General features: G+C 53.7%; 49 protein-coding genes, 3 tRNA genes, 2 rRNA genes and 5 pseudogenes (1 of these 59 running past the window's edge). 44 read left to right on the plus strand and 15 right to left on the minus strand.

Going from position 1 to position 57,671, the window contains the following annotated elements:
• The 4 genes from L362_RS22650 to dkgB form a co-directional block, all read left to right on the plus strand.
• A 23S ribosomal RNA gene (locus L362_RS22650) occupies nt 1–2,893 on the plus strand; the annotation flags it as partial.
• 64 nt (nt 2,894–2,957) lie between these two features.
• Nucleotides 2,958–3,073: ribosomal RNA gene (gene rrf / locus L362_RS22645) — 5S ribosomal RNA — on the plus strand.
• Between the two features lie 56 nt (nt 3,074–3,129).
• Nucleotides 3,130–3,206: transfer RNA gene (locus L362_RS22640), tRNA-Asp, on the plus strand.
• A 160-nt stretch (nt 3,207–3,366) separates the two neighbouring features.
• Nucleotides 3,367–4,170, plus strand: coding sequence for a 2,5-didehydrogluconate reductase DkgB (gene dkgB / locus L362_RS22635; RefSeq protein ID WP_023343405.1), 804 nt, complete (start codon nt 3,367–3,369; stop codon nt 4,168–4,170).
• A 29-nt stretch (nt 4,171–4,199) separates the two neighbouring features.
• Here the strand turns inward: dkgB and yafC are convergent, their stop codons facing one another.
• Nucleotides 4,200–5,105 carry a DNA-binding transcriptional regulator YafC gene (gene yafC, locus L362_RS22630; RefSeq protein WP_021242864.1) on the minus strand — a complete coding sequence of 302 codons (906 nt, stop codon included), beginning with the start codon at nt 5,103–5,105 and terminating at the stop codon, nt 4,200–4,202.
• A 104-nt stretch (nt 5,106–5,209) separates the two neighbouring features.
• Here yafC and L362_RS22625 point away from each other — a divergent pair, with 104 nt between their 5' ends.
• The 3 genes from L362_RS22625 to L362_RS22615 all read left to right on the plus strand — a co-directional run bounded on the left by L362_RS22625 (nt 5,210) and on the right by L362_RS22615 (nt 8,172).
• Nucleotides 5,210–6,385, plus strand: a complete 1,176-nt coding sequence (locus L362_RS22625) for an MFS transporter (protein ID WP_023343406.1) — start codon at nt 5,210–5,212, stop codon at nt 6,383–6,385.
• A 136-nt stretch (nt 6,386–6,521) separates the two neighbouring features.
• Nucleotides 6,522–7,322 (plus strand): endonuclease/exonuclease/phosphatase family protein, encoded by an 801-nt coding sequence (locus L362_RS22620; RefSeq protein ID WP_025912579.1) that lies wholly within the window; start codon nt 6,522–6,524, stop codon nt 7,320–7,322.
• A gap of 76 nt (nt 7,323–7,398) precedes the next feature.
• Nucleotides 7,399–8,172 (plus strand): class I SAM-dependent methyltransferase, encoded by a 774-nt coding sequence (locus L362_RS22615; RefSeq protein ID WP_023343407.1) that lies wholly within the window; start codon nt 7,399–7,401, stop codon nt 8,170–8,172.
• A 52-nt stretch (nt 8,173–8,224) separates the two neighbouring features.
• On the opposite strand, the gene mltD is transcribed toward L362_RS22615, so the two are convergent.
• Nucleotides 8,225–9,589, minus strand: coding sequence for a murein transglycosylase D (gene mltD, locus L362_RS22610; protein WP_023293221.1), 1,365 nt, complete (start codon nt 9,587–9,589; stop codon nt 8,225–8,227).
• A 68-nt stretch (nt 9,590–9,657) separates the two neighbouring features.
• A complete protein-coding gene (gloB, locus tag L362_RS22605; RefSeq protein ID WP_023343408.1) occupies nt 9,658–10,416 on the minus strand; it encodes a hydroxyacylglutathione hydrolase in 759 nt (252 codons plus the stop codon).
• A gap of 32 nt (nt 10,417–10,448) precedes the next feature.
• Here gloB and L362_RS22600 point away from each other — a divergent pair, with 32 nt between their 5' ends.
• Nucleotides 10,449–11,165: a class I SAM-dependent methyltransferase gene (locus L362_RS22600; protein WP_008500277.1), complete on the plus strand. Its 717-nt coding sequence runs from the start codon at nt 10,449–10,451 to the stop codon at nt 11,163–11,165.
• Here the strand turns inward: L362_RS22600 and rnhA are convergent, their stop codons facing one another.
• Nucleotides 11,166–11,633 carry a ribonuclease HI gene (gene rnhA / locus L362_RS22595; protein WP_008500276.1) on the minus strand — a complete coding sequence of 156 codons (468 nt, stop codon included), beginning with the start codon at nt 11,631–11,633 and terminating at the stop codon, nt 11,166–11,168. It abuts the gene before it with no gap.
• A 64-nt stretch (nt 11,634–11,697) separates the two neighbouring features.
• Between rnhA and dnaQ the strand changes: the two genes are divergently transcribed.
• The 9 genes from dnaQ to L362_RS22550 all read left to right on the plus strand — a co-directional run bounded on the left by dnaQ (nt 11,698) and on the right by L362_RS22550 (nt 20,799).
• Entirely contained in the window at nt 11,698–12,429 is a 732-nt protein-coding gene (gene dnaQ / locus L362_RS22590; RefSeq protein ID WP_021242870.1) for a DNA polymerase III subunit epsilon, read from the plus strand.
• A gap of 132 nt (nt 12,430–12,561) precedes the next feature.
• A tRNA-Asp gene (locus L362_RS22585) sits at nt 12,562–12,638 on the plus strand.
• Between the two features lie 386 nt (nt 12,639–13,024).
• Entirely contained in the window at nt 13,025–13,744 is a 720-nt protein-coding gene (locus L362_RS22580) for a FadR/GntR family transcriptional regulator (RefSeq protein WP_021242871.1), read from the plus strand.
• Nucleotides 13,741–14,754 carry an ABC transporter ATP-binding protein gene (locus L362_RS22575; RefSeq protein ID WP_023343410.1) on the plus strand — a complete coding sequence of 338 codons (1,014 nt, stop codon included), beginning with the start codon at nt 13,741–13,743 and terminating at the stop codon, nt 14,752–14,754. Before L362_RS22580 ends, L362_RS22575 begins: the two co-directional genes overlap by 4 nt.
• Complete coding sequence (locus tag L362_RS22570; protein WP_023343411.1) at nt 14,751–15,833, plus strand: ABC transporter ATP-binding protein; 1,083 nt, start codon at nt 14,751–14,753, stop codon at nt 15,831–15,833. The genes L362_RS22575 and L362_RS22570 overlap by 4 nt, the downstream gene beginning before the upstream one ends.
• A gap of 2 nt (nt 15,834–15,835) precedes the next feature.
• Entirely contained in the window at nt 15,836–17,350 is a 1,515-nt protein-coding gene (locus L362_RS22565; RefSeq protein ID WP_023343412.1) for an ABC transporter substrate-binding protein, read from the plus strand.
• 18 nt (nt 17,351–17,368) lie between these two features.
• Nucleotides 17,369–18,310, plus strand: coding sequence for an ABC transporter permease (locus tag L362_RS22560; protein WP_008500268.1), 942 nt, complete (start codon nt 17,369–17,371; stop codon nt 18,308–18,310).
• 2 nt (nt 18,311–18,312) lie between these two features.
• On the plus strand, nt 18,313–19,188 hold the full coding sequence (locus tag L362_RS22555) for an ABC transporter permease (RefSeq protein ID WP_023343413.1): 876 nt from the start codon (nt 18,313–18,315) through the stop codon (nt 19,186–19,188).
• A gap of 9 nt (nt 19,189–19,197) precedes the next feature.
• Complete coding sequence (locus L362_RS22550; protein WP_023343414.1) at nt 19,198–20,799, plus strand: gamma-glutamyltransferase family protein; 1,602 nt, start codon at nt 19,198–19,200, stop codon at nt 20,797–20,799.
• A 57-nt stretch (nt 20,800–20,856) separates the two neighbouring features.
• Here the strand turns inward: L362_RS22550 and L362_RS22545 are convergent, their stop codons facing one another.
• Complete coding sequence (locus L362_RS22545; RefSeq protein WP_023343415.1) at nt 20,857–21,627, minus strand: amidohydrolase; 771 nt, start codon at nt 21,625–21,627, stop codon at nt 20,857–20,859.
• A 108-nt stretch (nt 21,628–21,735) separates the two neighbouring features.
• A complete protein-coding gene (gene fadE, locus L362_RS22540) occupies nt 21,736–24,180 on the minus strand; it encodes an acyl-CoA dehydrogenase FadE (protein WP_023343416.1) in 2,445 nt (814 codons plus the stop codon).
• 239 nt (nt 24,181–24,419) lie between these two features.
• Here fadE and lpcA point away from each other — a divergent pair, with 239 nt between their 5' ends.
• Nucleotides 24,420–24,998, plus strand: coding sequence for a D-sedoheptulose 7-phosphate isomerase (lpcA, locus tag L362_RS22535; RefSeq protein ID WP_008500263.1), 579 nt, complete (start codon nt 24,420–24,422; stop codon nt 24,996–24,998).
• Between the two features lie 46 nt (nt 24,999–25,044).
• The gene (locus L362_RS22530) at nt 25,045–25,812 is read left to right on the plus strand and encodes a class II glutamine amidotransferase (RefSeq protein ID WP_023343417.1); all 768 of its coding nucleotides are present in this window, start codon (nt 25,045–25,047) and stop codon (nt 25,810–25,812) included.
• On the opposite strand, the gene dpaA is transcribed toward L362_RS22530, so the two are convergent.
• On the minus strand, nt 25,783–26,523 hold the full coding sequence (gene dpaA, locus L362_RS22525; RefSeq protein ID WP_008500261.1) for a peptidoglycan meso-diaminopimelic acid protein amidase: 741 nt from the start codon (nt 26,521–26,523) through the stop codon (nt 25,783–25,785). The genes L362_RS22530 and dpaA overlap by 30 nt on opposite strands.
• Nucleotides 26,524–26,821: 298 nt before the next feature.
• Between dpaA and L362_RS22520 the strand changes: the two genes are divergently transcribed.
• The 8 genes and pseudogenes from L362_RS22520 (at nt 26,822) to dinB (ending at nt 34,030) form a co-directional block, all read left to right on the plus strand.
• The gene (locus tag L362_RS22520) at nt 26,822–28,165 is read left to right on the plus strand and encodes a Na(+)-translocating NADH-quinone reductase subunit A (RefSeq protein WP_023343418.1); all 1,344 of its coding nucleotides are present in this window, start codon (nt 26,822–26,824) and stop codon (nt 28,163–28,165) included.
• Nucleotides 28,166–28,168: 3 nt separating this feature from the next.
• Nucleotides 28,169–29,404, plus strand: coding sequence for an NADH:ubiquinone reductase (Na(+)-transporting) subunit B (locus L362_RS22515; RefSeq protein ID WP_023343419.1), 1,236 nt, complete (start codon nt 28,169–28,171; stop codon nt 29,402–29,404).
• Nucleotides 29,397–30,191, plus strand: a complete 795-nt coding sequence (locus tag L362_RS22510; RefSeq protein WP_023293210.1) for a Na(+)-translocating NADH-quinone reductase subunit C — start codon at nt 29,397–29,399, stop codon at nt 30,189–30,191. The genes L362_RS22515 and L362_RS22510 overlap by 8 nt, the downstream gene beginning before the upstream one ends.
• Nucleotides 30,184–30,823: pseudogene (locus L362_RS0122655) on the plus strand (NADH:ubiquinone reductase (Na(+)-transporting) subunit D). Before L362_RS22510 ends, L362_RS0122655 begins: the two are co-directional and overlap by 8 nt.
• Nucleotides 30,824–30,829: 6 nt before the next feature.
• Nucleotides 30,830–31,426 (plus strand): NADH:ubiquinone reductase (Na(+)-transporting) subunit E, encoded by a 597-nt coding sequence (nqrE, locus tag L362_RS22505; RefSeq protein WP_008500255.1) that lies wholly within the window; start codon nt 30,830–30,832, stop codon nt 31,424–31,426.
• A gap of 10 nt (nt 31,427–31,436) precedes the next feature.
• On the plus strand, nt 31,437–32,660 hold the full coding sequence (gene nqrF, locus L362_RS22500) for an NADH:ubiquinone reductase (Na(+)-transporting) subunit F (protein ID WP_008500254.1): 1,224 nt from the start codon (nt 31,437–31,439) through the stop codon (nt 32,658–32,660).
• On the plus strand, nt 32,660–32,863 hold the full coding sequence (gene nqrM / locus L362_RS22495; RefSeq protein ID WP_023615899.1) for a (Na+)-NQR maturation NqrM: 204 nt from the start codon (nt 32,660–32,662) through the stop codon (nt 32,861–32,863). Before nqrF ends, nqrM begins: the two co-directional genes overlap by 1 nt.
• 108 nt (nt 32,864–32,971) lie before the next feature.
• On the plus strand, nt 32,972–34,030 hold the full coding sequence (gene dinB, locus L362_RS22490) for a DNA polymerase IV (RefSeq protein WP_008500252.1): 1,059 nt from the start codon (nt 32,972–32,974) through the stop codon (nt 34,028–34,030).
• Between the two features lie 76 nt (nt 34,031–34,106).
• On the opposite strand, the gene pepD is transcribed toward dinB, so the two are convergent.
• Complete coding sequence (pepD, locus tag L362_RS22485; protein ID WP_023293206.1) at nt 34,107–35,564, minus strand: cytosol nonspecific dipeptidase; 1,458 nt, start codon at nt 35,562–35,564, stop codon at nt 34,107–34,109.
• A gap of 260 nt (nt 35,565–35,824) precedes the next feature.
• On the opposite strand from pepD, the gene gpt reads away from it, so the two are divergent.
• The 3 genes from gpt to crl all read left to right on the plus strand — a co-directional run bounded on the left by gpt (nt 35,825) and on the right by crl (nt 38,093).
• On the plus strand, nt 35,825–36,283 hold the full coding sequence (gpt, locus tag L362_RS22480) for a xanthine phosphoribosyltransferase (protein WP_003863205.1): 459 nt from the start codon (nt 35,825–35,827) through the stop codon (nt 36,281–36,283).
• Between the two features lie 106 nt (nt 36,284–36,389).
• Entirely contained in the window at nt 36,390–37,634 is a 1,245-nt protein-coding gene (frsA, locus tag L362_RS22475; protein WP_008500250.1) for an esterase FrsA, read from the plus strand.
• A 57-nt stretch (nt 37,635–37,691) separates the two neighbouring features.
• Nucleotides 37,692–38,093, plus strand: a complete 402-nt coding sequence (gene crl, locus L362_RS22470) for a sigma factor-binding protein Crl (RefSeq protein ID WP_008500249.1) — start codon at nt 37,692–37,694, stop codon at nt 38,091–38,093.
• Nucleotides 38,094–38,228: 135 nt separating this feature from the next.
• Here the strand turns inward: crl and phoE are convergent, their stop codons facing one another.
• Complete coding sequence (gene phoE, locus L362_RS22465; RefSeq protein WP_008501878.1) at nt 38,229–39,281, minus strand: phosphoporin PhoE; 1,053 nt, start codon at nt 39,279–39,281, stop codon at nt 38,229–38,231.
• Between the two features lie 304 nt (nt 39,282–39,585).
• On the opposite strand from phoE, the gene proB reads away from it, so the two are divergent.
• The 4 genes and pseudogenes from proB to L362_RS22445 all read left to right on the plus strand — a co-directional run bounded on the left by proB (nt 39,586) and on the right by L362_RS22445 (nt 43,502).
• On the plus strand, nt 39,586–40,689 hold the full coding sequence (gene proB / locus L362_RS22460) for a glutamate 5-kinase (RefSeq protein WP_008501877.1): 1,104 nt from the start codon (nt 39,586–39,588) through the stop codon (nt 40,687–40,689).
• An 11-nt stretch (nt 40,690–40,700) separates the two neighbouring features.
• The gene (gene proA, locus L362_RS22455) at nt 40,701–41,954 is read left to right on the plus strand and encodes a glutamate-5-semialdehyde dehydrogenase (protein WP_023326745.1); all 1,254 of its coding nucleotides are present in this window, start codon (nt 40,701–40,703) and stop codon (nt 41,952–41,954) included.
• Nucleotides 41,955–42,065: 111 nt separating this feature from the next.
• Nucleotides 42,066–42,141: transfer RNA gene (locus tag L362_RS22450), tRNA-Thr, on the plus strand.
• A 163-nt stretch (nt 42,142–42,304) separates the two neighbouring features.
• Nucleotides 42,305–43,502: pseudogene (locus tag L362_RS22445) on the plus strand (tyrosine-type recombinase/integrase).
• A gap of 886 nt (nt 43,503–44,388) precedes the next feature.
• Here the strand turns inward: L362_RS22445 and L362_RS24510 are convergent.
• Nucleotides 44,389–47,511: a hypothetical protein gene (locus tag L362_RS24510; RefSeq protein WP_023343424.1), complete on the minus strand. Its 3,123-nt coding sequence runs from the start codon at nt 47,509–47,511 to the stop codon at nt 44,389–44,391.
• Nucleotides 47,512–47,770: 259 nt separating this feature from the next.
• Between L362_RS24510 and vapB the strand changes: the two genes are divergently transcribed.
• The 4 genes from vapB to L362_RS22420 all read left to right on the plus strand — a co-directional run bounded on the left by vapB (nt 47,771) and on the right by L362_RS22420 (nt 48,974).
• Nucleotides 47,771–48,001 carry a type II toxin-antitoxin system VapB family antitoxin gene (vapB, locus tag L362_RS22435; protein WP_023343425.1) on the plus strand — a complete coding sequence of 77 codons (231 nt, stop codon included), beginning with the start codon at nt 47,771–47,773 and terminating at the stop codon, nt 47,999–48,001.
• Nucleotides 47,998–48,408 carry a PIN domain-containing protein gene (locus L362_RS22430; RefSeq protein ID WP_032637580.1) on the plus strand — a complete coding sequence of 137 codons (411 nt, stop codon included), beginning with the start codon at nt 47,998–48,000 and terminating at the stop codon, nt 48,406–48,408. The genes vapB and L362_RS22430 overlap by 4 nt, the downstream gene beginning before the upstream one ends.
• Before the next feature lie 38 nt (nt 48,409–48,446).
• Entirely contained in the window at nt 48,447–48,656 is a 210-nt protein-coding gene (locus tag L362_RS22425; protein WP_023343427.1) for a hypothetical protein, read from the plus strand.
• A gap of 63 nt (nt 48,657–48,719) precedes the next feature.
• Nucleotides 48,720–48,974 (plus strand): hypothetical protein, encoded by a 255-nt coding sequence (locus L362_RS22420; RefSeq protein ID WP_023343428.1) that lies wholly within the window; start codon nt 48,720–48,722, stop codon nt 48,972–48,974.
• A 147-nt stretch (nt 48,975–49,121) separates the two neighbouring features.
• Here the strand turns inward: L362_RS22420 and L362_RS24515 are convergent, their stop codons facing one another.
• The gene (locus L362_RS24515; RefSeq protein WP_023343429.1) at nt 49,122–49,295 is read right to left on the minus strand and encodes a hypothetical protein; all 174 of its coding nucleotides are present in this window, start codon (nt 49,293–49,295) and stop codon (nt 49,122–49,124) included.
• 398 nt (nt 49,296–49,693) lie between these two features.
• On the opposite strand from L362_RS24515, the gene L362_RS22415 reads away from it, so the two are divergent.
• From L362_RS22415 to L362_RS22395, 5 genes are read left to right on the plus strand one after another with little or no spacing between them, the layout of a single operon-like run.
• The gene (locus L362_RS22415; RefSeq protein WP_023343430.1) at nt 49,694–50,803 is read left to right on the plus strand and encodes an arginase family protein; all 1,110 of its coding nucleotides are present in this window, start codon (nt 49,694–49,696) and stop codon (nt 50,801–50,803) included.
• A gap of 17 nt (nt 50,804–50,820) precedes the next feature.
• Nucleotides 50,821–51,990, plus strand: a complete 1,170-nt coding sequence (locus L362_RS22410; protein WP_023343431.1) for a JmjC domain-containing protein — start codon at nt 50,821–50,823, stop codon at nt 51,988–51,990.
• Entirely contained in the window at nt 51,987–52,937 is a 951-nt protein-coding gene (locus L362_RS22405) for a JmjC domain-containing protein (RefSeq protein ID WP_023343432.1), read from the plus strand. Before L362_RS22410 ends, L362_RS22405 begins: the two co-directional genes overlap by 4 nt.
• Nucleotides 52,937–53,839 (plus strand): GNAT family N-acetyltransferase, encoded by a 903-nt coding sequence (locus L362_RS22400; RefSeq protein WP_023343433.1) that lies wholly within the window; start codon nt 52,937–52,939, stop codon nt 53,837–53,839. The genes L362_RS22405 and L362_RS22400 overlap by 1 nt, the downstream gene beginning before the upstream one ends.
• On the plus strand, nt 53,832–55,082 hold the full coding sequence (locus L362_RS22395; protein ID WP_023343434.1) for an MFS transporter: 1,251 nt from the start codon (nt 53,832–53,834) through the stop codon (nt 55,080–55,082). Before L362_RS22400 ends, L362_RS22395 begins: the two co-directional genes overlap by 8 nt.
• 104 nt (nt 55,083–55,186) lie before the next feature.
• Here L362_RS22395 and L362_RS22390 read toward each other — a convergent pair.
• Nucleotides 55,187–55,672, minus strand: a pseudogene (locus L362_RS22390) (carboxymuconolactone decarboxylase family protein); the annotation flags it as partial.
• A 6-nt stretch (nt 55,673–55,678) separates the two neighbouring features.
• Here L362_RS22390 and L362_RS0122660 point away from each other — a divergent pair.
• Nucleotides 55,679–55,927, plus strand: a pseudogene (locus tag L362_RS0122660) (DUF1062 domain-containing protein); the annotation flags it as partial.
• Between the two features lie 191 nt (nt 55,928–56,118).
• On the opposite strand, the pseudogene L362_RS23525 reads toward L362_RS0122660, so the two are convergent.
• The 3 genes and pseudogenes from L362_RS23525 to L362_RS23395 all read right to left on the minus strand — a co-directional run.
• Nucleotides 56,119–56,514, minus strand: a pseudogene (locus tag L362_RS23525) (putative zinc ribbon protein).
• A gap of 184 nt (nt 56,515–56,698) precedes the next feature.
• The gene (locus L362_RS22385; protein WP_023343436.1) at nt 56,699–57,178 is read right to left on the minus strand and encodes a hypothetical protein; all 480 of its coding nucleotides are present in this window, start codon (nt 57,176–57,178) and stop codon (nt 56,699–56,701) included.
• On the minus strand, nt 57,175–57,671 hold the 3' portion of the coding sequence (locus L362_RS23395; protein ID WP_023343437.1) for a winged helix-turn-helix domain-containing protein. Its footprint extends 373 nt past the window's final position; the window shows 497 of its 870 coding nt (coding positions 374–870); its start codon lies beyond the right edge, outside the window — the gene reads right to left on this strand; its stop codon occupies nt 57,175–57,177. Before L362_RS23395 ends, L362_RS22385 begins: the two co-directional genes overlap by 4 nt.

Raw genomic sequence — 57,671 nt, forward strand, 5'->3', positions numbered from 1 at the left:
AAGCGTACACGGTGGATGCCCTGGCAGTCAGAGGCGATGAAGGACGTGCTAATCTGCGAAAAGCGCCGGCGAGGTGATATGAACCTTTGACCCGGCGATGTCCGAATGGGGAAACCCAGTGTGTTCCGACACACTATCGTTAACTGAATACATAGGTTAACGAGGCGAACCGGGGGAACTGAAACATCTAAGTACCCCGAGGAAAAGAAATCAACCGAGATTCCCCCAGTAGCGGCGAGCGAACGGGGAGCAGCCCAGAGTCTGAATCAGCTTGTGTGTTAGTGGAAGCGTCTGGAAAGTCGCACGGTACAGGGTGACAGTCCCGTACACGAAAACGCACAGGTTGTGAACTCGAAGAGTAGGGCGGGACACGTGGTATCCTGTCTGAATATGGGGGGACCATCCTCCAAGGCTAAATACTCCTGACTGACCGATAGTGAACCAGTACCGTGAGGGAAAGGCGAAAAGAACCCCGGCGAGGGGAGTGAAAAAGAACCTGAAACCGTGTACGTACAAGCAGTGGGAGCACCTTCGTGGTGTGACTGCGTACCTTTTGTATAATGGGTCAGCGACTTATATTCTGTAGCAAGGTTAACCGTATAGGGGAGCCGAAGGGAAACCGAGTCTTAACTGGGCGTTAAGTTGCAGGGTATAGACCCGAAACCCGGTGATCTAGCCATGGGCAGGTTGAAGGTTGGGTAACACTAACTGGAGGACCGAACCGACTAATGTTGAAAAATTAGCGGATGACTTGTGGCTGGGGGTGAAAGGCCAATCAAACCGGGAGATAGCTGGTTCTCCCCGAAAGCTATTTAGGTAGCGCCTCGTGAACTCATCTTCGGGGGTAGAGCACTGTTTCGGCTAGGGGGCCATCCCGGCTTACCAACCCGATGCAAACTACGAATACCGAAGAATGTTATCACGGGAGACACACGGCGGGTGCTAACGTCCGTCGTGAAGAGGGAAACAACCCAGACCGCCAGCTAAGGTCCCAAAGTCATGGTTAAGTGGGAAACGATGTGGGAAGGCACAGACAGCCAGGATGTTGGCTTAGAAGCAGCCATCATTTAAAGAAAGCGTAATAGCTCACTGGTCGAGTCGGCCTGCGCGGAAGATGTAACGGGGCTAAACCATGCACCGAAGCTGCGGCAGCGACGCTTATGCGTTGTTGGGTAGGGGAGCGTTCTGTAAGCCGTTGAAGGTGGCCTGTGAGGGTTGCTGGAGGTATCAGAAGTGCGAATGCTGACATAAGTAACGATAAAGCGGGTGAAAAGCCCGCTCGCCGGAAGACCAAGGGTTCCTGTCCAACGTTAATCGGGGCAGGGTGAGTCGACCCCTAAGGCGAGGCCGAAAGGCGTAGTCGATGGGAAACAGGTTAATATTCCTGTACTTGGTGTTACTGCGAAGGGGGGACGGAGAAGGCTATGTTAGCCGGGCGACGGTTGTCCCGGTTTAAGCATGTAGGCGGAGGTTCCAGGTAAATCCGGTACCTTTTAACGCTGAGGTGTGATGACGAGGCACTACGGTGCTGAAGTAACAAATGCCCTGCTTCCAGGAAAAGCCTCTAAGCATCAGGTAACATCAAATCGTACCCCAAACCGACACAGGTGGTCAGGTAGAGAATACCAAGGCGCTTGAGAGAACTCGGGTGAAGGAACTAGGCAAAATGGTGCCGTAACTTCGGGAGAAGGCACGCTGATATGTAGGTGAAGCCCCTGCGGGTGGAGCTGAAATCAGTCGAAGATACCAGCTGGCTGCAACTGTTTATTAAAAACACAGCACTGTGCAAACACGAAAGTGGACGTATACGGTGTGACGCCTGCCCGGTGCCGGAAGGTTAATTGATGGGGTTAGCGGCAACGCGAAGCTCTTGATCGAAGCCCCGGTAAACGGCGGCCGTAACTATAACGGTCCTAAGGTAGCGAAATTCCTTGTCGGGTAAGTTCCGACCTGCACGAATGGCGTAATGATGGCCAGGCTGTCTCCACCCGAGACTCAGTGAAATTGAACTCGCTGTGAAGATGCAGTGTACCCGCGGCAAGACGGAAAGACCCCGTGAACCTTTACTATAGCTTGACACTGAACACTGGTCCTTGATGTGTAGGATAGGTGGGAGGCTTTGAAGTGTGGACGCCAGTCTGCATGGAGCCGTCCTTGAAATACCACCCTTTAATGGCTGGTGTTCTAACGTAGACCCGTGATCCGGGTTGCGGACAGTGTCTGGTGGGTAGTTTGACTGGGGCGGTCTCCTCCCAAAGAGTAACGGAGGAGCACGAAGGTTAGCTAATCCTGGTCGGACATCAGGAGGTTAGTGCAATGGCATAAGCTAGCTTGACTGCGAGAGTGACGGCTCGAGCAGGTGCGAAAGCAGGTCATAGTGATCCGGTGGTTCTGAATGGAAGGGCCATCGCTCAACGGATAAAAGGTACTCCGGGGATAACAGGCTGATACCGCCCAAGAGTTCATATCGACGGCGGTGTTTGGCACCTCGATGTCGGCTCATCACATCCTGGGGCTGAAGTAGGTCCCAAGGGTATGGCTGTTCGCCATTTAAAGTGGTACGCGAGCTGGGTTTAGAACGTCGTGAGACAGTTCGGTCCCTATCTGCCGTGGGCGCTGGAGAATTGAGGGGGGCTGCTCCTAGTACGAGAGGACCGGAGTGGACGCATCACTGGTGTTCGGGTTGTCATGCCAATGGCACTGCCCGGTAGCTAAATGCGGAAAAGATAAGTGCTGAAAGCATCTAAGCACGAAACTTGCCCCGAGATGAGTTCTCCCTGAGACTTTAAGTCTCCTGAAGGAACGTTGAAGACGACGACGTTGATAGGTCGGGTGTGTAAGCGCAGCGATGCGTTGAGCTAACCGATACTAATGAACCGTGAGGCTTAACCTTACAACGCCGAAGATGTTTTGGCGAAGAGACAGATTTTCAGCCTGATACAGATTAACAGAATTTGCCTGGCGGCTTTAGCGCGGTGGTCCCACCTGACCCCATGCCGAACTCAGAAGTGAAACGCCGTAGCGCCGATGGTAGTGTGGGGTCTCCCCATGTGAGAGTAGGGAACTGCCAGGCATCAAATTTAGTAGTAAGCCGGTGCATTAATCCGGTGGTTACAAGCAGTCTTCGGTGGAGCGGTAGTTCAGTCGGTTAGAATACCTGCCTGTCACGCAGGGGGTCGCGGGTTCGAGTCCCGTCCGTTCCGCCACTTATTAAAAGCCCTGAGCTAACGCTCAGGGCTTTTTTCTTATCTGACGTTTAATTATTGCGAAATCAGCAAAAATCCTCTGCATTTTGCGATCTTTTTCTCTATAACACCGCCAGCGATAATCGTCCTCAGTTTACGAACATAATGATTGAGGAATAGTATGACTCTCCCTGCATTTGGTTTGGGCACTTTCCGCCTGAAAGACGACATTGTTATCGCATCAGTTAAAACCGCACTCGAACTGGGCTATCGTGCTGTTGATACGGCGCAGATCTATGAAAACGAAGCTGCCGTTGGACAAGCTCTCGAAGAGAGCGGTGTGCCGCGTAATGAGCTATTTATTACCACGAAAATCTGGATTGAGAATCTCAGCAAAGACAAGCTGATCCCAAGCCTGAAAGAGAGCCTGAAAAAACTGCGTACTGACTACGTGGATCTGACGCTGGTCCACTGGCCATCACCGAACGATGCCGTCTCTGTGGAAGAATTCATGCAGGCGCTGCTGGAAGCGAAAAAGCAGGGCTTAACCCGCGAAATTGGGATCTCCAACTTCACGATCCCGCTGATGGAAAAAGCCATTGCTGCTGTTGGCGCAGAAAATATTGCAACCAACCAGATTGAGCTCTCTCCATATCTGCAAAACCGCAAAGTGGTGGACTGGGCAAAACAGCATGGGATCCACATCACCTCATACATGACGCTGGCCTACGGTAAGGCGCTGAAAGATGAGGTGATTATCCGTATCGCCGAGAAGCATAATGCGACGGCTGCGCAGGTCATTCTGGCATGGGCAATGGGTGAAGGGTATGCCGTGATCCCATCATCCACTAAGCGTGAAAACCTGGCGAGCAACCTGTTAGCAACGGATCTTCATCTGGATGCTGACGATAAAAAAGCGATCGCAGCCCTGGAGTGCAACGATCGCCTGGTCAGCCCGGAAGGCTTAGCGCCAAACTGGGATTAAGTTTGACCCACCCTCTGTAACCTGAACCCTCACACAGCTCCTCCGGGAGCTGTTTTTATATGTTCACTCAGAAAATCGATAAAGGCACGAATGCGCGTACTCACCGCTCTGTCGCTGTAATACACCGCGCTAAAAGGCATTTCGACTGGCAGGCGTTTATCGGCCATCAATTCCACCAGTTCACCCCGCGCAATCTCCTTATCAATCATATAGTCAGACAAACAGGCGATACCGTTGCCTTCAAGACACAATTGCTTCAGCGTCTCCCCGCTGTTGGACGACAACCCGCAGGTGATCTCATGCAACTGACCGTCAGGGCAGGCGACGGGCCAGGTATTTAGCGAAACGGGTTCCGTAAAGCCCAGGCACAAATGCTGTTTCAACTCCTCAACCGTCTCCGGTTTACCATGTTCAGCAATATACTGTGGCGACGCGATAATTTTACGGTAGCTGGCAAACAGCGGGCGGGCCCGCAGGCTGGAATCCGTCAGGGTTCCCGCCCGGATCGCCACATCTACCTTTCGCTCGATGAGGTTAATAAACGTCTCGGACGAGACCAGAGAGAGCGTCATCTCCGGATAGCGTTCACGGAAAGGTTTAATCAGCGGCATCAGAAAGTGAAGCACAACCGGCGTGGCTGCATCAATGCGCAGTAACCCACGCGGCGTGCTGCGGGTCTCCATAATCTCGGTCTCTGCTGCGGCCATCTCCTGCAGTACCGACTGCACGCGGCGAAAATAACGCTCACCTTCCTCCGTCAGGCTCAGCTGCCGCGTCGTTCGGTTGAGCAGACTCACCCCAAGCTTCATCTCCAGCTTTTTTACCGAGCGGCTGATGGCTGAGTTAGCCTGTCCCAGCTGTTCGGCAGCGCGGCTAAAGCTGCCGCTTTCAACCACGGCGACAAAGATTGTCAGCTCTTCTGACGTTGCTTTCATTGTTGCACCACCCGCAAAATTCTATTGAGATTTTGACCATTTTTGTTATTTAAGCACTGGCGCATACTGCCTGTCATCTTAATCCTGATGATACGGAGTATTTTATGCCACTGGCGCTACTTGCCCTGACGATCAGTGCCTTCGCAATTGGCACGACCGAATTTGTTATCGTGGGACTGGTTCCCACCATTGCTAACCAGCTTGCGATCTCGCTGCCCTCCGCCGGATTGCTGGTGTCCATCTACGCCCTGGGCGTTGCTGTCGGTGCGCCAGTCCTGACGGCCCTGACCGGACGCTTTCCGCGTAAGCAGCTGTTAGTTGCACTGATGGTGCTGTTCACCGCCGGCAACGTGCTGGCCTGGCAGGCGCCGGACTACACCACGCTGGTCATCGCTCGGCTGTTGACCGGCCTTGCTCACGGGGTGTTCTTCTCGATTGGTTCCACTATTGCAACCAGCCTGGTACCCAAAGAGAAAGCGGCATCCGCCATTGCGATCATGTTCGGTGGGTTGACCGTTGCACTCGTTACGGGCGTACCGTTGGGCACGTTTATCGGACAACACTTCGGCTGGCGTGAAACGTTCCTGGCCGTCTCCCTACTGGGCGTCATTGCCCTGGTGACCAGCCTGCTGCTGGTGCCGTCGAATATTCCAGGCCGGGCCAGCGCTAGCTTGAGCGATCAGCTGAAGGTACTTACGCATCCGCGTTTGCTGATCATCTACGCGGTTACGGCGCTGGGCTATGGTGGCGTATTCACTGCTTTTACCTTCCTGGCACCGATGATGCAGGACCTGGCGGGCTTCTCTCCCAACGCCGTGAGCTGGATCTTGCTGGGGTACGGTATTTCCGTTGCGATTGGCAATATCTGGGGCGGCAAGCTTGCGGATAAGCATGGTGCGGTGCCGGCGCTGAAATTCATCTTCGCCGCGCTGGTTGTTCTGCTGATGATTTTCCAGTTCACCGCCTCGATACAGTACGCCGCGCTGGTCACGGTACTGGTCATGGGGATCTTCGCTTTTGGTAATGTGCCAGGGCTTCAGGTCTACGTTGTACAGAAAGCCGAGCTTTATACGCCAAATGCGGTGGACGTGGCATCGGGGCTGAACATTGCCGCATTTAATATTGGTATTGCGCTGGGTTCAATTATTGGCGGACAAACCGTCGAGCACTTCGGATTGACCCAGACCCCGTGGATTGGCGCGGTGATTGTCCTGATCGCCTTCCTGCTGATTGGCCTGAGCGGACGTCTGGATAAGCCAGCCCGCATTGCGCTGGGGTAACATCAGTAAGCGCTGGCTTACAAAACTGGAAAGCGGTTTCTCAGAAATTGCGTTGAAAGTGTGACCTAAAGTCCCTATAACATTAGAACCAGTCCGTTTTCCGGACTGGTTCATGTTACAGAGGCTGTTTCCAAAAGTGCGAAAAAATACCTATGCCATGCGTTATGTTGCCGGAATGCCCGCGGAGAGGATCTTGCCTCCGGGGTCGTTTGCGAGCATCAGTCAGGCATTACCCGCCGGCACACCGTTAAGCAGCGATGAAAAAATCCGCGTACTGGTGTGGAATATCTTTAAGCAGCAGCGTGCGGAGTGGTTATCGGTACTCAAGAATTTTGGCAAAGATGCCCATCTGGTTCTGCTCCAGGAGGCGCAAACCACCCCTGAGCTGGTCCGGTTTGCCACCACTCACTATCTTGCCGCCGACCAGGTACCGGCCTTTGTTCTGCCTCAGCACCCCTCGGGGGTGATGACGCTTTCAGCAGCACATCCGGTCTATTGTTGTCCACTGCGCGAACGCGAGCCTATCCTGCGTCTGGCGAAATCGGCACTGGTGACGGTCTATCCACTGCCGGATACCCGTATGCTGATGGTCGTGAATATCCACGCGGTAAACTTCAGCCTGGGCGTGGATGTATATAGTAAGCAGTTACTTCCGATCGGCGATCAGATTGCGCATCACAGTGGGCCGATCATTATGGCCGGTGATTTCAATGCCTGGAGTCGCCCGCGCATGAATGCGCTGTACCGCTTTGCGCGCGAAATGTCGCTGCGTGAAGTCCGTTTTAGCGATGACCAGCGCAAAAAAGCCTTTGGTCGTCCTCTCGATTTTGTCTTCTATCGTGGTTTAAGCGTGCATGACGCCTCTGTGCTGGTGACGCGCGCCTCCGATCATAACCCTCTACTAGTCGAATTCAGTCCCGGCAAACCTGATAAATAATGGTGTGTCAGGTCTGCCGTGGGGCAGACCTGCGCGGGTGCTGCCCTTCTATTTTTAACCCACAAAGGACAGTACGATGACAACAACACACTCCCATCATGACAACGTAGAAAAACAGTTTGGTTCTCAGGCAAATGCCTATCTGAGCAGCGCCGTGCACGCTTCAGGTCGCGATCTGGTGCGTCTCGGTGAACGTCTGTCGGCATTCCCGCAGGCGCACGTGCTGGATTTAGGCTGCGGGGCAGGGCATGCCAGCTTCACGGCTGCGCAGCAGGTGGCGCACGTAACCGCATATGACTTATCCAGCCAGATGCTGGAGGTGGTTGCTGAAGCGGCGAAAGCGAAGGGGCTGGGCAACATCGATACGCGCCAGGGCTATGCCGAATCCTTACCTTTTGATGATGCCTCGTTTGAGGTGGTGATCAGCCGTTATTCCGCGCACCACTGGCATGATGTTGGCCAGGCATTACGCGAAGTCAAACGCGTTCTGAAGCCGGGTGGCATCTTCATTATTATGGATGTCATGTCACCTGGGCATCCGGTACGTAATATCTGGCTGCAGACGGTGGAAGCGCTGCGCGACACCTCCCATGTGCAAAACTACGCCAGCGGAGAGTGGTTATCGCTTATCACGGAAGCGGGGCTGATCGCGCGTTCGTTAATCACAGACCGTTTACCGCTGGAGTTTAGCTCGTGGATTGCGCGTATGCGCACCCCGGAAGCATTAAGCCAGGCTATCAGGCTGTATCAGGAGAGTGCGTCGGCAGAGGTGAAGGCATACTTTGAACTGCAGGACGATGGTTCATTTACCAGCGATACCATCATGGCTGAAGCGCAAAAAGCGGGATAAACAAAAAAGGCACCGAGGGGAATCGGTGCCTTTTTATCTTTCGGTCGTGTTATCAGGAGTCTGGCGTCGCGCTGTTCTTCACAAACAGCGTTAGCTGGTCGCCCGGTTTCAGATTGTCAGTATCGTTGTTCCAGCGCATCACATCTTTGATGTTCACGCCGTGACGTTTTGCGATACTGGACAGCGAATCACCCTTACGCACGCGATAGGTAATGCTATCGCTGTTGCTGGCGAGACGCTGTGCGCTGCTACCTGCACCCACCGTCAGAGTTTGACCCACTTTCAGGCCTGAACTGCGCAGGTTATTCCACTGCTGCAGATCTTTCGCATTCACGCCAAGACGTGACGCAATGCCCGAAAGCGTATCACCTGAACGAACCTTATAGCTGCGGCTGTTAACTGATGATGCATCCGCGATCAGCGTTGACTGAACGGCGGCGATTTCACCCGAAGCTAAAGACTCACGTAACTGCTCAGCATGTTTCTGCGGAACCATTACATACTGCGGGCCACTCGCCCCCAGCGTTGAGCCTTTAACGCCAGCATTAAAGGTTTTCAATTTACTTACCGACATACCCGTCATATCAGCAACCTGTTGAATATCAACCGGATTGCTGAGGCGAACGCGCGCCAGTGCACGACTTTCGTCTGGTGTTGGCAGTTGTACACCGTAACGCTTGCTGTTCTTGAGAATATCGCTCAAAGCCAGCATTTTCGGTACGTAAATCTTTGTTTCCTGTGGCAGTGAGAGCGACCAAAAATCGGTGGATTTACCCCGTGCTTTATTCGCTTTCATTGCCTTCAGTACACGACCTTCGCCGCTATTGTACGCTGCGACCGTTAACAGCCAGTCGCCGTCAAACATCTTGTTCAGACGTTGCATCATGTCGAGAGCGGCTGTCGTTGAAGCGACAACATCGCGACGCGCATCATAGTTGCGGGTCTGTTTCAGACCATAGTTTCGCCCGGTGCTCGGAATGATCTGCCAAATGCCTGCAGCATTGGCGCCAGACGTCGCGTGTGGGTCAAAAGCGCTCTCCACTATGGGTAGGAGTACCAGCTCCATAGGCATGTTACGTTTCTTAACTTGCCCGGCTATCCAGTACATATACGGCTCTGCCCGTAACGTTACATCGTGGAGATAGCTCTTATTACTTAAATACTTCTGTTTCTGTTCGCGAATCCGGCTGTTTTCCGGAATCCCCATCTTTAGCTCGTCGCCAATAGAGGTCCACAAGTCTTGCTCCTGCGCGAAAGATGTCCCATCGTCCATCCAGCGCGCCGAACTTGTAAACTTCCCTGCTTCCCCTTGACCAGCTGCAGAAAGGCTCTGTGCGTGCTGTTGTACGTTGCTGCCGTTCTGCGACTGGCAACCTACAAGCAGGACAGAGGCGAGTAATATCGCTTTTGCCTTCATGTGTGTGTCAATAGTTGCTTAAAAGACGAGCGATGATAACGGCGAATTTTTGAAAAGGCAACCAGCAATTATCTGAAGTTATCTTTCTTTGACCTTAACCATGCAAATCGTTGTTCTGGTTGTTGCAAATTTGTTTCTTGGTTAATTTTGCTAATTAAATCAATATCATCTGTTCGCAAAAATAAATTAATTTGGCGCTCGTTTTTCAGAATTACGGGGAGTGTGTTTTGGTTTTTTGCACGTAACTCCTTCACTTTGTGATAATAATCCTTAATCGCCCGATCCTCAGGCAACAGGCTGACGGCAAACTTCATATTCCCTAATGTATACTCATGCGCGCAACAAATAACGGTGTCATCGGGTAATGCGTTAATCTTCTGTAAAGACTGATACATTTGCGCTGGTGTTCCTTCAAACAGCCTTCCGCAGCCCCCTGAGAACAGCGTGTCACCGCAAAAAAGATAAGGCTTACTGTAGAAACACAGATGTCCCAAAGTGTGACCCGGTGTGGCAAATACGGAAAACTCCCACTCGCGTATGAGGATTTTTTCGCCTTCTTCGACTACTTGCGTGACACCCTTATCTTGTGCCTCTGACGGTCCGTAAACCACAACATGCGGAAAATGGGTACGCAGTTCAGGTACACCGCCCGTATGATCGTTATGGTGATGCGTCAACAGAATGGCTTCCGGCTGCCAGCCGTTCTCTTCTATTGCGCGCAATACGGGGGCGGATTCTCCGGGATCGACAATGACGCATCGACGTTCATCGTCAACCAAAACCCAGATGTAATTGTCCTCAAAAGCAGAAATACTGATAAGATTCATACATTACCTCTTATAGCGTGGCGGGTGTGTTGATGAAACCGGCAAGGATACCTCAGACTGTCGCAGCACCGGAACGTTGGGCGGAACTGCCCTGGGGTGAATATTATCGCGAGGCGTTAGAGCAACAGCTGAAGCCCTGGCTCGCGAAAATGTATGGCTTTCACCTGCTTAAGATTGGCAATCTCAGCGCGGAAATCAATACCGAAAGCTGCGCTATCTCGCATCAGGTGAACGTCTCTCTCGGCGGATCGCCGGTTCAGGTGAAAGCAGACCCGTTACATCTGCCGTTTGCGGAAAAATCCGTTGATGCGTGTTTGCTCGCACATACGTTACCCTGGTGCAGCGATCCGCACCGTCTGCTTCGCGAAGCCGATCGCGTGCTGATTGATGACGGCTGGCTGGTGCTGAGCGGATTCAATCCGCTGAGCCTGATGGGCCTGCGAAAGCTGGTACCGGTGCTGCGCCGGACGCCGCCTTACAACAGCCGGATGTTCACCATGATGCGCCAGCTCGACTGGCTGTCACTGCTTAACTTCGAAGTGCTCTGCTACGGCGGCTTTCAGGTGCTGCCCTGGGCACGGCAGGGGGGCGTCTTGTTGAGCACGCATTTGCCTGCCTTAGGCTGCATGCAGTTTATCGTCGCGCGTAAGCGAACCATTCCCCTTACGCTTAATCCCATGAAGCAGAGCAAATCGAAAACGCCGATCCGCCAGACCGTTGGCGCCACGCGGCAGTACAGAAAGCCCTGATCAGGATTCAGGCTGATAGCCCGCGTCCTCATGCGCAGGGTTAGCGGCTGCCGCACGCGCCAGTTCGTCACAGCGTTCGTTTTCCGGATGACCGGCGTGCCCTTTAACCCACTCCCACTTAATCTGGTGCTGGCCCAGGGCGGCATCAAGCCGTTTCCAGAGATCGACGTTCTTGACCGGTTTCTTATCGGCAGTCTTCCAGCCGCGTTTTTTCCAGTTATGGATCCACTGGGTAATTCCCTGACGAACGTACTGGCTGTCGGTACTTAACACCACGTCACAATGTTCTTTTAGTGCCTCCAGCGCCACAATGGCCGCCATGAGCTCCATCCGGTTGTTGGTGGTCAGAAAATAGCCTTCGCTAAAAGTTTTTTCATGCTGGCGATAACGCATAATCGCGCCGTAGCCGCCGGGACCCGGGTTGCCGAGACAAGATCCATCGGTGAAAATTTCTACCTGTTTACGCATCTCTGGTAGACTTCCTGTATTTGAAACGTTCAGTTAAACGATAAGTCTGACATAAATGACCGCTATGAGCACTGCAATTACTCGCCAGATCGTCCTCGATACCGAAACCACCGGTATGAACCAGATCGGCGCGCACTACGAAGGGCATAAGATCATTGAGATCGGTGCCGTTGAAGTGGTGAACCGTCGTCTTACGGGGAACAACTTCCACGTCTATCTCAAGCCCGATCGGCTGGTGGATCCCGAAGCGTTCGGCGTTCACGGTATTGCCGATGAGTTCTTGCTGGATAAGCCGACTTTTGCGGACGTGGCTGACGAATTCCTGGAATACATTAGGGGCGCTGAGCTTGTTATCCATAACGCCTCGTTCGATATCGGCTTTATGGATTATGAATTCAGCAAGCTTAATCGTGATATCCCGAAGACGAATACCTTCTGTAAGGTGACAGACAGTCTGGCGCTGGCGAGGAAAATGTTCCCCGGCAAGCGTAACAGCCTGGATGCACTGTGTTCGCGCTACGAGATAGATAATACCAAACGAACGCTCCACGGGGCGTTGCTCGATGCCCAGATCCTCGCCGATGTCTATCTGACGATGACCGGTGGGCAGACGTCTATGAAGTTCAGTATGGAAAATGAGTCGCAGCAAACGCAGGGCGAAGCGGGTATTCAGCGTGTCGTCCGTCAGGCAAGCCGGCTGCGGGTTGTTTTAGCCAGTGATGAAGAGCTGCTTGATCACGAATCCCGTCTTGATCTGGTGCAAAAGAAGGGCGGCAGCTGTCTCTGGCGTGCCTGAAAAAACGCCGGAACGCCTGTAAAATCATCGTTTGGGCGATTTTTGCAGCAAACGATTCAAAACGCGAGAAAAAGCGTTGACGAGATCGGAGGCGCACCGTAATATGCGCCTCGTTCCCCAAACGGGAACAGTGGAGCGGTAGTTCAGTCGGTTAGAATACCTGCCTGTCACGCAGGGGGTCGCGGGTTCGAGTCCCGTCCGTTCCGCCACTATTCAGAAGGCCTGAATCAGAAATGATTCAGGCCTTCGTCGTTTCAGCCAGCTGTGATTCCATTCCCTCTCTTCTGACTTGTAGTTAACAAAAAGTTAATATCAATAGTGCAATTAATTAACAATTGCACATCATTAGTGCATTCTTTGCACTGTTGTTGTGCATTTTTCCACCGTCAGCTATTCAGGCTCGAGTCAGATTGTGTCTCTCTGTAAAAAAGAATTCATACAGAATCATCTGCTTATAACCCGCTATGCAAAAAATCACTGAACCAATTGCAGATTGGTTTGGTTATTGCTTAATCATTAGCACGATAAGCGTCATTCCATATCAATAACTTATCGTTAATAAAAATAAAGCAATGATGAAAGCGAGCGAACCAATATGGAAAAACCGTCACGGTTTCTGGCAAATTCCAGCACCGCGCTTGAACAGCTGCGCGGGCTAATCAACCAGCACGAGTCAACACCAGGCACTCCGCTGCCCACGGAACGTGAGCTGTCGGACACACTCGGCGTAGGACGACGTGAAGTGCGTCGCGCGCTGGACGTGCTGGAAGAAGAGGGGCGCATCTGGCGTAAGCAGGGCAAAGGGACCTTTATCGGCCCGGCTGCACCCGTTGAACCGCTGGCCCTTCAGGGATTGGTGCAGCAAACCAACCTTCTGGAAGTGATGGAAGCTCGTCTGCAGCTCGAACCCGGCTTAGCCCGGCTTGCGGCACTGCGTGCCACCAGGGAAAACCTTGCGCTCATGCAGCGCATGCTGGAACGCATCGACAAGGTCAGCCCGGATGACCGCGATCTCAACGAACTGTGGGATAGCGCCTTTCACCGCGCCATTGCGGAAGCGGCTGGTAATCGCCTGATGCTCGGCCTGTTTGATGCCATTGATGCCGTGCGGCGTGAACCGGGCTGGCAGCATCTGCGCGAGCTGGCACGCACCCCCGAGCGTGTCGATAGCTATAACGACCACCATCACAAGATCATGGCTGCCATTATCCATCGCCAGCCTAACGAGGCCGCGACCGCGATGCGCGAACACCTGCTCAGCCTGCAAACCGCCCTGATTCAGGCGATCCACCTCGAGGACGACTTCACGCCATGACGACAATCCGCTTCAAGGACGCCACGCCCGTATTGCAAGTAAAAAACCTCAACGTTACGTTCGCGGGCTCGCCGGTAAGCGTGCTTGACGGTATCTCGTTGACCGTCAGGGCGGGCGAAACGCTGGCGCTGGTGGGAGAATCCGGCTGTGGGAAAAGTATCACCTCCCTGGCGCTGATGGGGTTACTGCCCGCCAGCGCACGGATCGTCAGCGGGGAGATGCAGTTTCGTCGCCACGATCTGCGCAAGCTCTCGCCGCGGGAATATGCCGATCTGCGCGGTAGCGAGCTGGCGATGATTTTCCAGGAGCCGATGACCTCGCTCAATCCGGCGTTTACGCTGGGCGATCAGCTGAGCGAGGCGGTTATGCGTCATCAGGACGTCTCGCGCGCAGAGGCGATGAAGCTCGCGCTGCAGATCCTCGAGAAAGTGCAGATTCCGGCAGCAGAGATGCGATTGAAAGCCTATCCCCACCAGCTTTCCGGCGGCATGCGCCAGCGCGTGATGATTGCCATGGCGCTGATCAATCATCCTAAATTATTGATTGCCGACGAGCCGACCACCGCGCTCGACGTCACCATCCAGGCGCAAATCCTCGCCTTGCTCAACACCTTGAAAGAGGAAACCGGCACGGCGGTGCTGATGATCACCCACGATTTAGGCGTGGTGGCCGAAGTGGCGCAGCAGGTGGCGGTGATGTATGCCGGACAGGTGGTAGAGCAGGGGAGCGTCGAGGCGATATTTGCCGACCCGCAGCACCCGTACACCATCGGCCTGATGGGCTCGATCCCTTCGCTGGGGGCACGCAAAGGCCCGCTTTCCACTATTCCCGGAACGGTCCCGCTCCCGGAGTCCATGCCGAAAGGTTGCCGTTTCGCGACGCGCTGCCCGTTTGCACAGTCGCGCTGTCATGATGAAAAACCGCCGCTCACCACGCTCGGCGCGAGCCATCAGGTCGCCTGCTTCCGCGTGCCGCTCGAACACCACATTGCCCTGGGAGAGACCGCATGACCACGCCCATTCTTGAAGCCCGGGACCTCAGCAAGCTTTTCCCCGGTCCGAAAAAACTCTTTTCCCCGGCCCGGTTCGTCACGGCGGTCGATCGCGTGTCGCTTGCCGTCATGCCGGGCGAAACGCTGGCGATTGTCGGCGAGTCCGGTTCCGGAAAATCCACGCTTGGCCGCCTGCTGCTGCGCCTGCTGGCCGCCAGCGAAGGGCGCGTGTTTTATCAGGGGGAAGAGATCACCCACGCCTCGGGCGCGCGGCTCAATCAGCTCCGCCGCGAGCTGCAGATCATCTTCCAGGATCCCTTCGCCTCCCTGAACCCGCGCATGACGGTGGAGCAGATCGTCGGTGAGCCGCTGTGGCTGCACCAGAACATGAAGAAAGGGGACCGGCAGTACCGCGTTGCCGAACTGCTTAAGACCGTGGGCCTGCCCGCCGCCTGGGCCGGGCGCTACCCGCACGAGTTTTCCGGCGGGCAGCGCCAGCGTATCGGCATTGCGCGCGCGCTGGCCTCAGGACCAAAGCTGCTGCTGGGCGATGAGCCGGTATCCGCGCTGGATGTGTCGGTGCAGGCGCAGGTGGTCAATTTACTGGAAAGCCTGAAGCACCAGCTGGGGCTGACGATGGTGATTGTCGCCCACGGTCTGGCTGTTATTCGCCATATGAGCGACCGCGTGGCGGTCATGTACCTCGGGCAAATCGTCGAGCTTGCCAGCGTCGATGAGATCTTTGACGCACCGCTGCACCCCTATACCCAGGCGCTGATCGCCTCGGCGCCGCAGATGCAGCCGGGCGCTGAACGCGACGCGCCGCTGCTGCAGGGGGACTTACCGAACCCGGCCAGTCCGCCGTCCGGCTGCCGTTTCCACACCCGCTGCCCGTACGTCACTGACGAATGCCGTCAGGTCGAGCCGATTAATCAGGTGCTCGACGGCGGGCGTCAGGTTGCCTGTCATCGCTGGCAGGAGATCAACCGCGATCGCAGCGTTATCCAGATCGCACCGCCATCCGCTGCTTTTCTGCGCCGCCGCGCGCTGTTTGAACACGCGGCCACCCTCTCGTCCCTTCCTTCAAGGAACTCATGATAATGACAATGCGTAATTCTCTTTTGACCGTACTGGGAAGTGTTATGTTGCTTGGCGCGGCGCTGCCCGCCCATTCTGAAAGCGTGCTGCGTATTGGCCTGGGGGCTGACCCGGACATGCTCGACCCGCATCTGGCGCGCACCTACTATGGCCGCTTCGTCTTTGCCTCCCTGTGCGACAGGCTGGTGGATGTGGATGAAAACCTGAAGGTCGTCCCCGGTCTGGCCAAAGACTGGGCGTGGAGTGACGACGGTAAAACCCTGACGCTCAACCTGCGCGAAGGCGTGACCTTCCATGACGGTGAGAAATTCGATGCCGCCGCGGCAAAATACAACCTCGACCGCGCCCTGACCTTAAAAGGCTCCCTGCGTAAAAGCGAGATCTCCTCCGTTGAATCGGTCGAGGTCACCGGTCCGATGCAGATTGCCCTGCACCTGAAAACGCCGGATGCGGCACTGCTGATGCAGCTCACCGACCGCGCGGGCGCGATGATGGCCCCTGAAGCGGCAAAAAAGCCTGACTTTGCCGCCCATCCGGTCTGTTCCGGCCCGTATAAATTCGACAGCCGCGTGTCCCAGGACCGCATCGTTCTGACCCGCTTCGACAACTACTGGAACAAAGACGCCTACCACTTCGACAAAATTATCTATCTGCCGATCCCGGATGCCTCCGTGCGCCTCGCGAACCTGCGCGCGGGCGATCTTGATCTGACCGAAGGCATCGCCGCCAGCGATGTTAAAACCGTCGAAGCCGACAGCAAGCTGGCGCTGGCGAAGGTGACCGGTCTGGGCTATCAGGGCATCACTTTCAACATCAATAACGGCAAGGTGCCCGCCAACGATCCGTTCAAGGACGCTCGAGTACGCGAGGCGTTTTCTCAGGCCATCGACCGCGATGCGCTAAACCAGGTGGTCTTTGAAGGGTTGTATACGCCAGCCAACCAGGCGTTTTCCACGGTGAGTCCGTATCACGTCAACCTGCCGGTCCCGCCGCGTGACGTCGATAAAGCCAAAGCCCTGCTCAAAGCGGCAGGCGTCACCGCGCCGCTGACCGTCAACCTGCTGGTGCCGAACAACCCAACCTCGCAGCAGGTGGGGCAGGTGCTGCAGGCGATGGTCGCCGAGGCGGGCTTTAACCTGAACCTGCAGATGACCGAATTCGCCACGCTGCTGGACCGCCAGCAGAGCGGGGACTATCAGCTGAGCTTCTCCGGCTGGTCGGGGCGCCCGGATCCGGACGGCAGCATCTACGGCTTTATCAACAGCAAAGGCACCCTGAACGACGGCCGCTACAGCAACGCGCAGGTCGATGAGTGGCTGACCCAGGCGCGCCAGAGTACCGACCAGGCCGCGCGCCAGCCGCTGTACGACAAGGTGGTGAAGCAGCTGCAAACCGACATGCCGATTGCCTACCTCTACTTCGAGCCGCGCATTTTTGGCCTGAACAAAAGCGTGCAGGGCTTTAAGCCGTACCCGGACGGCATCGTGCGTCTGGCCGGTTTGACGCTGGCGAAATAAACGTCCTGAGGAGAACCCATGCTGGAACTGATTTGCAAACGTCTGCTGCTGGCCGTCCCGACGCTATTGCTGGTGAGCATGATGGTGTTCGGGCTGCAAAAGCTGCTGCCCGGCGACCCGCTGATCGCCATGGCCGGGGAGGAGCGCGATCCGGCCGTCATCGCCCAGCTGCGCGCAGAGCTGAACCTCGATGCGCCGATCCCCGTGCAGTATTTCCACTGGCTGACGCGCGCGCTGCAGGGCGATCTGGGCGTCTCCTTACGCACGCATGAACCGGTGACGCAGCTGATCGCCAGCAAGCTGCCGGTTACGCTAGAGCTGTCGCTGCTGGCGATGATTATCGCGCTGGTGTTTGGCATCAGCATGGGGATCCTCGCGGCGGTGAACAAAAACAGCTGGGTCGATCACGGGGCGAACTTCGTGGCGATCTCGGGGATCTCGATCCCGCACTTCTGGCTGGGGATCCTGCTGATTCTGGTCTTTTCGGTGAACCTGCAGTGGCTGCCTGCCTCCGGCTACGTGCCGTTCAGTGAAGATCCGCTCCAGAACCTGCGCACGCTGCTGCTGCCCGCGTCCGTGCTCGGAACGGGGCTCGCGGCAACGCTGATGCGCCACACCCGCGCCTCGATGATTGCGGTACTGAAGGCGGACTACATCCGCACCGCGCGGGCGAAAGGGCTGCTGCCGAAGGCGGTGATCCTGAAGCACGCGTTCCGCAACGCGCTGGTGCCGGTGATCACCCTCACCACGCTGCTGTTTGGCGAACTGCTGGGCGGCGCGGTGCTGACCGAGCAGGTGTTCACCATTCCGGGCTTCGGCAAGATGATCGTCGATTCAGTATTTAACCGTGATTACGCGGTGGTGCAGGGCGTGGTGCTGATCGTCGCCATCGGCTTCCTGATGCTCAACCTGCTGGCCGACGTGCTTTACGTCCTTATCAACCCGAAAATGCGAGGCTAACGATGGCGGAAATGACGACCCAAACCGTTGCGCCCGCACTGCCGCGGGCGCAAAACCGGGTATTGAAAAAATTCCTCGCCAATAAAAGCGCGGTCATTGGCGCGGCAGTGGTGGGGTTCTTTGTGCTGGTGGCGCTGCTGGCGCCGTGGATTGCCCCGTTCGACCCGGTCAAAGCCAACTTCCTGGCGGTGCGCAAAGCGCCGTCGGCGATGTACTGGTTCGGCACCGACGAGCTGGGGCGAGACATCTTATCCCGCATTATCTGGGGGGCGCGCACCTCGCTGATGGCGGGCTGTATGTCTGTGGTGATTGCAGTGGTCATCGGCGTGCCGCTGGGGCTGGTGGCGGGTTACTTCCAGAAGATCTGGGACGGCGTCATCTCGCGCGTGATCGAGGCGCTGCTGGCCTGCCCGTTCCTGATCATGGCGATCGCGCTGGGGGCGTTTTTGGGCCCGAGCCTGACCAACGCGATGATCGCCATCGGCCTTTCCGCGATGCCGATCTTCGCCCGCCTGACGCGCGGCCAGGTGATCGCCATTCGCAACGAAGAGTACATCGACGGCGCGCGGGCAATTGGCCTGCCGGATCGCTGGATCATCATCAAATACGTTCTGCCCAACGTGATGTCGCCGATTCTGGTGCAGGCCACGTTGGCGATTGCCTCGGCGATAATCGCTGAAGCCAGCCTGTCGTTTTTGGGGCTGGGACAGCAGCCGCCCAATCCGTCCTGGGGCTCCATGCTCAACACCGCCAAAGGTTTTCTTGAGCAGGCCCCGTGGATGTCCATTTTCCCCGGCGTGGCGATTTTCCTTGCCGTGCAGGGCTTCAATTTACTCGGCGACGGGCTGCGCGATGCGCTCGATCCGCGCCATGACTAAGGAGTCATGATGACCAAAGCGCTAGATTTTACGTCCGGTTACGCTTCACGCCGCCCGCCGATGCTGGGCCATAACGCCGTTGCGACGTCTCAGCCGCTGGCGGCGCAGGCGGGAATGAAAATGCTGCAGCTGGGGGGAAATGCCGTGGATGCCGCCATTGCCGCCGCGATGGCGCTGACGGTGGTCGAGCCGACCGGCAACGGCATCGGCAGCGACGCCTTTGCTATCGTCTGGGACGGTGAAAAGCTGCACGGCCTGAACGCTTCCGGTCGTTCGCCTGCGAGCTGGCACGCGGATCTGTTTGCCGGAAAAACCGCGGTGCCCGAAATCGGCTGGGACGCGGTGACCGTGCCGGGGGCGGTATCCGGCTGGGTCGCCCTGGCGGAACGCTTCGGCACGCTGCCGTTGACCACCCTGGCGCAGCCCGCCATTGACTACGCGCGCAACGGCTTCCCGGTCTCCCCGCTGATTGGGCATCTCTGGCAGCGCGGCTATAGCAAGCTGAAAGATCAGCCGGGCTTCAGCGCCTGCTTCGCGCCGGAAGGCCGCGCCCCGCGCGTGGGGGAGATCTTCCGTAACCCGGCGCAGGCGAACTCGCTTGAGCTGATTGCCCGCACCAACGGCGAAGCCTTTTACCGCGGTGAGCTGGCGCAGAAAATTGCCGCCTTCGCCAGAGAGCATGGCGCGCACCTGACGGCCGAGGATCTGGCCAACCACCGCGTGGACTGGGTAGAACTGCTGTCACGCGACTTTGCGGGCGGCTCGGTGCAGGAGCTGCCGCCAAACGGGCAGGGGATCGCCACGCTGATTGCGCTCGGCATTCTTGAGCAGTGCGGCATTGAGAAGCATCATCCGGATTCCGTGCAGTCCCTGCACCTGTCCATTGAGGCGATGAAGCTGGCGCTGGCAGATCTCGACCGCTACGTGGCAGACGAAGCACACATGGCGTTCGCGGCGAAAGAGCTGCTGAGCGACCATTACCTGAAGTCGCGCGCGGCGCTGATCAACCACGACAGCGCGTCCGATTTTGTCTACGGTTCCCCGACGCAGAGCGGCACGGTCTACATCAGCACCGCGGACGCCAGCGGGATGATGGTCTCGTTTATTCAGTCCAACTATATGGGTTTCGGTTCAGGCATTGTGGTGCCGGATACCGGGATCAGCCTGCAAAACCGGGGCAGTGGCTTTGTGCTGGATCCAAATCACCCGAACGCGCTGGCGGGCAGCAAGCGTCCGTTCCACACCATCATTCCGGGCTTTGCGATGGACGGCAACGGCCAGCCGCTGATGTCCTTCGGCGTGATGGGCGGCCCGATGCAGGCGCAGGGGCACATGCAGATGGCGCTGCGCATCATGCTGCACGGGCAAAACCCGCAGGCGGCAATCGATGCGCCGCGCTGGCGCGTGGTGCAGGGCAGGGAGGTGATCGTTGAATCGACGTTCGATCGCAACACGATTGCCGCGCTGCGCGAGCGCGGGCATCAGATCGTGGTGGAAGATCCGCTTCAGGATTACAACTTCGGTGGTGCGCAGGTGATTTACCGCCTGCCGGAAGGACACTACGTGGCCGCGACGGAAAGCCGCAAAGACGGGCAGGCGTTGGTGAGTTAAAAGAAGCGAGCAACATTGGTAGGCCGGGTAAGGCGTAGCCGCCACCCGGCTTTTTTTTCACTCAATGCTAAAAGGATCCGCATCCTGCCACGCCGGAAACTTCTCCCGGTACTCCTTCAGCGCCGTCAAGGACAGCTCCGCATCAATACGCGTCGCCTGATGCGGCTCGGCGGTGGCGATGATCTCGCCCTGCGGATTCACCACCCGGCTGTCGCCGCGATAGTGATGCCCGTTGCCGTCCGTCCCCACGCGGTTGCAGCCCACCACGTACGCCTGGTTCTCAATCGCGCGCGCCACGAGCAGCGACTGCCAGTGCAGGGAGCGCGGTGCAGGCCAGTTGGCCACATATAGCGCCAGGTCGTAATCGTTGCGGTTACGCGACCACACCGGGAAGCGCAGGTCGTAGCAGACCAGCGGCAAAATACGCCAGCCGCGCCACTCGAACACCACGCGTTCGTTACCCGCTTCATAGTGATGGTGCTCATCCGCCATGCGGAACAGGTGGCGCTTGTCGTAGAAATGCACCTTTCCTTCCGGCTCGACCAGCAGGAAGCGGTTCACCGGGCCGCGTTCCGTTTGCAGCGCGGCGCTACCGGCAATCAGCGCGTTGGTCTGCTGCGCTTTGGCATGCATCCAGGCGACCACCTCATCCTGCGGCATTGACTGTTTTGCCGCTTCCATGGCGAAGCCGGTGGTGAACATTTCCGGCAGGACAATCACATCACGCCCGGTAATGTCTTCGAGTTGACGATCGAAGTGGCGCAGGTTGGCGGGGCCATCCATCCACACTAAAGGTTGCTGCAAAATAGAAATCTTCAGACCAGGCACGATACAGGCTCCTCAAACGACCACTTTTTGACACTGTAGCACGACATAACGAGAAAATGTGGCAATAAAAAACCCCGCGCGAGGCGGGGTTTGTATAAGCGAAACGCGTTATGCCGCTTCAGGTTTACGGTGCTTCTCCGGCAGCTTTACCGGCTGCGTCGCCAGCTCGTCCGGCTCGAAATCATCCACGTTAATGCTGCGCAGACGGCTCTCTTCGGCTTTCACCAGCAGAGCAGCTTCATCTTTATTGATAATGCCACCGGCCAGCGCCTGTTTTGCCAGTTCGTCCAGACGGGTAAACGGCAGGTTTTTGCCCAGCTGTTTACAGATCTTCTGGTGAATCGGATCGGCGGCCATCACGTCAAGCAGCGCCTCTTCCAGCAGACCCACCGGGTTATGCGGCGTCGGTGCCAGGTACTGACCGCGGCCGATGCGGGAACGGGTTGCGCTCGGAACCTGCAGGATCTTCGCCACTTTGTGGTCCAGCCTGTCGGACGGTGCCAGATGGTGACGACCGGTCGGGAAGATCACCACGCGCAGGGCGCCTGCCACGAAGCGGTTCGGGAAGTTCGCCAGCAGATCGTCAATCGCCTGTTCAGCCTGATACAACGCATCCTGTACGCCCCAGTGCACCAGCGGCAGATCCGCTTCCTGACGGCCTTCGTCGTCGTAACGTTTCAGGACCGCAGAGGCCAGGAAGATCTGGCTCAGCACATCGCCCAGACGGGCAGAGATACGTTCGCGACGCTTCAGGCTGCCGCCCAGCACCGCCATGGAAACGTCGGACAGCAGGGCCAGGTTGGCGCTCAGACGGTTCAGATGCTGATAATAACGTTTGGTTGCATCGCCGGTCGGCGTGGCGCTGGTAAGGCCGCGCGTCAGGCCCAGCCAGAAGCTGCGCACCTTGTTGCTGCCCACGTGACCGATATGTTTGAACAGCAGCTTATCGAAGGCATCCACGTCGTTGTTCTGCGCCGCGGCCATCTCTTCCAGCACGTATGGATGGCAGCGAATTGCGCCCTGACCGAAGATCATCATGCTGCGGGTCAGGATGTTTGCCCCTTCAACGGTGATGGCAATCGGTGCGCCCTGATAGCCGCGCGCCAGGAAGTTGCCTTCGCCGAGCATAATGCCTTTACCGCCCGCGATATCCATCGCGTCAATAATTGACTGCTGCGCGCGGTGGGTACAGTGGTACTTCACAATGGCCGACAGTACGGCCGGTTTTTCGCCCAGCATAATGCCGTAGGTAATCAGCGTGGCGGCAGCGTCCATTACGTAGGCGTTGCCCGCGATACGCGCCAGCGGCTCTTCGATACCTTCCATCTTGCCGATGGAGATTTTGAACTGACGACGGATGTGGGCGTAGGCACCAATCCCCATCGCCACTGACTTCAGACCGCCGGTTGAGTTCGACGGCAGGGTAATGCCGCGGCCCACCGACAGACATTCCACCAGCATACGCCAGCCCTGACCGGCCATTTTTGGACCACCGATGATGTAATCAATCGGCACAAAGATATCCTGGCCGCGGGTTGGACCGTTCTGGAACGGCACGTTCAGCGGGAAGTGACGACGACCAATCTCGACGCCTGGGGTGGAGGTTGGGATCAGCGCACAGGTAATGCCCAGATCTTCTTCGCCGCCCAGCAGTCTTTCCGGGTCAGAGAGCTTAAAGGCCAGACCCAGCACGGTGGCGATAGGGGCCAGCGTGATATAACGCTTGTTCCAGGTCAGGCGCATGCCCAGCACCTGCTCGCCCTGCCACTCGCCCATGCAGACCACGCCGGTATCCGGAATCGCGCCCGCATCGGAGCCTGCTTCCGGGCTGGTCAGCGCGAAGCAAGGGATTTCCTGACCGCGTGCCAGACGCGGCAGGTAGTGATCTTTTTGCTCTTCGGTACCGTAATGCTGCAGCAGTTCGCCCGGGCCTAAGGAGTTAGGCACGCCAACGGTAATCGCCAGGATGCCGGAAACGCCTGCCAGCTTTTGCAGGACGCGAGCCTGAGCGTAGGCAGAGAACTCCAGACCGCCGTACTCTTTCTTAATGATCATCGCGAAGAAGCGATGCTCTTTCAGGTACGCCCACAGCTCTGGCGGCAGATCGGCCATTTCATGGGTGATGGCAAAGTCGTTTGCCATACGGCAGGCTTCTTCTACCGGGCCGTCAATAAACGCCTGCTCTTCCGCGGTCAGACGCGGCTGCGGATAGTGATGCAGCTTTTTCCAGTCCGGATTACCCTGGAACAGGTCGCCTTCCCACCAGGTGGTGCCCGCATCAATCGCTTCTTTTTCAGTACGCGACATGGGCGGCATCACCTTGCGGAAGCCTTTGAACACCGGTGCAGAGATCATTGATTTACGCATCGGGGCAAAGTTAAACGGCAGAAGGATGATGGCAAGAGGGACTAAAAGCCAGATAGTCCAGAGACCTGCGACGCCAAGCGCAGCCGTCCAGGCCAGAAGAATCAGGCTGCTCAGGAATAAACTTACGCGGTGATAGAACAACACACCGAGCAGAACAACGGTTGCGAGAATGCTCAAAATCATCATAAAGAAAAGCTCCCTTGCTTGTAGGAGGTCTGACCACTTGTGATGATATGGTTGTAGTTGATGTTATTTCCTTTAGCAATGTGTTTACAAAATAATTACAACCTGGTTCACATTGTTCGCGTTTTACCCGGCACGAAAAAGCAAAACGCCGGACGTTTCGCATGGCTTTAGCTTCTCGCTTTTCCCGCTATCCGGTACACTCCACTGTGTTATTTCATCAATACTGAAGGATTATCCTCATGTACCAGGATCTTATTCGTAACGAACTGAACGAAGCGGCGGAAACGCTGGCGAACTTTCTGAAAGATGATGCCAATATTCACGCTATTCAGCGCGCGGCGGTCCTGCTGGCCGACAGCTTCAAAGCGGGTGGCAAAGTGCTCTCCTGCGGTAACGGCGGCTCTCACTGTGACGCGATGCACTTCGCAGAAGAGCTGACCGGACGCTATCGCGAAAACCGTCCTGGCTACCCGGCGATTGCGATTTCCGACGTGAGCCACATCTCCTGCGTAGGCAACGACTTCGGTTACGACCACATCTTCTCCCGCTACGTTGAAGCCGTAGGCCGTGAAGGCGATGTGCTGCTGGGGATCTCTACCTCTGGCAACTCCGGCAACGTGATCAAAGCGATTACTGCTGCACGTGAAAAAGGGATGAAAGTCATCACCCTGACGGGCAAAGATGGCGGTAAGATGGACGGTACGGCGGATGTTGAAATTCGCGTTCCGCACTTCGGTTATGCTGACCGCATTCAGGAAATTCACATCAAAGTGATCCACATCCTGATCCAGCTGATCGAAAAAGAGATGGCTAAGTAAGACTTCGCTGGGGGCATTCTTGCCCCCGCTGTTGTGGAGGTGTTGTATGTGCGAACTGCTCGGGATGAGCGCCAATGTGCCAACCGATATCTGCTTTAGCTTCACCGGGCTGGTTCAGCGCGGTGGGGGAACCGGGCCGCATAAAGACGGCTGGGGCATCACCTTCTACGAAGGCAAAGGGTGTCGCACGTTCAAAGATCCACAGCCCAGCTTTAACTCACCGATTGCCAAACTGGTGCAGGACTATCCTATCAAGTCCCGCTCGGTGATCGCCCATATTCGCCAGGCTAACCGTGGCGAAGTGGCGCTGGAAAATACCCATCCGTTTACCCGGGAACTGTGGGGCCGAAACTGGACCTACGCGCACAACGGGCAACTCACGGGCTATAAGTCGCTGGAGACGGGCAATTTCCGCCCGGTAGGCGAAACCGACAGTGAAAAAGCCTTTTGCTGGCTGCTGCACAAGCTGACGGAGCGCTATCCCCGCACGCCAGGCAATATGGCTGCCGTGTTTAAATACATCGCGACGCTGACGACCGAGCTACGCGAAAAAGGCGTGTTCAACATGCTGCTCTCAGACGGCCGCTATGTGATGGCGTTCTGCTCGACGAATTTGTTCTGGATCACCCGCCGTGCGCCGTTTGGCGTGGCAACGCTGCTCGATCAGGATGTGGAGATAGACTTTCAGAAGGAGACCACACCGAACGATGTGGTCACTGTTATTGCAACGCAGCCGCTGACGGGCAACGAAACCTGGCAAAAGATTATGCCAGGCGAGTGGGTGCTATTTTGTCTCGGGGACCGTGTAATTTGACGCCAGCTGTGGATGGACAACTTCGTGGCTCAGCGGCTTGCTGACCACGTAACGGCCATCCACAACCGAGACAACAGGCGGCTTGTGAGTCTGCTCGAAGTAGTCATAGCCGGGTTTCAGCTGTTTCCAGAAATCCGCGTAGTACGAGTACTTGTGACGCGCCATGTTGGCATCCGTCATGCGGAACGGATAGATGCTGACCTGAACGTTTGGCTGACCAAAGACCAACGCGCCGGTGACAAACTGGAAAATCTCATCAATGCCGGAATCGGTCATCGCGTAGCAGCCGATAGACACGCAGGCACCGTGGATCATCAGGTATTTACCTTCATAACCGTGTGCACGGTCATAGGCATTCGGGAAACCGATATTGATGGCTTTATAGAAACGGCTGTCTGGTTTGAGCTGGCTACGCTGAACGTTGTAGAACCCTTCCGGACTTTTGAAATCGCCCTGACGCTGTTTTGGCCCTAATCCACCGGAGTAGTTACAGATTTTGTAGCTATCAAGCAGCTGATACGTCTCACCCATTTTTACAAACAGATCGAGAGTGCGTTCTTCCTTGAAGATCTGAATATAAACCGGCGATCCCATTAACTGCTGTTTATATTCTTTGCTGATCGGCGTCGTTGAGCTATTACTGCTGAGCAGTCCGGCAAACGACATGCACGGAATCAGAAGCATCGCAATGAACAATGCGATTTTACGCATACTACTAGTTCCTTGATAAAACCATGACCAACTTGCCAGGACGGCAAAAGAGACCCGAAATCAGATTATTCTGTTAGGAGCGCTCACATTAGCACCGCTATAGATTTTCGCAAGAGCCGGGCGGTGAGTTTACAAATTAGTTTTACTTTATAAACCATCAAAATCGCGATGGCTCCAGGAACTTTGCGCATTAGCTCGCAATTTGGCGCGCGCGACGGCGGATTCGCTGCCCGCGAGAAGGGGAAAATGTTACACTTCGCGGCCACTGGATTGTTGTTCATGGAAACCTGCTAACCACATGTTTAAAATCAAAAAAGGACTTGATCTGCCGATTGCAGGCGTGCCCGCGCAGCGCGTTTCGACAGGCGCAAGTGTCCGTCATGTCGCCATTATGGGCGACGACTACCTGGGAATGCGACCTTCGATGTTGGTACAGGAAGGCGATCGCGTGATCAAAGGCCAGGCGCTCTTTGAGGACAAAAAAAATCCCGGCGTGATGTTTACAGCCCCCGCGAGCGGCACCGTTGTGGCGATCAACCGTGGCGAACGGCGCGTTCTGCAGTCGGTGGTGATCCGCATTGAAGGCGATGAACAGCGTGAATTCGCCCGTTACGATGCCGCAGACCTCGCGTCGCTGAGCCGTGAGGCTGTTCAGGCTCAGCTTCTGGCGTCCGGTTTATGGACCGCGTTTCGCACGCGTCCCTTCAGTAAATCCCCGGTTCCCGGCACGGAACCGGCCGCGATTTTCGTCACCGCAATGGATACCAACCCGCTCAGCGTGGATCCGCAGCCGGTTATCCTGGCACAGCGCAAAGCCTTTGATGCCGGGCTTACCGTTTTAACCCGTCTGACGTCGGGAAAAGTCCACGTTTGCCAGGCCGGTGGCGGCAAGCTTGGCGGTCATCCTCAGGGGCAGGTCACGTTTAATGAGTTTGCTGGCCCGCATCCGGCGGGTCTGGTCGGGACGCACATCCATTTCCTTGAGCCGGTGAGCCTGACGAAACAGGTCTGGCATCTTAATTATCAGGACGTCATCGCCATCGGTACGCTCTTCACCTCCGGAGAGCTGTGCGCGGAACGTATCATCGCCATCGGTGGGCCGCAGGCTGCAAACCCGCGTCTGGTGAAGACGCTGATTGGCGCGAATATCTATGAACTGCTGAACGAAGAAACCAAGGCAGGCGAAAACCGGCTGATTTCCGGTTCGGTCCTCAGTGGCCGCCATGCCGTGCAGGCGCACGCCTATCTGGGACGTTTCCATTTGCAGGTCAGCATTGTGCAGGAAGGCCGCGAGAAAGAGCTGTTCGGCTGGGTGCTGCCCGGTGCGGAAAAATACTCCGTCACCCGTACCACGCTGGGGCACTTCCTGCGTAATAAGCTGTTTAGCTTCTCGACCAGTACGCACGGCGGCGAGCGCGCTATGGTCCCGATTGGCAACTACGAGCGCGTCATGCCGCTGGATATTCTGCCGACCATGCTGTTGCGTGATCTGCTCGCTGGCGATACCGACAGCGCGCAGGCGCTGGGCTGTCTGGAACTGGACGAAGAAGATCTGGCGCTCTGTACCTATGTCTGTCCGGGAAAATACGAATATGGACCGGTATTGCGCGAGGTGTTAACCCGCATTGAGCAGGAAGGATAACCGATGGGCTTAAAACACCTCTTTGAAAAAATTGAGCCGCACTTTACCGAAGGGAAGCTCAAAAAGTACTACCCGCTGTATGAAGCCACGGCGACCATTTTCTACACGCCGGGGCTGGTGACGAAAGGAGCGGCGCACGTCCGTGACGCCATCGACCTTAAGCGGATGATGATCCTGGTGTGGTTTGCGGTCTTCCCGGCGATGTTCTGGGGGATGTACAACGTCGGTCTGCAGACCATTCCGGCGCTGCACCACATGTACGATGCGCAGCAGCTGGCGCAGGTGCTTCAGTCTGACTGGCACTACCGTCTGGCCCAGTCGTTAGGGGTGAGCTTTGCGCCAGACGCGGGCTGGGTGAGCATGATGACGCTGGGGGCGGTGTTCTTCCTGCCGATTTACATCACGGTCTTTATCGTGGGCGGCTTCTGGGAAGTGCTGTTTGCCATCATCCGTAAACATGAGATCAACGAAGGCTTCTTCGTGACCTCTATTCTGTTTGCCCTGATTGTTCCCCCGACGCTACCGCTCTGGCAGGCAGCGCTGGGCATCAGCTTTGGCGTGGTCATTGCCAAAGAGATCTTCGGCGGCACCGGGCGGAACTTCCTTAACCCGGCGCTGGCGGGGCGTGCGTTCCTCTTCTTTGCCTATCCGGCGCAAATATCCGGCGACCTGGTCTGGACGGCGGCAGACGGTTTTTCCGGCGCGACGCCGCTTTCACAGTGGGCGGCACACGGCGGCGAAACGCTGGTGAACAACGCGACGGGTCAGCCTGTGACCTGGTTTGATGCCTTTATTGGCAACATTCCGGGTTCCATTGGTGAAGTTTCAACGCTGATGATTTTGATTGGTGGGGCGATCATCCTGTTTGGGCGCGTGGCCTCCTGGCGAATTGTGGCGGGCGTGATGATCGGCATGGTGCTGACCGCAACGATGTTCAACGTTATCGGTTCGACCACCAACCCAATGTTCTCCATGCCCTGGTACTGGCATCTGGTACTGGGTGGCTTCGCGTTTGGCATGATGTTCATGGCAACCGACCCCGTCTCAGCCTCGTTTACGGACAAAGGTAAATGGAACTATGGCGTGCTCATTGGCGCGATGTGTGTCCTGATCCGCGTGGTCAACCCGGCGTACCCGGAAGGAATGATGCTGGCCATTCTGTTTGCCAACCTGTTTGCGCCACTCTTCGATTACCTGGTGGTGCGGGCTAACATTAAGCGGAGGAAGGCGCGTGGCTGAAGTTAAAAATAACGACAGTATCAGCAAAACGCTGCTGGTGGTGCTGGTGCTCTGTCTGGTCTGTTCGATTGTCGTGGCCGGCTCTGCCGTGGGGTTAAAACCCCTGCAGCAGGCGCAACGTGCGCTGGATAAACAGCGCAACATACTGGCCGTGGCCGGGTTGATGCAGGAAGGGATGAGTGCAGACGACGTCTCGGCGGTATTTGCGGAGCGTATTTCACCGCGTCTGGTGGATTTGAAAACCGGCCAGCTGTTGGATAAAGATCCGGCGAAGTATAACCAGGCGCTGGCGCTGAAAGATCCGCAGATGAGCCTGACGCTCGAGGCATCGCAAGATCCCGCCGGGATTAAGCGCCGCAGCAATCTCGCCGAAATTTATCTGGTGCGTGACCCCCAAAAACGCATTCAGGAAGTGGTGCTTCCTGTCTACGGCAACGGCCTGTGGTCAATGATGTATGCCTTTGTGGCGCTTGATACGGATGGCCGTACCGTAAAAGGCATTACGTATTACGACCAGGGCGAAACGCCGGGGCTGGGGGGCGAAGTAGAAAACCCGAACTGGCGGGCACAGTTTATCGGTAAGAAAGTGCTCGACGATAACGGTCTGCCTGCGCTGAAGGTGATGAAAGGGGCGGCACGTCCCGGTGACGACTACGCCGTCGACGGGCTGTCCGGCGCCACGCTCACCTCCAAAGGCGTGCAGCACAGTTTTGATTTCTGGATGGGCGAGCTGGGTTTTGGTCCTTTCCTGAAAAACGTACGTGAAGGAGCGCTGAACAATGGCTGATACCGGTGAACTGAAAGAAGTCAAAAAGGTGCTCATTGGCCCACTGCTGGCCAATAACCCGATTACGCTGCAGGTGCTGGGCGTCTGTTCAGCCCTGGCGGTGACGACCAAGCTGGAAACGGCGGTGGTGATGACGCTGGCGGTCACGCTGGTCACGGCATTTTCGAGCATGTTTATCTCGATGATCCGCCACCACATTCCCAACAGCGTGAGGATCATTGTGCAGATGGCGATCATCGCCTCGCTGGTGATCGTGGTCGATCAGCTGCTGCGCGCCTTCGCCTATGAAACCTCCAAACAGCTCTCGGTGTTTGTCGGGCTGATCATCACCAACTGTATTGTGATGGGGCGTGCGGAAGCCTACGCCATGAAAATGCCCGCCGCTGGCGAGTTTTATGGACGGTATCGGTAACGGCCTCGGCTACGGTGTGATCCTGCTGACCGTTGGCTTCCTGCGTGAGCTCATTGGCAGCGGTAAGCTGTTTGGCATCACGGTGCTGGACACGGTGCAAAACGGTGGATGGTATCTGCCAAACGGCCTGTTCCTGCTGGCTCCCAGCGCATTTTTCATTATCGGTTTGTTGATCTGGCTGATTCGTACCTTGAGACCAGAACAGCAGGAAAAGGAGTAACCGACGATGGCTCATTACCTGAGTTTGTTTGTGCGCGCGGTGTTTGTTGAAAACATGGCGCTCGCGTTTTTCCTCGGCATGTGTACGTTCCTTGCGGTGTCCAAAAAAGTGTCGACGGCATTTGGGCTGGGTATCGCGGTCACCGTGGTGCTTGGCTTATCTGTACCGATTAACAATCTGGTCTACAACTTTGTGCTGCGGGACGGCGCGCTGGTGGAAGGGGTTGACCTCAGCTTCCTGAACTTCATCACCTTTATTGGCGTGATTGCCGCGCTGGTGCAAATCCTGGAGATGATCCTCGATAAGTACTTCCCGTCGCTGTACAACGCGCTGGGGATCTTCCTGCCGCTGATCGCGGTGAACTGCGCCATCTTCGGCGGCGTCTCGTTTATGGTTCAGCGTGATTACAACTTCAGTGAATCCGTGGTGTACGGTTTCGGCTCCGGCATCGGCTGGATGCTGGCGATTGTCACCATGGCGGGGATCCGCGAAAAAATGAAATATGCCAACGTGCCTGCAGGCCTGCGTGGCTTAGGGATCACCTTTATCACCACCGGGCTGATGGCGCTGGGCTTCATGTCCTTCTCCGGTGTGCAGCTATAAGGGCTAACAGATGGAAATTATTCTTGGCGTGGTGATGTTCACGCTGATTGTACTGGTGCTGTCAGGGCTCATTCTGGCGGCGCGCGCGAAGCTGGTGAATTCCGGCGACGTGGTGATTGATATTAACGACGATCCGCAGAATCAGATCCGCACGCCTGCGGGAGATAAGCTGCTCAACACGCTGTCCGGTAACGGCATTTTTGTCTCCTCGGCCTGCGGCGGCGGCGGCTCCTGTGGGCAGTGCCGCGTGACGGTAAAAGAGGGTGGCGGCGATATTCTGCCCACCGAGCTGTCGCATATCACAAAGCGTGAGGCAAAAGAGGGCTGCCGTCTGGCCTGTCAGGTCGCAGTGCGTCAGAACATGAAGATTGAACTGCCGGAAGAGATTTTCGGCGTCAAAAAATGGGAATGTGAAGTTATCTCTAATGATAACAAAGCTACTTTTATCAAAGAGCTGAAGCTGCGGGTACCGGAAGGGGAAGATGTCCCGTTCCGCGCCGGAGGATACATTCAGATTGAGTGCCCTGAGCATACCGTGGCGTATGCGGACTTTGACGTTCCGCAGGCGTACCGCGCCGACTGGGACAAATTCAATCTCTTCCGCTTTGTATCTGAGGTGAAAGAGCCGACGCTGCGCGCCTACTCGATGGCCAACTACCCTGAAGAGAAGGGCATTATCATGCTCAACGTGCGTATCGCCACGCCGCCACCAAATGTGCCGGATGCGCCGCCGGGCGTGATGTCATCATACATCTGGTCCCTGAAGCCGGGCGATAAGGTGACCATCTCCGGCCCGTTCGGGGAGTTCTTCGCGAAAGATACCGACGCGGAAATGGTCTTTATCGGCGGCGGTGCCGGCATGGCCCCGATGCGCTCGCACATCTTTGACCAGCTCAAGCGGCTCGGCAGCAAGCGTAAAATCAGCTTCTGGTACGGGGCGCGTTCGCTGCGTGAGATGTTCTACGATGATGAGTTTGAACAGCTGGCGCGTGAAAACCCGAACTTTACCTTCCACGTGGCGCTCTCCGATCCGCAGCCGGAAGATAACTGGACGGGCTATACGGGGTTCATCCACAACGTGCTGTATGAAAACTACCTTAAACAGCACCCGGCGCCCGAGGACTGCGAGTTCTATATGTGTGGTCCGCCGATGATGAACGCCGCCGTGATTAAGATGCTGAAAGATCTCGGCGTCGAAGATGAGAACATCATGCTCGATGACTTTGGAGGCTGATGATGCTGACGTTTCTGGCAACCTTTGTGGTTTTTGTACTTGTCATCTTTGGCATGTCTTTAGGCTGGATCGTTAAGCGGAAAAGCATTCAGGGCAGCTGCGGCGGTATTTCCTCCATTGGCATGGAGAAGGTCTGCGACTGCCCGGAACCGTGCGACGCCCGCAAAAAACGCATGGCGCGCGAGCAGCAGCGCATTATTTAAGTTTTTGTAGGCCGGGTAAGGCAAAGCCGCCACCCGGCATTCTTACATCTGCTTCTCAATCCTCATTTGTTTACTGTATACTTATCCAGTGATGAGTGAGGGCTTACTATGCGCAAAATAATCCATGTTGATATGGACTGCTTTTTTGCCGCAGTGGAGATGCGAGACAACCCAGCGCTGCGGGATATTCCCATCGCCATTGGCGGCAGCCGCGTTCAGCGTGGCGTTATCAGCACCGCCAACTACCCTGCGCGCAAATTTGGCGTGCGTAGCGCCATGCCGACGGCGATGGCCTTAAAGCTTTGCCCTCATCTCACGCTTCTGCCCGGGCGGTTCGACGCCTATAAAGAGGCTTCCCTTCATATTCGGGAAATCTTCTCCCGCTATACCTCTTTGATAGAACCGCTGTCGCTGGACGAAGCCTATCTCGATGTGACCGACAGCGTGCATTGCCACGGCTCCGCCACGCTGATGGCGCAGGAGATCCGCCAGACGATTTTCAACGAGCTGAATCTGACGGCATCTGCGGGGGTTGCGCCCGTTAAATTCCTTGCCAAAATCGCTTCGGATTTAAATAAGCCCAACGGCCAGTACGTCATTACGCCGGAAGAGGTGCCTGCATTTTTAAAAACGCTGCCGCTCGGCAAAATCCCCGGCGTCGGGAAAGTCTCCGCCGCAAAGCTGGAAAGCATGGGGTTACGCACCTGCGAAGACGTGCAGCGAAGCGACCTCGCCATGCTGCTCAAGCGCTTCGGGAAGTTTGGCCGCGTGCTGTGGGAGCGCAGCCAGGGGATTGACGATCGCGATGTGAACAGCGAACGGCTGCGGAAATCCGTCGGCGTCGAGCGAACCCTCATTGAAGATATTCATGACTGGTCCGAATGCGAAACCATTATCACGGAACAGCTTTATCCTGAGCTGGAACGACGCTTAAGCAAGGTAAAACCGGACCTGCTGATTGCCCGTCAGGGCATCAAGCTCAAATTCAACGATTTTCAGCAGACCACGCAGGAACATGTCTGGCCGCGTCTGAATAAAGACGATCTTATCGCGACGGCAAAAAAGGCATGGGAAGAGCGACGAGGAGGGCGAGGGGTGAGGCTGGTGGGATTGCACGTCACGCTGCTGGATCCGCAGTTAGAGCGACAGCTGGTATTAGGATTGTAAAAAAGCCCGGTGCGCTACGCTTACCGGGCCTGGGTTTTTCACCCTCTCGCTGTGGGAGAGGGCTGGGATGAGGGTATTACTTAACTGGGATCGCCTTAAGCAGTTCAGTCAGCAGCGTCCAGTAATGACCGACGCTTTCGATATGAACCTGCTCATCCGGCGAGTGCGGGCCGGTAATGGTTGGCCCGATAGATACCATGTCCATATCCGGATACGGTTTCTTGAACAGACCGCATTCCAGACCCGCGTGGATCACCTGAATGTTCGGCGTGCTGTTGAACAGACGCTGGTAGGTTTCACGCACCAGTGCCATCACCGGAGAGCTCGCATCCGGCTGCCAGCCCGGGTAGCTGCCTTTGGCGGAGGTTTTTGCGCCCGCCAGCGTGCCCAGAGATTCCAGCATGCTCACCACATACTCTTTACCGCTGTCGATAAGGGAGCGGATCAGGCAGATGATCTCCGCGCTGTCGTCGCTCATGGTCACCACGCCCACGTTCAGTGAGGTTTCCACCACGCCTTTCGCCACGTCAGAGTTGCGGATTACGCCGTTTGGCGTCGCGTTCAGCAGCTGAACGAAGGTGTCACGAGACTGCACGGTCAGCGCGGCTTTATCCGTGGAGACGGATTCCAGCACCACGGTCAGGTTCTTCTCTTTCGCCGACAGTTCGTTTTTCAGGATATCCAGGTACACGGTGGAGAGTTTTTTCAGCTCGTCGGCTTTTGCCGCTGGTACCGCTACGGTGGCGAAGGCTTCGCGCGGGATCGCGTTGCGCAGGGTACCGCCGTTGAAGTCTACCAGACGCAGATCCAGCTCGGCCGCATGGCCTGCCAGGAAGCGTGCCAGCAGCTTGTTGGCGTTACCCAGACCCAGATGAATATCACCGCCGGAGTGGCCGCCTTTCAGCCCTTTCAGCGTCAGCTTGAAGGTCTGGAAACCGGCAGGAATCGCTTCGCGTGACAGCGGCAGGGTAGAGATGAAATCAATCCCGCCCGCGCAGCCCATGTAGATCTCGCCTTCTTCTTCGGAGTCGGTGTTGATCAGGATATCCGCCTGCAGCCAGTTCGCCTGCAGGCCGAACGCCCCGTCCATGCCCGCTTCTTCGGTCATGGTCAGCAGCACTTCCAGTGGACCGTGCTCAACGCTGTCGTCGGCCAGCACGGCCAGCGCAGAGGCCATACCGATGCCGTTATCCGCACCCAGGGTGGTGCCGCGCGCTTTCACCCAGTCGCCGTCGATGTACGGCTGAATCGGGTCTTTGGTGAAGTCGTGAACGGTGTCGTTGTTCTTCTGTGGCACCATGTCCAGGTGCGCCTGCAGCACAACCGGTTTACGGTTTTCCATGCCTGCGGTGGCGGGTTTGCGGATCAGAATGTTGCCAACCTGGTCACGTTCCGCATGCAGACCTTTTTCCTTCGCCCAGCCCATAATATGTTCGGCAAGCTGTTCTTCATGGTAGGAAGGGTGTGGAATGGAGCAGATTTTGGCAAAAATATCCCACAGCGGCTGCGGAGATAGTTGAGACAGTTCAGACACGATAAGTCTCCTTGTCGAGGCGCTGCAAACAGGGTTGCAGGTCACAGGGTTAGCAGGTTAATAGTTACCACAAGTCAGGCTTGCGAGATGAAACTGAGAATACCACTTTCTCTGCTGGCTGGTAGCATAAAGCATGTAAAAACTCAGGCAGAGGGCGCTAAACACTGGTTTTTAGTGCGTCAGATCTCTATAATCTCGCGCAACCTATTTCCCCCTCGAACACTTTTTAAGCCGTATAAAAACAGGCTGGGACACTTCACATGAGCGAAAAATACGTCGTCACCTGGGACATGTTGCAGATTCACGCACGCAAACTGGCTGCGCGTCTGATGCCTTCCGAACAGTGGAAAGGCATTATTGCCGTCAGCCGTGGCGGTCTGGTACCGGGGGCGCTGCTGGCACGTGAGCTGGGTATTCGTCATGTCGATACCGTTTGCATCTCCAGCTATGACCATGACAACCAGCGCGAGCTGAAAGTGCTGAAACGCGCGGAAGGCGACGGTGAAGGCTTCATCGTTATTGATGACCTGGTGGATACCGGCGGTACCGCGGTGGCTATCCGTGAAATGTATCCGAAAGCACATTTCGTCACTATCTTCGCGAAGCCTGCTGGCCGCCCGCTGGTTGACGATTACGTGATTGATATTCCGCAGGATACATGGATTGAACAGCCATGGGATATGGGCGTGGTCTTCGTACCGCCAATCTCGGGTCGTTAATCACGTTCCGCAATTAATTTAACGCCCGGTGATGCCGGGCGTTGTTTTTTTTAGTCTGGCGCGCGTTACAATAGTCTCTATACGACGTATTCATGGAGGCAATGCAATGACGCAGGCGAATCTCACCGAGACTCTCTTCAAACCCCGTTTCAAACACCCTGAAACGTCGACGCTGGTGCGTCGCTTCAATCCGGGTACTCAGCCTGCCGTCCAGTCTGCGTTAGACGGTAAAAACGTGCCTCACTGGTATCGCATGATTAACCGCCTGATGTGGATCTGGCGCGGTATCGACCCCCGTGAAATCCTTGATGTGCAGGCACGTATCGTGATGAGTGAAGCCGAGCGTACCGACAGCGAACTCTATGATACGGTGGTGGGCTACCGTGGCGGAAACTGGATCTACGAGTGGTCTAAACAGGCGATGCTCTGGCAGCAAAAAGCCAGCCAGGAAGAGGATGCCACGCGCAGCGGCAAACACTGGCTGCATGCGGCCAACCTCTATGCCATTGCCGCGTATCCACATCTGAAAGGCGATGAGCTGGCTGAACAGGCGCAGGCGCTGGCGAATCGCGCCTACGAAGAGGCGGCTCAACGCCTGCCGGGCCAGATGCGCGAGCTTGAGTTCGCTGTTCCGGGCGGGGCGCCCGTTACCGGGTTCCTGCATATGCCCGAAGGTGAAGGTCCGTTCCCGACCGTGCTGATGTGCGGCGGGCTGGACTCTCTGCAAATTGACTATTACAGCCTGTATGAGCGCTACTTCGCACCAAAAGGGATCGCGATGCTGACGCTGGATATGCCCTCAATTGGCTTCTCCTCCAAATGGAAATTGACTCAGGATTCCAGCCTGCTGCACCAGCATGCGCTAAAAGCGCTGGAAAACATTCCGTGGGTTGACCACACCCGCGTGGCGGCATTCGGCTTCCGCTTTGGCGCAAACGTCGCGGTGCGTCTGGCTTACCTTGAATCCTCCCGCCTGAAAGCTGTCGCCTGCCTTGGACCGGTCGTTCACGCCCTGCTCAGCGATCCCGCACGCCAGGGGAGCGTGCCCGAAATGTACCTTGATGTGCTGGCCAGCCGTCTTGGCATGCATGATGCATCAGACGAAGCGCTGCGCGTTGAGCTCAATCGCTACTCGTTAAAAACGCAAGGGTTGTTGGGACGTCGCTGCCCGACGCCGATGCTGTCGGGGTTCTGGAAAAACGATCCGTTCAGTCCGGAAGAAGAGTCGCGCTTAATCACGTCGTCATCTGCGGATGGCAAACTGCTTGAGGTGCCGTTCAGCCCGGTCTATCAGAATTTCGATAAAGCTCTGAAGGAGATTACGCGCTGGATCGCTCAGAGATTGTGTTAATAGATTGCTAAATTTCGCTGGTTTGGTAAAACAGTGGCTTCACAAAAGGAGATCGCAATGACGTTACCGAGTGGACACCCGAAAAGTAGATTGATTAAGAAGTTCATGGCTCTTGGCCCGTATATTCGAGAAGAGCAGTGTGAAGAGAATCGCTTTTTTTTCGACTGCCTGGCTGTATGCGTCAACGTGAAGCCTGCACCCGAAAAACGTGAATTCTGGGGCTGGTGGATGGAAATGGAAGCAGAGGAAAAACGCTTTACGTATAGCTACCAGTTTGGCCTGTTTAATAAAGACGGTAACTGGCAGGCCACCACCATTAAAGATCAGGAAGTGATCGATCGCCTGGAATATACCCTGAAAGAGTTTCACGACAAAGCGAGCGCACTGCTGGCCACCCTGGACCTTAAGTTCGAGCCAGCGGATGATTTTTCCAGCGAAGCGGTGAAGCTGACTGCCTGATAGCGTCACAGCGCCGGGTGGCGGCTTCGCCTTACCCGGCCTACAAAATGCACTATCCCGTAGGCCCGGTAAGCGCAGCGCCACCGGGCAAAAAAATCCCGGCTTATCTGCCGGGATTTCCTTATTCGGATAATCTTAGAACTGGTAGGTCATACCCAGGGCAACGATATCATCGCTGCTCACGCCCAGTTTATTATCGTCGTCAATCTGGTTAATTTTATAATCAACAAACGCGGACATATTTTTGTTGAAGTAATAGGTCGCGCCAACGTCAATATATTTCACCAGATCTTCGTCACCAATACCTTCGATATCTTTGCCTTTAGACTGGACATAACCCAGGGACGGACGCAGACCGAAATCGAACTGATATTGTGCGACCACTTCAAAGTTCTGCGCTTTATTGGCAAACCCGCCAGAAATCGGCGTCATATTGCGGGTTTCTGAATACATCGCTGCCAGATAAATATCGTTCGCGTCATATTTCAGACCAGTAGCCCAGGCTTCGGCTTTCTGCCCCTGACCACGCGCCAGCAGGTTCTGCGCGTTGGTGCGGTCAGAGTTAGTGTAAGCACCGCTGACGGCGAAATCGCTGCCGCCGAAGTCATAGCTCAGAGAGGTACCAAAACCGTCACCGTTCTGCTTCTTGGCATCACGGTTTTCGTTTTTACCCTGGTACTGCAGGGTCATGTCCAGGCCGTCAACCGCGCCGAAGAAGTCGGTGTTGCGGTAGGTGGCAAGACCGGTCGCACGCTTGGTCATGAAGTTATCGGTCTGCGCGGAAGAGTCGCCGCCGAACTCAGGGAACATGTCGGTCCATGCTTCGACGTCATACAGCGCACCCAGGTTACGACCGTAATCCAGAGAACCAAAGTTTTTCAGCTTCAGGCCCGCGAACGCCAGACGGGTTTTCTGAGAGGAGTCGCTCTCGGCTTTGTTACCCGCAAATTCAGATTCCCAACGACCATAGCCCGTCAGCTGATCGTTAATCTGGGTTTCGCCTTTAAAACCGAAACGAACGTAAGTCTGATCGCCATCTTTGGTGGCATCATCGCTGATGTAGTGCATGGCTTTCACTTTGCCGTACACGTCCAGCTTATTACCATCTTTATTATAAACTTCAGCTGCGTGAACGGATGCAGAAGCCACTACGCCCATAACCATTAATGCCAGAGTGCTCTTTTTCATTTTCGATCCTGTCTTATAAACGCGCTAAAAAATTCGCTGGACGATAAGCTCATGCTTAAGTCCCGTGAAAAAACAGGAAGGGTTTTATCGTTCTGGAATGAAACTTTTATGACAAACTAAGAATAATTTTAAAAAACTGTGATTTATTATTTCGGTAATAAAAGTGTCAAATTCTCCCGCTACGCTTCCTGATCCCGCGCAACAAAGTGTTTCGCGATGTGCTAAGGCAGTTGGCAACGGGGCTGACTCCTGCTAAAACGTTCGTTCGACATTACTTTCCCTTATCGTTGAACGGCAGAGAATCATGAGTGACAGCCAGACGCTGGTGGTAAAACTCGGTACCAGTGTTTTAACAGGCGGATCGCGCCGCCTAAATCGCGCCCACATTGTTGAGCTTGTACGTCAGTGCGCTCAGTTACATGCCGCAGGGCATCGTATTGTAATTGTGACCTCCGGGGCGATTGCCGCCGGGCGTGAACACCTGGGTTACCCCGAACTCCCCGCGACGATCGCCTCTAAACAGCTGCTGGCCGCCGTGGGACAAAGCCGACTCATTCAACTCTGGGAACAGCTGTTCTCTATCTATGGCATCCACGTCGGACAGATGCTGCTGACGCGTGCGGATATGGAAGACAGAGAGCGCTTCCTGAACGCCCGCGATACCCTGCGCGCGCTGCTGGACAACAATATCGTTCCGGTCATTAATGAGAACGATGCCGTTGCTACCGCTGAAATCAAAGTGGGTGATAACGATAACCTCTCTGCGCTGGCCGCCATTCTGGCTGGCGCCGATAAATTACTGCTTCTGACCGATCAGCAGGGGTTGTTCACTGCCGATCCGCGCTCCAACCCGGAAGCCGAGCTGATTACCGACGTTCACGGCATCGACGATGCGCTGCGCGCCATCGCCGGTGACAGCGTGTCCGGCCTCGGAACGGGCGGTATGGGGACCAAGCTACAGGCCGCCGACGTGGCGTGCCGCGCCGGTATCGACACCATCATTGCCGCGGGCAGCCGCCCTGGCGTGATTGGCGACGTGATGGAAGGCATCTCCGTCGGCACCCGCTTCCACGCTCAGGAATCCCCGCTGGAAAACCGTAAACGCTGGATATTTGGCGCGCCACCTGCGGGCGAACTCGTCGTTGATGAAGGGGCGACCGCCGCGATTCTGGAACGAGGAAGTTCATTACTTCCTAAAGGAATTAAAAGCGTGACAGGCAACTTCTCCCGTGGTGAAGTGATCCGCATCCGTAACCTCGAAGGCCGCGACATCGCCCACGGCGTAAGCCGCTATAACAGCGATGCCCTGCGCCGCATCGCGGGTCACCATTCGCAGCAGATCGACGCCATTCTGGGCTATGAATATGGCCCGGTTGCCGTGCATCGCGATGACATGATTATTCGTTAAGGAGCCAGAACATGCTGGAACAAATGGGCGCCGCCGCGAAGGCCGCCTCTTACAAACTGGCGCTCCTTTCCAGCCGCGAGAAAAACCGCGTGCTGGAAAAAATCGCTGATTATCTGGAATCTCAGTCCCAGGAGATTTTGCTCGCCAACGAGCAGGATTTACTGGAAGCGCGTCGCAACGGTCTGAGCGAAGCGATGCTCGACCGCCTGGCATTGACCCCGGCCCGCCTGAAAGGCATCGCCGACGATGTTCGTCAGGTCTGCAATCTGGCCGATCCGGTAGGGCAGGTGATTGACGGTGGGCTGCTGGACAGCGGTTTACGCCTGGAGCGCCGTCGCGTGCCGCTCGGCGTTATCGGCGTTATTTATGAAGCCCGTCCAAACGTGACGGTAGATGTCGCCTCCCTGTGCCTGAAAACCGGCAACGCCGCTATTCTGCGCGGTGGGAAAGAGACCTGGCGCACCAACGCCGCGACGGTGAAAGTCATTCAGCAGGCGCTGGAAGAGTGTGGCTTACCGGCGGGTGCCGTGCAGGCAATTGAGAGCCCGGACCGCGCGCTGGTCAACGAAATGCTGCGCATGGACAAATACATCGACATGCTGATCCCACGCGGCGGCGCGGGGCTGCACAAGCTGTGCCGCGAGCAGTCGACGATTCCGGTTATCACCGGCGGTATTGGCGTGTGTCATATCGTGGTAGACGACAGCGCTGAGATTGCACCGGCGCTGAAGATTATCGTGAACGCGAAGACCCAGCGTCCAAGCACCTGTAACACCGTGGAAACGTTGCTGGTGCATCAGGGCATAGCGAACACCTTCCTGCCGGCCCTGAGCAAACAGATGGCAGAGAGCGGCGTGACGCTGCATGCTGACGCCAGTGCGCTCGCACTGCTGCAGGATGGCCCGGCTAACGTCGTTCCCGTCAACGCGGAGCAGTATGACGACGAGTTCCTCTCACTGGATCTGAACGTGAAAATCGTGAGCGATCTTGACGACGCGATTGCCCACATCCGTGAGCATGGCACGCAGCATTCTGACGCCATCCTGACGCGCACCTTGCGCAATGCCGATCGCTTCGTGAACGAAGTGGATTCCTCTGCGGTGTATGTGAATGCCTCCACCCGCTTCACCGACGGCGGCCAGTTCGGCCTCGGCGCTGAGGTAGCGGTCAGCACGCAGAAACTGCACGCGCGCGGTCCGATGGGGCTGGAAGCGCTGACCACGTACAAGTGGATCGGCTTCGGCGACGATACGATTCGTGCGTAAATAATCACGGGTGATGCAAAAATAGCCGTTTGATTCAAAAGGGCATTGACGCATCACCCGGATAGATCTAACCTTTTGCCCCGTGGTTACACTCGTAACCGGCCTCTCAGGGCCGATATAGCTCAGTTGGTAGAGCAGCGCATTCGTAATGCGAAGGTCGTAGGTTCGACTCCTATTATCGGCACCATTTCAAACTCTCCCCAGGTCTACCGAAATTAACTGAAAGCCCGAATACTGCGGTTTCTGGCCCGTATTTTATCTCCTGTTATCAACTGGACTCCACCGGAATCAAGTTACAATTGGGGGCATAAGCGGGGGCATTCTGTGTTCGCTCCAGCGAGATGCCCCCAATGAAGCTAAATGCGCGACAGGTAGACGCTGCTAAACCCAGAGAGAAAAGCCTACAAGCTGGCAGATGGTGCTGGTTTGTATCTTGAAGTCATTCCCTCTGGTTCTCGATACTGGCGGATGAAATATCGCTTCAATAGAAAAGAGAAGCGTATGGCTTTTGGCGTTTATCCGGCAGAGTCCCTTGCGCAAGCGAGGGCACTACGCGATGAAGCCAAGAAAAAGCTGGCCGAGGGTATCGATCCGTCTTTCGCAAAGAAAGAAGAAAAGCTGGTTCGCGATGTGCAGCTCAATAATACATTCCAGTCTGTGGCGCTTGAGTGGCACGGTACGAAGGTGGGCAGATGGTCAGAAGGTTATGCCTCCGACATTATCGAAGCCTTCAATAAAGATATTTTCCCTTATATTGGCCAACTGCCGGTGAATGACATCAAGCCTTTGGTTCTGCTGAATGTGCTGTGTCGAATGGAAAGCCGTGGCGCAACAGAGAAGGCTAAGAAGGTTCGCCAGCGCTGCAGCGAAGTCTTTCGCTACGCCATTGTTACCGGTCGTGCGGAATACAATCCTGCAGCGGATCTAACCAGCGCGATGTCAGGGCATGAATCGAAGCATTATCCCTTTCTTACTGTTGATGAATTGCCTGACTTCTTTAAAGCTCTCTCAGGTTATACAGGAAGCCCGTTAGTTGTTTTTGCCGCTCGTCTGCTGATCCTTACGGGAGTTCGTATTGGCGAGTTCCGAGGTACTTTCTGGAGTGTATTTGATCTTGAGAAAGCGGTGTGGGAAATCCCTGCCGAGCGAATGAAGATGAAACGACCTCACCTTGTCCCCCTCTCTACCCAAGCACAAGAGATCGTACAGCAGCTCAAAGTGATGTCTGGACAATATCCCCTGGTGTTTCCAAGGAGGAATGATCCCCGCAAAACAATGAGCGAAGCGAGTATTAATCAGGTGTTTAAGCGTATTGGATACACGAGGAGGGTAACGGGGCATGGTTTCCGCCACACGATGAGTACCATTTTGCATGAGGAAGGATTCAATACAGCATGGATTAAAACCCAGCTTGCTCATGTTGATAAGAATTCTATTCGCGGGACGTATAACCATGCTAAGTATCTTGAAGGTAGAAGAAATATGATGCAGTGGTATGCGGATTATATAAGCCAATTCGGAAAATCGAAATTAATACATGCCTCTTAATAATATTTATTAATTAGGGGATTGTTCTTTTATGAATAAGGGAAAATTATCCGTAGAGCGCTTCCTCAGGGAAGCGCTCCAGATCAAAAATTCTATTTTTTTTGTTGCTGATGGAAAATCCCGCTACTTATGGTTTTTAAAAGTTTTTTCCTTGCTGAAGCATCAGCATCAGCATCAAAAGTGCGGCTTTTCCATTTTTTGAGGGCGACCAGCTGATTCCGTCATAATGAGAACGAATCATTTTCGTAAACGCCACTCAGTTCAATCGCCAAAGTTTCTTTCAGAAGTACACTAAAACCTTTTATTAGGCTAATACCAATCATCTTCCAGGGTTTATCATCTGTAGGGTTAGTCCCATGGGCGAAAAATAATCACAGTACAAAACCATTATCTTTTCACACACCTGGCGGTCACGCTGCAGAGTTTCCTTTCCGGCATCATTTACATTCTGATAATAATCAGTCATGTAGCCACGCAGTTCAATTACCGGATGGCCGTTCCATGGTGATCCGACTTTTCCTTAATTTAACCGTTTCCGGAAGTGTACCACGCACACGGAATAAACACACCGCCCTTTTCCGGTGGTGAGCGGGCGGTCGCGGGGGAGGGGAGTGACACAACATATAGCGTTAACCTCAGCTGCGAACACAGCTACAATTGTGTCAGGGAGCCGATGCGCGCCGGTGGGGCTGACGGAGATCCGGAACCAGGGGTTTTCGGATCTCAGGAGAGTAAAAGAGAGATTATTGCCTTAATAACACAAAAATTGGAGGATTGTTGCGAAGAGCGGATTATTGCCTGAAAATTAATTATAGAAATGTAAGTGTGAAAAATGAGCAATAATATTGTCTGAGCGGGAATTATGTGTCCCGCTCAGACAGATTTATCAGAGATGTTCGAACCGGGCCACCACAGCACCGTTGATTTCCAGCATCTGATGCCAGGTGGTGGTCACCGAACCGGTCAGGGGATCTTCACTGTCCGTCTGCCACGATGAACTGAACAGCAGACCATCAGGATCTCTTCGCAGATGGAGGTTAACGAAGATACTGTTCCTGACGAGCAGGGAATAGCATCCTTCATAGCCCCACACCTGGTAGACAACACAGCCGTTGATTCTGACCGGCATCAGGCCGTTGCGGGGTGACGTCAGGTCCACCGTGACCCCCAGCTCTGCATGTCTGTCAGCGTGGTGGGTCAGTTCACGCAGCTCGCTCCCCAGGCGGGTTCCGAAGAAAATAAGCGTATAGCCGTCCTTGTCGGCAGTCATCTCCCTGACATGCTGCAGCAGTTCGTCCACGTTGCGGACGTTTTCGGTCCGCTGCGGCGGCAGATGGCTCAGGATGCGGTAAACGTCATGAAGCAGATAATTTTTGACTTCCTGGAGTGGTGTCAACTCGCCGTAAATATTGCTGTTAATGCCCCTTGCAATGATATTTTTGGGCATGGTTCCGCAAACTGACCTGGCCTCCCATGCCTTTTCCACGGTCTCTATGCTGCTGTAGGAAAAACGGGAAAGCAGGGCATCCTGAGCAAGCATGTAGGGCAGCCCGTGAGTGAGAGTCAGATCGGTATTTCTGAGACGTTCTGTATCAACTTCAGCATGAATAAGTTCATCCTGCATACTCTGACTGAACGCCAGAATATAGGCATCAAGCGTTGTATTGAAAGCCGTTATCTTCGCTTTAAAATCTTTCTCCGGCATTAAATACCCGTCAGAGGAGGCATCTTCACGACGCTTCATTCCATTGAGATGATTGATAATTTGCTGCTTTGTATAATACGTGAAGATATTCTCATTCAGCGCATCCTGTACACGCCTGCTGACAGCCAGAGGCCCAGCGGAAAGATAAAAAGCAATATCTGCGTAACTGCCGTAAATATTCCTGACATCTTCATAGGTACCCATATAAATACGACCGGCAATGGTTTCGGTATCATTGAATGCCGAAAACGCTCTTATGAGTCCGGTCAGTATCCCGTACCAGCCTTCTTCACGGATATTATTAAGGTGTTCCAGCCTGATTATGCTGTCAATAATATCAGTGGCTGACTTGAACGAAAACGTCAGGCGATCGTGTGCACCAGTGGGATAGACAAGGTCTGAATTTAGAAGTCGCCTGACAACGTCTTTCAGGGGCACATTCTTTTTCTGCCTGATATGAGAAAGAATATAACCGGCTGTCAGCAGACGCACGTCAGCGTGAGCGTTATAAAACACTGTCGCCAGCGTTTTGCTGGCTGAATATTCCTGGCCCCGTAATACAGCCTGCCAGTCAGAACCGTCAGGCTTCTGCGTTAATAAGGCTGGCGTGAATAAAAAACTGTGCCACCGGTAATACTCAAAATGCTCTTCAAAGTTGTTCCGTCCGTACCAGAGCAACAGCATATCTGAGCTGTGTTCTGAGGCAAAACGGTCATCTTTCATGACTGCTGTTATGACAGTCTGAGCGGTATGAAAAAGATGAGCCAGAAGGCAGTTACGATCGCTGTCAGATTGTTCTCCGGCCCGGTTCTGAAGACGTCGCCACATGTACCAGCTTTCCCATTCACCGATGAAGTCCTTGACAAGCTCGCGGTGACGCAGCTCCTGAGCGACAGTTAGATTATCACCATACCCAGATTTCCAGTCAGTCAGCGCATGCCACACGTGGAAAAGAGACGTAATATATTGCTCAAAATCACTCAACTGCGGGCTGTCAGAGTCCCGGTATACTGAGAACGGGATGGTCATTACATGACGAAAATATTCACCCGTGGTTTCCAGCGACTTTACCGTTGTATGGCTGAAAGCATAAAAATCCCGGTGGAAAGACTGGCTGAATGTCAGCATAAATCCCGTGTCACCGCATTCATCAAGATAATTACCGTCTGCATACCGGAAACTTTTTTTCAGCGTTGTGTAGGTTTCAACCAGCCTGTCTGCGGCACTGATGAAAGAACTGATATTTCCGTCTTCAAGGGCATCGTAGGCCTCACCGTAAAAATCGCGGGTAATATACCGGTATTCTTTCCAGTTTCTTTGGGGGCCTCTGATAAAGCATCTTCTCAAAAGAAATGGCCAGCCTCGCGGGAAATTGACATCAGAAGATGCAATTAGCGTTATGGTATCCTGCTTACGGCCGAGCGAAGGAAGTAAAATAAGTTCACCATTACTGTTTTTAACAGGCCGGAGAAATCGCAAAAGAAAACTGAGTGGTTGCAGCCGGACATCCGTTATGTCCTTTCCTTCACCGACATAGTAAGGCAGTAACTGCATCTTTTCTTCACCTGAAACATACCAGCGCAGGATCTCAATACCTTTAATGTGATTTTTATCAATATAGTTGCCCGGATACCGGAGCCATGTATTTATCAGTGAGCGTAAAATAAAGTTTTCCACAATCTCTGACTGAAAGTACTTCAGCATAAGGCGATTTCGCTTTTTATCGTCCAGAATGTTCAGGCTTGATATAAAAAACCATATAGACAGCCCGAGATTGAACAGCATCCAGATCAGGGCCGTAATGGCAAAGGCGGTCGTCCGGTATTTATCGCCTGCTGATGAAAACAATCCGCCAATCACGATAAATGCGGCTAATGACAGTCCGCTGAGACCCGCAAACATGTAACCTGAATGCAGCTGATAAGCTGACTGAATATGTATCCGGGACGATTTTTTCTGAAAGAGCACGCTGATAAGACCCACAACCAGTGGAAAAACGATCCCGATAATCGTCAACTGCGCGCCCAGCAGGTTCGACATCCATGCCGGTAGTACCGTGACGCCTTTCAGATAGGTAACGGCAAAAGAATGAAATACGGGACGAAAATATTCTGCAGCAATGACTGCACCAGCGGCCGCAGTCCAGAGAAACAGCATAGCCCTCAGATAATGCGTGGAGCAGTAGACCTGTGCCCTCTCAGGCAGGCTCCAGCGATGTCGTTTATACACCGTATTGTTCTGAAGGTTTTGTTTGAGTTCGGCTCGTACTTTAGCTGAAAGGAGTGTGAGGAATTTGCCCGACATAGCTTTCCTGATAGGTGAGTGATCAACCTCTTCATCATACGTCCTGCAAGCAGAGTATTTCTTTAAAAATCTCAATCTTGCATTCTTCCGGTCAGCCCAGAGGGCAGATCCGGAACTACCTTTTTTCGGATCTGCGCTGGAAAAGTGAGAAACCTGTATAGGCTGAACATCTGCCTATACTGAACATATGCACACACTCGGTGCAATCAACCTCATTCCGGATATGCATCACATATCCGCACTTACCCGGGAGAAAATCATGAGAACCGTATCCATTTTTAAAAACGGCAATAACCGCGCCATTCGCCTGCCCCGCGATCTGGATTTTGAGGGGGTGAGCGAGCTGGAGATCGTCCGGGAAGGGGACAGCATCATCCTGCGTCCCGTCCGGCCGACCTGGGGCTCGTTCGCGCAGATGGAAAAAGCAGACCCGGAATTTATGGCGGAGCGCGAGGATATTGTCAGCGACGAAGGACGGGTTAACCTGTGAACAGGATCTATATGCTCGACACGAACATTAGCTCGTTCATCATGCGCGAGCAGCCGGAAGCGTTGCTGAAGCGCCTGGAGCAGGCGGTGCTGCACGGCAATCGCATAGTGGTCTCGGCCATCACCTGGTCTGAGATTTCATTCGCCGCCCGGGCTGCAGGGCCGGTCACGCAGCAGCTGGCTGAAGCGTTCTGCGCCCGCCTCGATGCCATCCTGCCCTGGGATCGAACTGCGGTGGACGCCACCACGGAGATTGAGCTGGCACTGCGCCTCGCCGGCACGCCAATTGGCCCGAACGATACGGCGATTGCCGGGCATGCCATTGCGGCCGGCGCGGTCCTGGTGACGAATAATACAAGAGAGTTTGCGCGGGTGCCGGGTCTGGTAGTGGAAGACTGGGTAAAATAATCCCGAAAAAAACTCCGATACGGAGACGACAGACATGAATGCTGAACACACGGACTACGGCTGGCTTTTCAGTAAACCGGCTGCAGAAATTTCCGGAGGAGCTTAAACGCGCCGTTATCCAGATTTTGCTGGCGCGGATTGACCGCGATACGGCAGAGAAAAAAATGGCCGAATTAATACAGAATCTTGAGTTTGATATCACCGCTGCCGAACTGTCAGCGTATCCTTTTAAACCGGGCCATGCCTGACTGCTTACCTGGTACTATTAATACAAAGTGAATCTGAAACTGATATCGCCTGAGGGGAGCATCATGACGGGAACAGGAATTAACACGGTGCATATCGGCGGTGAAGTGAAGCATATCACCGAGCTCGATGCGCCAACACTCATGCATGAATGGTCAAGGCTGAAAAAAGAGAATGCTGACCTGTATGACTATAACCGTCAGGTTAACCGGGGCTGGCACGGCTTTATTCTGCGCCTGATGGGTATCCATTTGCCTGACAACGACTGTGTTCGTCTTCAGGGCATTAATGTCAGAAAAGAATCCATCTATCCCGACTGAAGCCAATGCTTCACATTGATACCTGGAATAGGGTGAACGCACATTGCAATGGTAAATTAATAAATGCTTTTCCCGGTCAGGCCTGGCTTATTTTCAGAAATGCCTGATAAACATGCAGCAGCCCGGAGGCTGCTGCATGTTTATTCATCAGTGACCAGTATCGCGGCGATCACGTCCTAATCCACCACCGCCGATATCGATATGATTATCACTGTCTTTTTTTACTTCCACAATGACATCATCGTGGCTGAAAGCTGACAGGTCAGCCGCGATCTTACTCAAATTATCTTTTTGTGACTCACCATATTTATTCAAGGACATATATACCTCCAATATTTAAAGTTGGTCAAACAGCCAGTAACGTCTGGCAGAATAATTCTTGTATTGAACCTGAAGGAAGTCAACTCATAAACTTGTGAATAAAATTTCTTTTACATCAAAAAAAACACTGTAAAGAAAATTTCTTTTCTTATCAATTGAATACAAAGATATGCAGCCCCGGAAATTTTATGCCCTCATTTTTAATAGTTGACATGATTTAATTAAATCTATGCTGCTAGATTTGAACCATTGCCGGGCGGGGGGGGAGGGGGTATATTTTACCAGAGAAATCATATTGTTATTGGCTAATTTTTAAAAAAAGTGATTCTTCTGAAAAAAGCATGTTGAAAATCCCTGGATATGAGTTAATTATTTTGTATTCATGGGGAGGGTGAAATATGCATGAAGATGATGTTGTTATAAACAGAAATACGGCCATCACCGAAGAAGGTGGTAAAGTTGAGCTCATGCTTAATCAAAGAAGGGTCAGTGTGGCGGTCAGCGGTAAGCTTTATCAGCTTGTAATAAAAATAACAGAACAGGATATCAGCCTCAAAGATTTGCTTTCTACAGACAATGCGCAGCTTAAAGAAATCGCTTCGCTTTTGTACTTTTACGACATACTAGTCTCCCGGAAAGATGATGAGTTATTAAAAGACGGCATTTTGTATAACCCTGCGCGAATGCAGAAGGTGGCATTATCCATACCTGACACCCCTCAGGAGCAGTGGTGCTTTTTTGGTGCACCGGCAGATTTCGCATTAGATCCCCCCAGATCGCCGGCTCATGGCCCCTACATATACCGTAAATTAGGACAAAACCACGCTGAAATGAGGGATATTGGCGACATCGCTTATAATACAACTGATAATATATACAGCTTCGGAAAGAAAATTCAGCATGTTGTCGGCAAAATCAGAGCGAAAAACAATAAAGCGATGATGTTCGGTGGCGATCACTCGCTGACTTATTTTGCAGTGGCAGAGATCGCGCGGTTTATCCCTGAACTCGTGCTGATACAACTGGATGCGCATTCGGATATCAATACAAGCACGGATAAGTTAAACGCCCCTCTTTACCATGCAAATTTTGTTTCAAGACTCATTGCTGATAATGCAATCAGGTCAGTGATACAGATTGGTGTCAGAGAGAAAACAATCAGATATCCAATGGATTACCTTGTGTCTTCGTCCATTAATCAGTTTAGTGCAGTAATGAGTGCCGACGATAAAATAAGGCTTGCGTCGTTAATCAAGGGGAAAAATGTCTATATAAGTTTTGATGCAGACGTGCTGGATCCTGATGTTTTTCCGCATGTCACGACGCCACTGGATGAAGGGATGAATGAGGAAAATATAACGGATGTTCTGAGCCTGATTAAGAATTCATGCCTTTCCGTCGTGGGTGCCGATATCATGGAATGCACATGTGGTTTTGATAAAAAAGGGAACCCGTTTAACCATGAAATGCCCTTGCTGGATAAAATAATTTCTCTCATTATCAGCTGATCAATCAGGAGGTAAAGATGTGTGTAAGCATGTTAACCGGTCATCTGACAGAATTTAATATTGATGTATTCTATCATCAGTCGGGAGTCCTGACCGATCCTGGCGCGCTGCTTGCCGATATAGAGCATATTATCCGTAAAAGAAGAAGTATTTCAGAAAGCCTGCTCAATGCCCGTGTATTTATTAATAATGGCACGCGGGATGACTTTGGTTACAGCGTGTCGAATCATCCCCCTCGCGAAGACGAGAGTCTCAGTGAATGGCTTGAGAGAATAACCTGTGCCTCCAGCTTTTGCGCCGTTATTAACGGGCTGAACGGATGGTCCGATTCTCTGGCTCAGAAGATTAACCAGGATTTCAATAAAGAATGGGTAAAAAAATACGGTATTCCGAGTCAGGGGATTGATGTTTACAGCTTCATGGGGCGATACAGCCTGACACCTTTTGGTATTCACAAAGATCAGGAGCATACGTTTCTTTATCACCTCGGCCCCGGAATCAAAAAAGCTTGGGTCTGGGATCCGTCCATAAAAGACATTGCGCCGATTGTGAAGTCTGACTCCTTTAATCTGAAGGAAACTCTCTCTTGGGCGACGGAGGTCACTCTGCACCCGGGGGATGCATTGTTTATTCCTCAGAACTGGTATCATGTTCTGGAAAACCCGGAATTTTCTGTCACGCTGGGTATTGCTCCTTATGAAATGAAAAGGTCACAATTACTGACTTCCTTTTTGTCAGATTTCTTGGATGTCTATAATAACGAGGATCCGTATATTACACTACCTCTGATGGCTGAAGCTGACGTTGAGGATATTATTACAGCCGTTATCCCTCCTGACTCAGGAAAAAGAAGACTTGATGATATTGCACAGAAAGGTCTGGCACGGATTATAAGCCGGCTGAAAAGTAATAGTTTTTTCAAATATACTTCTCCCCCCCGAATAACCGGTAACAGGTCTTATCAATATCATGGTGACATCGTCTTCGGGGAAACGGAAGCCGGCTCAACGCGGATATACCTTCGTGGAAAAGATTTTTTAGTCAAAAATGAAATAGCGGACAAGATGTTTGATCTTAAAAATGAGATGGCCAGGCATGGCTTCAGCTATGAATTCAGTGATACTGACACTGAAGATGTTTTCACTCAGGTAATCACGCAACTGATCCGCACCGGAGTGCTGGTATGATTACCTATCCGATGAAAGAGCTGATGACTCTGCTGACAGACACTGAACCTTTTAAAAAGGAGTTCGTATTGTCAGAGGGAAATGCCTCCTTCTCAGAGGCTTTATTTAGTTACACACTTCACCATCTTTTTCGCGGGATCCGTCATCCTGAAAAAGACATCAAATTGCTCTGCTGTGGTGATGTCTACTATCCTGCCAGTGAGACGTGTACTGGCGGAATACTGGGATTTTACACGATGGCCCTTATGCTGCTGCGTAAGCGGACAATCGTATTCAACCACCTCGAGAAAAGGATGCCGGATTACTTTTCTCTGTACACTTATCTGGCTGATAAAAAAGGGATCCTTTCGCATTACAATATTTACTGGTCGCCCGCTGATAGCACCGGTGCCGGTGCGCATACCGATGACCACGATGTGGTCATCGTGCAGCTCGCGGGTAAGAAAAAATGGAAGTTTGAACACGAAGACATCACGCTAAAAGCAGGCGATATTCTCTTCGTCCGGAAAGGGACGCTTCATAATCCGGTAACGGAAGACGGACACCAGTCGCTGCACCTGACGGTGGGGCTCGTTTACGAAGTCTCCTCTTTCCCTGTTTTCCCTGAACCCGCGTGTGTGGAAGATCTCGCCGGCGATATCTCAGCGGTGGAATTTTTCCGGAGTATGGGCAATCTGCTCGGGGGAACTGAACCGGTATTGCATACGGGTCTGGATGTTTTACCGGATGAGGGGGATTCTTACATCCGGTTCACTTATAAGGAAAATGTCCTTGAATTAACGAAAGAAGTCTTTCTTCACATTTTTGAACGCCGGAGCCTCAACACTTTCTCTGCACGGCCCGGTGCTGACAGAAAAGACGTCATCAACCTCATTCTTTCTTTCTATAAAACAGGTATCCCCGTGGAGATTGGGTCGGCCCCCGTTGAAATAAAAGGAACAAGTTAATGCTTGATTATATGCTTGAGCAGTTCAGCAGGCTGCCTGTTGACTCTTGGTTACTCAGGAACGGCATGAAAGACTATATTGATGAACAGCTGCTCTGGTGTGAGGACAGCAATTTTTCATCAAATTTCCCTTTCCGGGAAACCGGTCTGCCTCAGGATTTTTTTCTTCAGAAAATCATTTCCTGCGACGGTAATGACTATCTCACCGGACCAAGATACAGAGGCGGCGATTTGAAGAAGCCGTTCATTGATCTGGTCGCCAGCTCTGCTCCTCTGACCCGGCGGGCAATGGCCTCAATACTGGACTTATGGCATCCCATGGGCGCACGTTCAGTCCGCGTTCTCCGACCCGTGTCTGAGGATACGCGTGGTCGTGCCGATCAGTTTTTCTATGTCGGCGGCAGCATGGATGAAAAAAAAGAAGCTGTTATCAGCGGCTATACTGTCCGCATTGAGCGTGCCAGCCAGGAGTCAGCTGAGTGGTGCCTTCAGGCTCTGGAACTTGCCTATGCCGGGACATATTCCCGCTATCCTTTCCTGAAGGATAAGGTGTTTCCCGCAGATGAAGAAGACATTCGCGATGCCATTAAGGACGGAAACCTGTTCATCATCGTTTATGAGGAGGCGCGGGCCGGGTTTATCATCTGTGATAACGCGCGCCGGGCTTTTATATCCGGACTGTGGATCACCGAGGAGATCGTTATTCCGCGCTTTCGCGGAAAGCATGTTGCGGGTGCCGCTCAACAGGCCTTACTTTCTTTTCTCAGCCCCCCCCGCACACCGGCATCGCTATGGGGAACCATCGAAAGCAGTAACCTTCCTTCAATACGCGCCGCTGAGCATGCCGGGAGAAAGCGGGTGATGGAGTATGCTTTTCTGTATGGGGAAGATGTGCATGATTAAGAGCTACCGGCAGCTTACGCTGTGTCTTTTCATTCTGTTGTCCACATTCGGCTTCTGCCTTTATCTGGGTTTTTTTTCCTTCTACCTGGTTAAAATAAAAACTGACCCGCTTGTTATTTCAGTGCTGATAGGTTCAACTGCGCTGTCAAGCCTGGTGTGGGGGCCTCTGGCCGGGCGGCTCATCGATCGGAGCCGTCACCGGTTCTTCTGGCTGATGACTGCGCAGGCGTGTTGTGGCTTTCTGGTTTTCGCTTTCGGAAATCAGTCGCATTTCAGGCCCGTCGTCACACCAGTACTGGTTATATCCCTTTCCCTCACCGTAAATTTTGCGACGATTATCGTTAATCAGTATCTGCTGCCTGAACTTCACAGGGATTATGAAACGAGTGTGGCCGTGGCGTCATATATCAGCGGGATCGCCGTTTTCGTCACCGGATTGGTACTAGCCGCCTTTTATGACCGCTATTCACCCTCCCTGTTTTTCAGTGTGGCCGCAGGCTGTTTCCTCCTTTCGGCCCTTACACTTCTTCCCCTGATCCGCGGTAAGACCTGCGCCGGTCCGGATGAGGCTGTCCCTGAAGCAGAAAAAAGAGACTTCGCCGGTATTTATCGTCAGACCTTCCGGTGTCTTAAACGAAACTGGTTTCTTGCGCTGGCTATGTGCGTGATGGCGTTTACGGAGACGTCGTTTAATACCAATTTTGACGTGATTGCGTTTTCATTAGGTACCACTCCGTTTGCTGCTGTTTTTATTCTGGGAGCAATTAGCGGCGTCCTTGACAGCCTGGCTTCGTGGTTTTATCCCCGCTCGGTGGGGCAAACTACGGTTAACTTCCGGTGGCGTTTTTTTCTGTGCACCTTTTTGTTTATTTTTTCGGGAGCGGCCTTACTTACTTTCTGGGATTATGACAGAAAGCCGTGGTTTCTTCCCTCTCTTGCCCTGTGCCTTGAACTCACGGGTGTATGGTGGTCAATTTTTATTGCCGGTCAGGTCAGGGCTGCAAGTCATGAAGGTGAATATGGCCAGACCATGGCTGCATTCCGTGTTCCGCGTTCAGTGGTGACATTCTTCGGGATGACCACTATAGGTACTGCGTTGCAGTCCGGTGAGATTGCTTGGGTTTTATCTGCTGATACCGCCCTGCTTTTTCTTCTACTTACCCTTAATGTTCATCTGTACTTGAAAAAAAATGCTGAACGCTGCGATATGGAAAAGTCAACTGCGCCAGTGGATTCGGGCTGAGAAGAATCCTGTACCGATAGTACCGGGCCTGACGCTGGAAGACTGGGTTAACTGACGACAGAAAGAAAGCATCAAGGAGGGATGTCCGCTTTTTGCCAAAAGCGGACATTACTGACATAACTGTGAGATGTCTCTGAACGCTGCTTTTCTGCTTCCTGATTGAGAGGAAGCAGGTCCGGAGAAGCTTCAGGAAGTGCATCTGCCGTGACGCCACGAGTTTCAAATACTGCTTTGGTCACGCTGACGGCTGACATTGCATTTGGCCAACCTGAGTAGAACGCCAGATGGGTAATGATTTCTGACAATTCCGCTGGCGTAACGCCATTATCAAGGGCAATGTCTATATAGTGCTTAAGGTCGCCAGGCTGGTTTCTGGCAATTAGCATGGGGACGGTCACCATACTACGATCCCTGGGCGAGAGGGCATCGCGTGTCCACAGATCTTCAGTAATAGCTTCTCGACCAAAGCGCGCAAGAGCCGGTGAGACAGAACGAATATCAGCTTCAGAAATCGCTGAAGGTTCAATTTTCATCATAGCTTTACCTCTTGTTTCCTCAGCATTAGCAAAATCAGAAATAACAAGCGACATGAGCCTGCCGCTCACCAGCGGATCCACGTTAGTGTCAGGATCTCTCGTTCATTTCAGGTAAGTCTGCTGTCGATTTTGAAGCAGCAGCTCATGCTGAGCGCTGGTGAGATTCAGAAAAGGGTGGAAGCAGGGCAGATCGGCGGCGTTACGATGAAGATGCTTAAATCGAGAAAGCTGAAGGCTGGGGATTATAAGTTCCAACGATCTCTGGATGCGTTGTATGCCAGACGAAGGATCACTCTGAAACAACGATGAAAGTAAGAAGCTCACCTTGAGGTTGTTGGTATATAAATATCGAGTTCTTTCAAAATAGCTAACGAAATACCAATGAAAAACTGAGCTTCAGCTTTGAATCACCAATTACCCATATCTGAATAGGCCGCAAAGTAATGTAAGAGAAAAGAAGGCCAAACTTACTCATCTACTCAGGTAACAAGAGCGCTTTGTTAGCAGTACAGCTTAATGCTGTAAATTCCAGAATGGCATTTTTTACAATGCTTGTTACCGATGTAATTTTCTCTACAATGAACGCAGTACCAGTGAGTCGGCGGGCTGGTCGAGATATCGATCGCATAAGTGATCTACCGCAATTTTTTAATACAGGCAGCTTCCTTCTCCAATGGGTCGACCCAGGTGCACTTCATCAGTTTATGGTGAGATATCGAGTGCTGAATGTGCTCAAACCAGGGGCCTTCTTTCTCATCCCCTTTATGTAATTTAAGCCTGCAGCCACAGCTAGCGGATGTAGAGTATCTTGCTTCACCCCCGGCCTTAGCGGCTTCTTTGGGATTAACAAACTGATTACGGTGGGGAGCGTCTTGATTGTGCGGTCGTTTAAGCAGATTACCCCATTATGCTTCTATTGCGGATGCGCCTGAATGTAATACTGGCGTGAAAGTGGCTTTTAATTCGGTGCAAAAAACGGAAACGTATACCCTTGTGATCTACACTGGAACGTATATATTAAGGTACGCCATGAGCTTGATGTGTCCCGCATCTAATTAGATGCGGGAGTGTTCTCAACCGTTACCGCGTCGATTTACAGGTGAAATATATAGCATCTCCGCTGATGAAAACATAATTACCATTGCGCTGTTGGAGTATTTTATAAACGGCAATATTATTTTTCTTGAACATTGAAGTGTTGAGCATGTTAATGAAGTTAGGATCAGCCATAAGCGATGAGGGATTAATCATCGAGGACAACATTTTTACACTATACATCTGCCCCTCTCGAGAACTGGCAAAGCTGGAGTAGATTCTGACGGGAGTTTTTTGTATTCGATTTGTATAATAATCCCCAATTAAAGATAACGTGCCTTTTCCTTTTATCATCGAAATAACGATTGTACTGTTGAGGGAGTTCACCCCCAGAAAAACATCATATCTACTTCGACATGAGATATTATCCAATCTATCAATGGCTGTTTTTTTTGCGAAAAGGAAAAATAAAGTTGCTACGACAATCATGGACACTGAGAGCAAAGTGATATGCGCACGATTCATAGTATACCTCTCAGATAAACCGTATTACATTGTTGATCTTTTTTAGATGAGTCATCTTTTTTACATGCAACCATAATCGTTCTAGGTGGGGAATTATAGATGGTCAGAAACCTGTGGGGGTAGTCCTGACAAGAGAGTATCGGATCGTTTTGATGTGATAGCTCGATTATTTTTGCAATAACGCTATCATTGGGAACGCGGTCGATACTGGCTGGAGTTTTTTTTATCAGGTAAATGCTACAATCCTCAATGTTTTTTAAATAGATAAAATCATCTTTAAACTGATATTCATTGCGCGGAGCGGTAAGCAGTTTTAACGAGTAAAGGGTGGTTGCTATGGCGAGTACTAATAACAGAATATTAAGCCACGACGGTAAAACCAGCACTTGAAACGACTGTGTGTGGCGAGTGATGGGGGCGGCGTCTGTGGTCTCAGTGGTCCTTACATGACTCATTTCATGGAGATGCCCTTGCTTCGCCTGCACAGGATGGT

This window comes from Enterobacter sp. MGH 16 (genome assembly GCF_000493175.1).
Classification (GTDB): domain Bacteria; phylum Pseudomonadota; class Gammaproteobacteria; order Enterobacterales; family Enterobacteriaceae; genus Enterobacter; species Enterobacter roggenkampii.

Excerpts from the sequence above, each read along its gene's own strand:
- dkgB (WP_023343405.1), top strand. The coding sequence starts at position 3,367 with ATGACTCTCCCTGCATTTGGTTTGGGCACTTTCCGCCTGAAAGACGAC.
- yafC (WP_021242864.1), bottom strand. The coding sequence starts at position 5,105 with ATGAAAGCAACGTCAGAAGAGCTGACAATCTTTGTCGCCGTGGTTGAA.
- L362_RS22625 (WP_023343406.1), top strand. The coding sequence starts at position 5,210 with ATGCCACTGGCGCTACTTGCCCTGACGATCAGTGCCTTCGCAATTGGC.
- L362_RS22615 (WP_023343407.1), top strand. The coding sequence starts at position 7,399 with ATGACAACAACACACTCCCATCATGACAACGTAGAAAAACAGTTTGGT.
- mltD (WP_023293221.1), bottom strand. The coding sequence starts at position 9,589 with ATGAAGGCAAAAGCGATATTACTCGCCTCTGTCCTGCTTGTAGGTTGC.
- gloB (WP_023343408.1), bottom strand. The coding sequence starts at position 10,416 with ATGAATCTTATCAGTATTTCTGCTTTTGAGGACAATTACATCTGGGTT.
- L362_RS22600 (WP_008500277.1), top strand. The coding sequence starts at position 10,449 with ATGAAACCGGCAAGGATACCTCAGACTGTCGCAGCACCGGAACGTTGG.
- rnhA (WP_008500276.1), bottom strand. The coding sequence starts at position 11,633 with ATGCGTAAACAGGTAGAAATTTTCACCGATGGATCTTGTCTCGGCAAC.
- dnaQ (WP_021242870.1), top strand. The coding sequence starts at position 11,698 with ATGAGCACTGCAATTACTCGCCAGATCGTCCTCGATACCGAAACCACC.
- L362_RS22580 (WP_021242871.1), top strand. The coding sequence starts at position 13,025 with ATGGAAAAACCGTCACGGTTTCTGGCAAATTCCAGCACCGCGCTTGAA.
- L362_RS22575 (WP_023343410.1), top strand. The coding sequence starts at position 13,741 with ATGACGACAATCCGCTTCAAGGACGCCACGCCCGTATTGCAAGTAAAA.
- L362_RS22570 (WP_023343411.1), top strand. The coding sequence starts at position 14,751 with ATGACCACGCCCATTCTTGAAGCCCGGGACCTCAGCAAGCTTTTCCCC.
- L362_RS22565 (WP_023343412.1), top strand. The coding sequence starts at position 15,836 with ATGACAATGCGTAATTCTCTTTTGACCGTACTGGGAAGTGTTATGTTG.
- L362_RS22560 (WP_008500268.1), top strand. The coding sequence starts at position 17,369 with ATGCTGGAACTGATTTGCAAACGTCTGCTGCTGGCCGTCCCGACGCTA.
- L362_RS22555 (WP_023343413.1), top strand. The coding sequence starts at position 18,313 with ATGGCGGAAATGACGACCCAAACCGTTGCGCCCGCACTGCCGCGGGCG.
- L362_RS22550 (WP_023343414.1), top strand. The coding sequence starts at position 19,198 with ATGACCAAAGCGCTAGATTTTACGTCCGGTTACGCTTCACGCCGCCCG.
- fadE (WP_023343416.1), bottom strand. The coding sequence starts at position 24,180 with ATGATGATTTTGAGCATTCTCGCAACCGTTGTTCTGCTCGGTGTGTTG.
- lpcA (WP_008500263.1), top strand. The coding sequence starts at position 24,420 with ATGTACCAGGATCTTATTCGTAACGAACTGAACGAAGCGGCGGAAACG.
- L362_RS22530 (WP_023343417.1), top strand. The coding sequence starts at position 25,045 with ATGTGCGAACTGCTCGGGATGAGCGCCAATGTGCCAACCGATATCTGC.
- dpaA (WP_008500261.1), bottom strand. The coding sequence starts at position 26,523 with ATGCGTAAAATCGCATTGTTCATTGCGATGCTTCTGATTCCGTGCATG.
- L362_RS22520 (WP_023343418.1), top strand. The coding sequence starts at position 26,822 with ATGTTTAAAATCAAAAAAGGACTTGATCTGCCGATTGCAGGCGTGCCC.
- L362_RS22515 (WP_023343419.1), top strand. The coding sequence starts at position 28,169 with ATGGGCTTAAAACACCTCTTTGAAAAAATTGAGCCGCACTTTACCGAA.
- nqrE (WP_008500255.1), top strand. The coding sequence starts at position 30,830 with ATGGCTCATTACCTGAGTTTGTTTGTGCGCGCGGTGTTTGTTGAAAAC.
- nqrF (WP_008500254.1), top strand. The coding sequence starts at position 31,437 with ATGGAAATTATTCTTGGCGTGGTGATGTTCACGCTGATTGTACTGGTG.
- nqrM (WP_023615899.1), top strand. The coding sequence starts at position 32,660 with ATGATGCTGACGTTTCTGGCAACCTTTGTGGTTTTTGTACTTGTCATC.
- dinB (WP_008500252.1), top strand. The coding sequence starts at position 32,972 with ATGCGCAAAATAATCCATGTTGATATGGACTGCTTTTTTGCCGCAGTG.
- gpt (WP_003863205.1), top strand. The coding sequence starts at position 35,825 with ATGAGCGAAAAATACGTCGTCACCTGGGACATGTTGCAGATTCACGCA.
- frsA (WP_008500250.1), top strand. The coding sequence starts at position 36,390 with ATGACGCAGGCGAATCTCACCGAGACTCTCTTCAAACCCCGTTTCAAA.
- crl (WP_008500249.1), top strand. The coding sequence starts at position 37,692 with ATGACGTTACCGAGTGGACACCCGAAAAGTAGATTGATTAAGAAGTTC.
- phoE (WP_008501878.1), bottom strand. The coding sequence starts at position 39,281 with ATGAAAAAGAGCACTCTGGCATTAATGGTTATGGGCGTAGTGGCTTCT.
- proB (WP_008501877.1), top strand. The coding sequence starts at position 39,586 with ATGAGTGACAGCCAGACGCTGGTGGTAAAACTCGGTACCAGTGTTTTA.
- proA (WP_023326745.1), top strand. The coding sequence starts at position 40,701 with ATGCTGGAACAAATGGGCGCCGCCGCGAAGGCCGCCTCTTACAAACTG.
- L362_RS24510 (WP_023343424.1), bottom strand. The coding sequence starts at position 47,511 with ATGTCGGGCAAATTCCTCACACTCCTTTCAGCTAAAGTACGAGCCGAA.
- vapB (WP_023343425.1), top strand. The coding sequence starts at position 47,771 with ATGAGAACCGTATCCATTTTTAAAAACGGCAATAACCGCGCCATTCGC.
- L362_RS22425 (WP_023343427.1), top strand. The coding sequence starts at position 48,447 with ATGCTGAACACACGGACTACGGCTGGCTTTTCAGTAAACCGGCTGCAG.
- L362_RS22420 (WP_023343428.1), top strand. The coding sequence starts at position 48,720 with ATGACGGGAACAGGAATTAACACGGTGCATATCGGCGGTGAAGTGAAG.
- L362_RS24515 (WP_023343429.1), bottom strand. The coding sequence starts at position 49,295 with ATGTCCTTGAATAAATATGGTGAGTCACAAAAAGATAATTTGAGTAAG.
- L362_RS22415 (WP_023343430.1), top strand. The coding sequence starts at position 49,694 with ATGCATGAAGATGATGTTGTTATAAACAGAAATACGGCCATCACCGAA.
- L362_RS22410 (WP_023343431.1), top strand. The coding sequence starts at position 50,821 with ATGTGTGTAAGCATGTTAACCGGTCATCTGACAGAATTTAATATTGAT.
- L362_RS22405 (WP_023343432.1), top strand. The coding sequence starts at position 51,987 with ATGATTACCTATCCGATGAAAGAGCTGATGACTCTGCTGACAGACACT.
- L362_RS22400 (WP_023343433.1), top strand. The coding sequence starts at position 52,937 with ATGCTTGATTATATGCTTGAGCAGTTCAGCAGGCTGCCTGTTGACTCT.
- L362_RS22395 (WP_023343434.1), top strand. The coding sequence starts at position 53,832 with ATGATTAAGAGCTACCGGCAGCTTACGCTGTGTCTTTTCATTCTGTTG.
- L362_RS22385 (WP_023343436.1), bottom strand. The coding sequence starts at position 57,178 with ATGAATCGTGCGCATATCACTTTGCTCTCAGTGTCCATGATTGTCGTA.